At 69.7% G+C, this 57671-nt stretch carries 48 protein-coding genes and 3 pseudogenes (1 of these 51 cut by a window edge); 24 read left to right on the top strand and 27 right to left on the bottom strand.

All coding sequences use genetic code 11. The features are described from left to right. On the top strand, positions 1 to 226 hold the final stretch of the coding sequence (locus ACPW96_RS16305) for a recombinase family protein (RefSeq protein ID WP_425821949.1). It extends 269 nt beyond the left edge of the window; the window shows 226 of its 495 coding nt (coding positions 270–495); the start codon falls outside the window, past its left edge; the stop codon is at positions 224 to 226. Positions 227 to 251: 25 nt separating this feature from the next. Here ACPW96_RS16305 and ACPW96_RS16300 read toward each other — a convergent pair whose 3' ends face one another. The 3 genes from ACPW96_RS16300 to ACPW96_RS16290 all read right to left on the bottom strand — a co-directional run bounded on the left by ACPW96_RS16300 (position 252) and on the right by ACPW96_RS16290 (position 6735). Continuing rightward, complete coding sequence (locus ACPW96_RS16300) at positions 252 to 2636, bottom strand: ATP-binding cassette domain-containing protein (RefSeq protein WP_425884315.1); 2385 nt, start codon at positions 2634 to 2636, stop codon at positions 252 to 254. A 168-nt stretch (positions 2637 to 2804) separates the two neighbouring features. Beyond that, positions 2805 to 4907 carry an acyl-CoA dehydrogenase gene (locus ACPW96_RS16295; RefSeq protein WP_425884313.1) on the bottom strand — a complete coding sequence of 701 codons (2103 nt, stop codon included), beginning with the start codon at positions 4905 to 4907 and terminating at the stop codon, positions 2805 to 2807. Positions 4908 to 5061: 154 nt separating this feature from the next. Then, entirely contained in the window at positions 5062 to 6735 is a 1674-nt protein-coding gene (locus ACPW96_RS16290; RefSeq protein WP_425821955.1) for a formate--tetrahydrofolate ligase, read from the bottom strand. A gap of 127 nt (positions 6736 to 6862) precedes the next feature. Here ACPW96_RS16290 and ACPW96_RS16285 point away from each other — a divergent pair, with 127 nt between their 5' ends. Next, on the top strand, positions 6863 to 7723 hold the full coding sequence (locus ACPW96_RS16285; RefSeq protein ID WP_425884311.1) for a dienelactone hydrolase family protein: 861 nt from the start codon (positions 6863 to 6865) through the stop codon (positions 7721 to 7723). Between the two features lie 5 nt (positions 7724 to 7728). On the opposite strand, the gene ACPW96_RS16280 is transcribed toward ACPW96_RS16285, so the two are convergent. Then, positions 7729 to 9525 (bottom strand): glycoside hydrolase family 3 protein, encoded by a 1797-nt coding sequence (locus ACPW96_RS16280; RefSeq protein ID WP_425884309.1) that lies wholly within the window; start codon positions 9523 to 9525, stop codon positions 7729 to 7731. Between the two features lie 110 nt (positions 9526 to 9635). On the opposite strand from ACPW96_RS16280, the gene ACPW96_RS16275 reads away from it, so the two are divergent. Further along, on the top strand, positions 9636 to 10847 hold the full coding sequence (locus ACPW96_RS16275) for a TetR/AcrR family transcriptional regulator (RefSeq protein WP_425884308.1): 1212 nt from the start codon (positions 9636 to 9638) through the stop codon (positions 10845 to 10847). 106 nt (positions 10848 to 10953) lie between these two features. On the opposite strand, the gene ACPW96_RS16270 is transcribed toward ACPW96_RS16275, so the two are convergent. From ACPW96_RS16270 to ACPW96_RS16260, 3 genes are all read right to left on the bottom strand, one after another. Next, positions 10954 to 12900: a RecQ family ATP-dependent DNA helicase gene (locus ACPW96_RS16270; RefSeq protein WP_425884447.1), complete on the bottom strand. Its 1947-nt coding sequence runs from the start codon at positions 12898 to 12900 to the stop codon at positions 10954 to 10956. A 507-nt stretch (positions 12901 to 13407) separates the two neighbouring features. Further along, positions 13408 to 15930 carry a DEAD/DEAH box helicase gene (locus ACPW96_RS16265; protein WP_425884307.1) on the bottom strand — a complete coding sequence of 841 codons (2523 nt, stop codon included), beginning with the start codon at positions 15928 to 15930 and terminating at the stop codon, positions 13408 to 13410. Positions 15931 to 15981: 51 nt separating this feature from the next. Beyond that, entirely contained in the window at positions 15982 to 16863 is an 882-nt protein-coding gene (locus tag ACPW96_RS16260; RefSeq protein WP_425884306.1) for an SGNH/GDSL hydrolase family protein, read from the bottom strand. Between the two features lie 158 nt (positions 16864 to 17021). Between ACPW96_RS16260 and ACPW96_RS16255 the strand changes: the two genes are divergently transcribed. From ACPW96_RS16255 to ACPW96_RS16235, 5 genes are all read left to right on the top strand, one after another. Then, a complete protein-coding gene (locus ACPW96_RS16255) occupies positions 17022 to 17408 on the top strand; it encodes a GNAT family N-acetyltransferase (protein ID WP_425821969.1) in 387 nt (128 codons plus the stop codon). After that, positions 17405 to 18463 carry a pirin family protein gene (locus ACPW96_RS16250; RefSeq protein ID WP_425884305.1) on the top strand — a complete coding sequence of 353 codons (1059 nt, stop codon included), beginning with the start codon at positions 17405 to 17407 and terminating at the stop codon, positions 18461 to 18463. The genes ACPW96_RS16255 and ACPW96_RS16250 overlap by 4 nt, the downstream gene beginning before the upstream one ends. Positions 18464 to 18504: 41 nt before the next feature. Further along, positions 18505 to 19059, top strand: a complete 555-nt coding sequence (locus ACPW96_RS16245) for an ECF transporter S component (protein ID WP_425884304.1) — start codon at positions 18505 to 18507, stop codon at positions 19057 to 19059. Between the two features lie 151 nt (positions 19060 to 19210). Further along, entirely contained in the window at positions 19211 to 21082 is a 1872-nt protein-coding gene (locus ACPW96_RS16240) for an ABC transporter ATP-binding protein (protein ID WP_425884303.1), read from the top strand. Next, entirely contained in the window at positions 21079 to 21891 is an 813-nt protein-coding gene (locus ACPW96_RS16235; protein ID WP_425884302.1) for an energy-coupling factor transporter transmembrane component T, read from the top strand. Before ACPW96_RS16240 ends, ACPW96_RS16235 begins: the two co-directional genes overlap by 4 nt. Positions 21892 to 21999: 108 nt before the next feature. On the opposite strand, the gene ACPW96_RS16230 is transcribed toward ACPW96_RS16235, so the two are convergent. Beyond that, positions 22000 to 23163 (bottom strand): acyl-CoA dehydrogenase family protein, encoded by a 1164-nt coding sequence (locus ACPW96_RS16230; protein WP_425821980.1) that lies wholly within the window; start codon positions 23161 to 23163, stop codon positions 22000 to 22002. Positions 23164 to 23319: 156 nt separating this feature from the next. After that, complete coding sequence (locus tag ACPW96_RS16225; protein ID WP_425884301.1) at positions 23320 to 24270, bottom strand: M15 family metallopeptidase; 951 nt, start codon at positions 24268 to 24270, stop codon at positions 23320 to 23322. Between the two features lie 94 nt (positions 24271 to 24364). Between ACPW96_RS16225 and ACPW96_RS16220 the strand changes: the two genes are divergently transcribed. After that, positions 24365 to 25441 (top strand): Rv2578c family radical SAM protein, encoded by a 1077-nt coding sequence (locus ACPW96_RS16220; protein ID WP_425884300.1) that lies wholly within the window; start codon positions 24365 to 24367, stop codon positions 25439 to 25441. A gap of 67 nt (positions 25442 to 25508) precedes the next feature. After that, on the top strand, positions 25509 to 26783 hold the full coding sequence (locus ACPW96_RS16215) for a glycosyltransferase (protein WP_425884299.1): 1275 nt from the start codon (positions 25509 to 25511) through the stop codon (positions 26781 to 26783). A 75-nt stretch (positions 26784 to 26858) separates the two neighbouring features. Here the strand turns inward: ACPW96_RS16215 and ACPW96_RS16210 are convergent, their stop codons facing one another. Then, positions 26859 to 29018 carry a DEAD/DEAH box helicase gene (locus ACPW96_RS16210; RefSeq protein ID WP_425884298.1) on the bottom strand — a complete coding sequence of 720 codons (2160 nt, stop codon included), beginning with the start codon at positions 29016 to 29018 and terminating at the stop codon, positions 26859 to 26861. A 455-nt stretch (positions 29019 to 29473) separates the two neighbouring features. Between ACPW96_RS16210 and ACPW96_RS16205 the strand changes: the two are divergent. The 4 genes and pseudogenes from ACPW96_RS16205 to ACPW96_RS16190 form a co-directional block, all read left to right on the top strand. Further along, positions 29474 to 29692, top strand: a pseudogene (locus ACPW96_RS16205) (antibiotic biosynthesis monooxygenase); the annotation flags it as partial. A gap of 405 nt (positions 29693 to 30097) precedes the next feature. Further along, positions 30098 to 30322, top strand: a pseudogene (locus ACPW96_RS16200) (antibiotic biosynthesis monooxygenase); the annotation flags it as partial. Positions 30323 to 30365: 43 nt separating this feature from the next. Then, positions 30366 to 31460: a DUF998 domain-containing protein gene (locus ACPW96_RS16195; protein ID WP_425821992.1), complete on the top strand. Its 1095-nt coding sequence runs from the start codon at positions 30366 to 30368 to the stop codon at positions 31458 to 31460. 163 nt (positions 31461 to 31623) lie between these two features. After that, positions 31624 to 32247 (top strand): annotated as a pseudogene (locus ACPW96_RS16190) (hypothetical protein); the annotation flags it as partial. Between the two features lie 94 nt (positions 32248 to 32341). Here ACPW96_RS16190 and ACPW96_RS16185 read toward each other — a convergent pair. From ACPW96_RS16185 to ACPW96_RS16175, 3 genes are all read right to left on the bottom strand, one after another. Next, the gene (locus ACPW96_RS16185) at positions 32342 to 35533 is read right to left on the bottom strand and encodes an efflux RND transporter permease subunit (protein WP_425884297.1); all 3192 of its coding nucleotides are present in this window, start codon (positions 35531 to 35533) and stop codon (positions 32342 to 32344) included. A gap of 127 nt (positions 35534 to 35660) precedes the next feature. Continuing rightward, positions 35661 to 36050 carry a fluoride efflux transporter FluC gene (locus ACPW96_RS16180; RefSeq protein WP_425884296.1) on the bottom strand — a complete coding sequence of 130 codons (390 nt, stop codon included), beginning with the start codon at positions 36048 to 36050 and terminating at the stop codon, positions 35661 to 35663. Next, positions 36047 to 36463, bottom strand: a complete 417-nt coding sequence (locus ACPW96_RS16175) for a fluoride efflux transporter FluC (RefSeq protein ID WP_425884295.1) — start codon at positions 36461 to 36463, stop codon at positions 36047 to 36049. Before ACPW96_RS16175 ends, ACPW96_RS16180 begins: the two co-directional genes overlap by 4 nt. 154 nt (positions 36464 to 36617) lie before the next feature. Between ACPW96_RS16175 and ACPW96_RS16170 the strand changes: the two genes are divergently transcribed. After that, positions 36618 to 38201, top strand: a complete 1584-nt coding sequence (locus ACPW96_RS16170) for an MFS transporter (protein WP_425884294.1) — start codon at positions 36618 to 36620, stop codon at positions 38199 to 38201. Between the two features lie 21 nt (positions 38202 to 38222). Here the strand turns inward: ACPW96_RS16170 and ACPW96_RS16165 are convergent, their stop codons facing one another. From ACPW96_RS16165 to ACPW96_RS16155, 3 genes are all read right to left on the bottom strand, one after another. Then, positions 38223 to 39182 carry a DNA topoisomerase IB gene (locus ACPW96_RS16165; protein ID WP_425884293.1) on the bottom strand — a complete coding sequence of 320 codons (960 nt, stop codon included), beginning with the start codon at positions 39180 to 39182 and terminating at the stop codon, positions 38223 to 38225. Between the two features lies 1 nt (position 39183). Then, positions 39184 to 39426 (bottom strand): DUF7218 family protein, encoded by a 243-nt coding sequence (locus ACPW96_RS16160; RefSeq protein WP_425884292.1) that lies wholly within the window; start codon positions 39424 to 39426, stop codon positions 39184 to 39186. Positions 39427 to 39497: 71 nt separating this feature from the next. Next, positions 39498 to 40385, bottom strand: a complete 888-nt coding sequence (locus ACPW96_RS16155) for an SDR family oxidoreductase (RefSeq protein WP_425822007.1) — start codon at positions 40383 to 40385, stop codon at positions 39498 to 39500. Between the two features lie 191 nt (positions 40386 to 40576). Between ACPW96_RS16155 and ACPW96_RS16150 the strand changes: the two genes are divergently transcribed. Continuing rightward, a complete protein-coding gene (locus ACPW96_RS16150) occupies positions 40577 to 40804 on the top strand; it encodes a hypothetical protein (protein ID WP_425822009.1) in 228 nt (75 codons plus the stop codon). 144 nt (positions 40805 to 40948) lie between these two features. Here the strand turns inward: ACPW96_RS16150 and ACPW96_RS16145 are convergent, their stop codons facing one another. Next, positions 40949 to 41704, bottom strand: a complete 756-nt coding sequence (locus ACPW96_RS16145; RefSeq protein WP_425884290.1) for a MerR family transcriptional regulator — start codon at positions 41702 to 41704, stop codon at positions 40949 to 40951. Positions 41705 to 41892: 188 nt separating this feature from the next. Here ACPW96_RS16145 and ACPW96_RS16140 point away from each other — a divergent pair, with 188 nt between their 5' ends. Both ACPW96_RS16140 and ACPW96_RS16135 read left to right on the top strand, forming a co-directional pair. Beyond that, positions 41893 to 42816: a DUF4097 family beta strand repeat-containing protein gene (locus ACPW96_RS16140; protein ID WP_425884289.1), complete on the top strand. Its 924-nt coding sequence runs from the start codon at positions 41893 to 41895 to the stop codon at positions 42814 to 42816. Next, positions 42813 to 43460: a PadR family transcriptional regulator gene (locus tag ACPW96_RS16135; RefSeq protein WP_425884287.1), complete on the top strand. Its 648-nt coding sequence runs from the start codon at positions 42813 to 42815 to the stop codon at positions 43458 to 43460. The genes ACPW96_RS16140 and ACPW96_RS16135 overlap by 4 nt, the downstream gene beginning before the upstream one ends. On the opposite strand, the gene ACPW96_RS16130 is transcribed toward ACPW96_RS16135, so the two are convergent. After that, the gene (locus ACPW96_RS16130) at positions 43444 to 44019 is read right to left on the bottom strand and encodes a universal stress protein (protein ID WP_425822017.1); all 576 of its coding nucleotides are present in this window, start codon (positions 44017 to 44019) and stop codon (positions 43444 to 43446) included. The genes ACPW96_RS16135 and ACPW96_RS16130 overlap by 17 nt on opposite strands. Positions 44020 to 44191: 172 nt before the next feature. On the opposite strand from ACPW96_RS16130, the gene ACPW96_RS16125 reads away from it, so the two are divergent. Next, a complete protein-coding gene (locus ACPW96_RS16125; protein ID WP_425822019.1) occupies positions 44192 to 44368 on the top strand; it encodes a DUF3073 domain-containing protein in 177 nt (58 codons plus the stop codon). A 50-nt stretch (positions 44369 to 44418) separates the two neighbouring features. Here the strand turns inward: ACPW96_RS16125 and ACPW96_RS16120 are convergent, their stop codons facing one another. Genes ACPW96_RS16120 through purM form a run of 4 tightly spaced genes read right to left on the bottom strand, consistent with a single transcriptional unit; the run spans position 44419 to position 48803 of the window. Beyond that, complete coding sequence (locus tag ACPW96_RS16120; protein ID WP_425884285.1) at positions 44419 to 44832, bottom strand: TIGR02611 family protein; 414 nt, start codon at positions 44830 to 44832, stop codon at positions 44419 to 44421. Positions 44833 to 44885: 53 nt separating this feature from the next. Continuing rightward, positions 44886 to 46103, bottom strand: a complete 1218-nt coding sequence (locus ACPW96_RS16115; RefSeq protein ID WP_425884283.1) for an MFS transporter — start codon at positions 46101 to 46103, stop codon at positions 44886 to 44888. A 27-nt stretch (positions 46104 to 46130) separates the two neighbouring features. Further along, positions 46131 to 47591 carry an amidophosphoribosyltransferase gene (purF, locus tag ACPW96_RS16110; protein WP_425822025.1) on the bottom strand — a complete coding sequence of 487 codons (1461 nt, stop codon included), beginning with the start codon at positions 47589 to 47591 and terminating at the stop codon, positions 46131 to 46133. Between the two features lie 6 nt (positions 47592 to 47597). Then, positions 47598 to 48803, bottom strand: a complete 1206-nt coding sequence (gene purM / locus ACPW96_RS16105; protein WP_425884281.1) for a phosphoribosylformylglycinamidine cyclo-ligase — start codon at positions 48801 to 48803, stop codon at positions 47598 to 47600. Positions 48804 to 48875: 72 nt separating this feature from the next. Here purM and ACPW96_RS16100 point away from each other — a divergent pair, with 72 nt between their 5' ends. After that, complete coding sequence (locus tag ACPW96_RS16100) at positions 48876 to 49484, top strand: zinc-binding alcohol dehydrogenase (RefSeq protein ID WP_425822029.1); 609 nt, start codon at positions 48876 to 48878, stop codon at positions 49482 to 49484. Between the two features lie 105 nt (positions 49485 to 49589). On the opposite strand, the gene ACPW96_RS16095 is transcribed toward ACPW96_RS16100, so the two are convergent. Both ACPW96_RS16095 and ACPW96_RS16090 read right to left on the bottom strand, forming a co-directional pair. Beyond that, positions 49590 to 50045 (bottom strand): potassium transporter Trk, encoded by a 456-nt coding sequence (locus ACPW96_RS16095; RefSeq protein WP_425822031.1) that lies wholly within the window; start codon positions 50043 to 50045, stop codon positions 49590 to 49592. 87 nt (positions 50046 to 50132) lie between these two features. Next, a complete protein-coding gene (locus ACPW96_RS16090) occupies positions 50133 to 50501 on the bottom strand; it encodes a sterol carrier family protein (RefSeq protein ID WP_425884280.1) in 369 nt (122 codons plus the stop codon). Between the two features lie 89 nt (positions 50502 to 50590). Between ACPW96_RS16090 and purD the strand changes: the two genes are divergently transcribed. Further along, positions 50591 to 51859 carry a phosphoribosylamine--glycine ligase gene (purD, locus tag ACPW96_RS16085; RefSeq protein WP_425884278.1) on the top strand — a complete coding sequence of 423 codons (1269 nt, stop codon included), beginning with the start codon at positions 50591 to 50593 and terminating at the stop codon, positions 51857 to 51859. 6 nt (positions 51860 to 51865) lie between these two features. Here purD and ACPW96_RS16080 read toward each other — a convergent pair whose 3' ends face one another. Next, positions 51866 to 53404 (bottom strand): DHA2 family efflux MFS transporter permease subunit, encoded by a 1539-nt coding sequence (locus ACPW96_RS16080; protein WP_425822037.1) that lies wholly within the window; start codon positions 53402 to 53404, stop codon positions 51866 to 51868. Beyond that, positions 53401 to 54024: a PadR family transcriptional regulator gene (locus tag ACPW96_RS16075; RefSeq protein WP_425884276.1), complete on the bottom strand. Its 624-nt coding sequence runs from the start codon at positions 54022 to 54024 to the stop codon at positions 53401 to 53403. The genes ACPW96_RS16080 and ACPW96_RS16075 overlap by 4 nt, the downstream gene beginning before the upstream one ends. Before the next feature lie 139 nt (positions 54025 to 54163). Between ACPW96_RS16075 and ACPW96_RS16070 the strand changes: the two genes are divergently transcribed. From ACPW96_RS16070 to ACPW96_RS16060, 3 genes are read left to right on the top strand one after another with little or no spacing between them, the layout of a single operon-like run. Beyond that, entirely contained in the window at positions 54164 to 54502 is a 339-nt protein-coding gene (locus tag ACPW96_RS16070) for a TfoX/Sxy family protein (RefSeq protein WP_425822041.1), read from the top strand. Between the two features lie 30 nt (positions 54503 to 54532). Continuing rightward, a complete protein-coding gene (locus tag ACPW96_RS16065) occupies positions 54533 to 55498 on the top strand; it encodes a phosphoribosylaminoimidazolesuccinocarboxamide synthase (RefSeq protein ID WP_425884274.1) in 966 nt (321 codons plus the stop codon). Between the two features lie 45 nt (positions 55499 to 55543). Next, the gene (locus ACPW96_RS16060) at positions 55544 to 56425 is read left to right on the top strand and encodes a VOC family protein (RefSeq protein WP_425884272.1); all 882 of its coding nucleotides are present in this window, start codon (positions 55544 to 55546) and stop codon (positions 56423 to 56425) included. A 130-nt stretch (positions 56426 to 56555) separates the two neighbouring features. On the opposite strand, the gene ACPW96_RS16055 is transcribed toward ACPW96_RS16060, so the two are convergent. Continuing rightward, entirely contained in the window at positions 56556 to 57569 is a 1014-nt protein-coding gene (locus ACPW96_RS16055; RefSeq protein WP_425822328.1) for a LacI family DNA-binding transcriptional regulator, read from the bottom strand. Positions 57570 to 57671: the final 102 nt, after the last annotated feature.

Here is a 57671-nt window from a genome sequence, read left to right as displayed (position 1 = left end):
GGGGTTCCGGCATCCGGCGCCCGACATCCTGGAGACGTGGGAGGACCGACTGAGCCGCTTCTTCGGCACGGTCCGCTCCGGGGACGTTCTCGTCGTCACGAGCGTGCACGCGCTGGGACGCGACATCGACGAGGAGACGCGCACCGTCGCCGAACTGCACCGCCGCGGCATCGTGGTGAAGGTGCTCGGCCACGGCGGCCCGCACCTCTACGACACCGGGCGCTAGAGGAAAAGGGCCCGGACCCCCTGTCCTATGCCCCGACGTAGTGCCGCAGGTGCGTGGCGGTGAGGGTCTCGCCCTTCGCCACGAGGTCGGCCGGCGATCCCTCGAACACGACCGTGCCGCCGTCATGGCCCGCACCGGGTCCGAGGTCGATGATCCAGTCGGCGTGGGCCATCACGGCCTGGTGGTGCTCGATCACGATGACACTGTTGCCGGCGTCGACCAGCCTGTCGAGCATCGCGAGCAGGTTGTCGACGTCGGCCAGATGCAGGCCGGTCGTGGGCTCGTCGAGCACGTAGATCGCGCCCTTCTTGGCCATGCTGATGGCGAGCTTCAGTCGCTGGCGCTCACCGCCGGACAGCGTGTTCAGCGCCTGCCCGAGCGTGATGTAGCCGAGGCCCACGTCGCTCAGGCGCGCGAGCATCGTCTGCGCGGGGCCCTTCGCCGAGGATGCCGCGAAGAACTCGGTCGCCTCGGCCACCGACATCCCGAGCACTTCGGCGATGTTCTTGCCGTCCAGCAGGTAGCCGAGCGCCTCGTCGGAGAAGCCCGTGCCGCCGCACACCTCGCAGAGGGTCTCGACGGTGGAGGCGAACCCCAGCTCCGTGATGATGACCCCGAGCCCCTTGCACGCGGGGCAGGCGCCGTCCGAGTTGGCGCTGAAGAACGCGGGCTTCACACCGTTCTCCTTGGCGAACGCGGCCCGGATGCCATCGAGAAGGCCCGTGTAGGTCGCCGGGCTGCTGCGCCGAGACCCCTTGATCGCCGACTGGTCGACGACGACGACATCATCGAACGCGGGGACGTTGCCGTGGATCAGCGACGACTTGCCCGAGCCGGCGACGCCGGTGACGACGGTCAGGATGCCCAGCGGGATGTCGACGTCGACGCTCTTCAGGTTGTGCTGGGTCGCGCCGCGGATCTCGAGGTGTCCCTTCGGCGCGCGCAGCGACGATTTGAGCTGCGCTCGGTGATCGAAGTGCCGGCCCGTCAGGGTGCCCGAGGCGCGGAGCCCTTCGACATCCCCCGTGAACATGATCTCGCCGCCGTTCCGCCCCGCCCCCGGGCCGAGGTCCACGACGTGGTCGGCGATCGCGATGACCTCGGGCTTGTGCTCGACGACGAGCACCGTGTTGCCCTTGTCGCGGAGGAGCCGGAGCAGCTCGTTCATGCGCTGGATGTCATGAGGGTGCAGGCCCGCGGTCGGCTCGTCGAAGACGTAGGTGATGTCGGTGAGGCTCGACCCGAGGTGGCGGATCATCTTCGTGCGCTGCGCCTCGCCGCCCGAGAGCGTGCCCGACGCGCGATCGAGGGAGAGGTAGCCGAGGCCGATGTCGACGAAGGAGTCGACGGTGTCGCGCAGCCCGGCCATGAGCGGTGCGACCTCCGGGTCCTCGACAGTGCGCAGCCACGCCGCCAGATCGGTGATCTGCATCGCCGCGGCATCCGCGATGTTGACACCCTGGATCTTCGACGACCGCGCTCCGTCGTTGAGACGCGTGCCGCCGCAGGCGGGGCACGCCGTGAACTTGACGGCCCGCTCGACGAACGCGCGGATGTGCGGCTGGAGGCCGTCGCGGTCCTTCTGCAGGAAGCTCTTGGTGATCTTCGGGATGAGCCCCTCGTACGTCATGTTGAAGTCGCGCAGCTTGACCTTTGTCGGCTCCTTGTAGAGGAAGTCCTGGCGCTCCCTCTCCGTGAACTCCCTGATCGGCTTGTTGGGATCGAGGAAGCCCGATTCCGTGAAGCCCTTCACCATCCAGCCGTCGACGTTGTAGCCGGGGATCGTGATGGCGCCGTCGGCGAGCGACTTGCTGCTGTCGAACAGCTCGTCGAGGTCGACGTCGCTGACCTCGCCGAGACCCTCGCAGCGGGGGCACATGCCACCCGTGAGCTCGAAGGTGCGGTGCTCGCGCTGCGGCTTGCCCTCGCCGCGCTGCACGGTGATCGCCCCGCTGCCGCTCACGGAAGGGATGTTGAACGAGAACGCCTGCGGCGAGCCGACGTGCGGCTGCCCGAGCCGGCTGAAGAGGATGCGCAGCATGGCGTGCACGTCGGTCGCCGTGCCGACCGTCGAGCGGGCATTCGCCCCCATGCGCTCCTGGTCGACCAGGATCGCCGGACTGAGGTTCTCGAGCGCGTCGACCTCGGGACGGCCGAGGGTGCCCATGAACTGCTGCACGAACGTGGAGTAGGTCTCGTTGATGAGGCGCTGCGACTCGGCGGCGATCGTCCCGAACACCAGCGACGACTTGCCCGACCCACTCACCCCGGTGAACACCGTCAGCCGGCGCTTCGGGATCTCGACGCTGATGTTCTTGAGGTTGTTCTCGCGCGCCCCGACGACCCGGATCAGTTCATGGGAATCGGCGACGTGAGGGCTGGTGGCGGCGTTCTGCGTGGCAACGGACATCGTGTTCCTCCGACTGTTCAGACTAGTGAACACACTGCCGTGCATCACGGACAGATGGTGTGTCCGCATTCTCCGGAGCGCGAAGGGACCCGATCTGCTGCTTCTGGCGTGTTCGAGCAGCAGATCGGGTCCCTTCGGCATGGGTCAGCCCGCGAGGCGGTGTCCCGGTTAGTTCTTGATGTGCTTCTCCGGCGTCGGCAGCACGCCCGCCTCGCGCAGCGCGTCGTAGTGGGCGCGCGCCTCGTCCTGGCGCTCCTGCTCGGCACCCGACGCGATCGGGGCCCGGACGTGCTCCGGCGCGTAGCCGAAGGCGTCGACGAGGTCGAGGGCGTGGGGACGAAGTCGCAGGCACAGGCGGTCGATGTAGCTCGACACCGCCGCGGCGCGCTGGGTCGAGAGGCGCCCGTTGATCAGGTGCCACGCGAGGTGCTTCTCGATCAGCCCGAGGCCGAACAGGTCACGCATCCAGGTGAGCACCTGCTTGGTGCCGGCATCCTCGATCGCGTCGACGGCATCCGTGAACGCCTCCCACTGCAGCAGCTCGCCGTGCGCACGGGCCGCCTCGATGAGTTCGGACTGACTGGCGTTGAAGATCGCCGCCGCCTCTTCCTTCGAGAGCCTGGCGGCCGGGCGCAGGCGGGCCGCGATGTCGGCGACCATCTGCTGCACGCGTTCGGTCAGCAGCTCGTGCTGCTGCTCGGCGCGGAGACCCCGCTCGACCGACCGAGCGGTCGAGCCGAAGTCGCTGACGGCCTGGCCAAGCTGGCGCAGTCCGGAGCCGTGGAACACGTGCCCCGCGGTCTGGCCGGCCGCGTAGGCCACGAGCTTCTTGGCATCCGCGCCCTTGAACTGCTTCGCGTAGTCGCTCAGCAGGCGCTTGCCGACGAGCTGCAGCAGCACGTTGTTGTCGCCCTCGAACGTGGCGTAGATGTCGAGGTCGGCCCGCAGCCCGACGAGCCGGTTCTCGAAGAGGAAACCCGCGCCGCCGCAGGCCTCGCGCGCCTCCTGCAGGGTGTCGAGCGCGTGCCAGGTCGACAGCGGCTTGAGGGCCGCAGCCAGGGTCTCGAGGTCCTCACGGTCGGCATCCGAGGCTGCGTCCCCGCTGAAGACCGAGTCGAACTTCTGCAGGAACACGTCGTGCGAGAAGATGTGCGCGTAGGTGCTCGCGAGCCGCGTCAGCAGGCGGCGCTGGTGCTTGCCGTAGTCGAGCAGCACGACCTCGCTGGTGCCTGCTCCGGAGTCGAACTGCCGGCGCTGGGTGGCGTACGTGATGGCGATGTAGAGGGCGAGCGCCGACGCCCACGACGCGGCGCCGTCGAGCGACACCCTGCCCTGCACCAGGGTGCCGAGCATCGTGAAGAACCGTCGGCCGGCGCTCTTGATCTCGCTCGAGTAGGTGCCGTCCGGGGCCACGTCGCCGTAGCGATTGAGCAGGTTCGTGCGGGGAACGCGCACGTGGTCGAAGTGCAGGCGGCCGTTGTCGATGCCGTTCAGTCCGCCCTTGAGGCCGTCGTCCTCCCCGCCGATGCCCGGCAGGAATGCGCCGTTCTCGTCGCGGAGAGGCACGTAGAAGCAGTGCACGCCGTGGTTGACGCCGTTGGTGATGAGCTGCGCGAACACGGTCGCGGCGATGCCGTGCAGGGCGGCGTTGCCGAGGTAGTCCTTCCAGGCGCCGCGGAAGGGCGTGTGGAGCACGAACTCCTCGGTGTCAGGGTCGTAGGTGGCCGTCGTGCCGATCGCCGCGACATCCGAGCCGTGGCCCGTCTCGGTCATCGCGAACGCGCCGGGGATCTCGAGGTTCATGATGCCGGGGAGCCACTTGTCGTGGTGCTCCTTGGTGCCCAGCTGAAGCACCGCCGAGCCGAAGAGGCCCCACTGCACGCCGGATTTGATCTGCAGGCTCGGGTCGGCGACGACGAGCTCCTGGAAGCCGGCGATGTTGGCGCCGTTGTTCCCCTCGCCGCCGTACTCCTTCGGGAAGGCGCGGAGGACGCCGCCGTGCTCGACGAGCAGGTGCAGCTGAGTCAGCACGCGTTCGCGGTGCTCGTCCATGCTGAGCCCGTCCACCCGGTGGAAGGCCGGGTCCTTCAGCATCTCGCGGGCCTCGCGGCGGGTGTCGGCCCAGGTGCCGAGCAGCAGCTCGTTCACGCGGTCGACGTCGATGCGGGCGTCGGATGCCTCCTCCGGCGTCGCCGGGGCGGCCGGTGCGCCTCCCGCGGGGGTTCGCTTGCTTCTGGATGGCTTCTCGGGTCGCACAACGGTGTCGGTCATGGGGGTCCTCACATCGCAGGGGGGAAAGGGGATCTGCCTCGATGGTAGAAGTTCGACAACCCTTTCCCAACACGCATGGAGTTATCCGACAAGGGAATCGACCGACGTCACCCACGGGCGTTGTACAGCCCCCACACACGGGCGCCGTCGCGGGTCAGAACAGGCCGACGATGCGGCCGTCCTCGGTCACATCGATCTCCATCGCGGCAGGGTGCTCCGGCAGGCCGGGCATCGTCATGACATCGCCGCACACCATGACCACGAACTCGGCACCGGCGGCCAGGCGCACCTCCCGGATGTCGACCGAGTGCCCGGTCGGTGCTCCGCGCAGCTTCGAATCGGTGGAGAACGAGTACTGGGTCTTGGCGACGCAGACGGGGTAGTGCCCGTAGCCGGCGTCCTGCAGGCGGCGGATCTGGGTGCGGACCGCCGTCGAGGCCGTGATGTCGTGGGCCCCGTAGATGCGCCGGGCGATGGTGCGCATCTTCTCCCACAGCGTCGCCTCGGCGGGATAGACGAACCGCAGCTCGCTCGGCTCGTCGCACAGTCGCACGACCTCGCGCGCGAGGTCTTCGGCCCCGGCGCCGCCCTCGGCGAAGTGCGTGGCGAGGACCGCTTTCGCGCCGAGGCGTTCGACACCGGCGATCAGCGCCGCCACCTCGGCATCCGTGTCCTCGGCCCGGGAATTGATGGCGACGACGCACGGCAGGCCGAACACCTCCCGCACGGTGGCGATGTGACGCTCGAGGTTCACCAGACCGTGCTCCAGGGCCCCGACGTTCTCGGCAGGCAGACCCGCTACCTCGACTCCGCCGTGGTACTTCAGCGCCCGCACCGTGGCGACGATCACGGCGGCGGAAGGGCGCAGACCGGAGGTGCGGCAGAGGATGTCGACGAACTTCTCGGCCCCGAGATCGGCGCCGAAGCCGGCCTCGGTGACGACGTAGTCGGCGAGACGCAGGGCCGCGCCGGTGGCGATCGCGGAGTTGCAGCCGTGGGCGATGTTGGCGAACGGCCCGCCGTGGATGAAGGCCGGGGTGTGCTCCAGCGTCTGCACGAGATTGGGCGCCAGCGCATCGCGCAGGATCGCCGTCATCGCGCCGTGCGCGGCGAGGTCGCTCGCGAGCACGGGTGTCCTGTCGCGGGTGTACGCCACGACGATGCGGCCCAGGCGGTGCCTCAGGTCGGCGAGGCTCGTGGCCAGGCAGAAGATCGCCATGACCTCGGACGCCACGACGATGTCGAAGCCGGACTCCCGAGGGTAGCCGTTGCCCGCCCCACCGAGCCCCACGACCACATCCCGCAGGGCACGGTCGTTCACATCGAGCACCCGACGCCAGGTGATGCGCCGCACGTCGATGCCCAGCGCGTTGCCGTGGTGCACGTGATTGTCGATGAGCGACGCGAGCAGGTTCGTGGCCAGAGCGATGGCCGAGAAGTCTCCGGTGAAGTGCAGGTTGATGTCCTCCATCGGCACGACCTGGGCGCGGCCCCCGCCGGCCGCCCCGCCCTTCATGCCGAACACCGGCCCGAGCGCGGGTTCGCGCAGGCAGATCATCGCCCGTTCGCCGATGCGCGTGAGCGCGTCGCCGAGCCCGACCGTCGTGGTGGTCTTGCCTTCACCCGCCGGTGTCGGCGAGAGCGCGGTCACCAGCACGAGCTTGCCCTGCGGGCGACCCTCGATGCCCTGCAGAAAGGGCAGTGAGACCTTCGCCTTGTAGCGCCCGTACGGTTCCAGGGCATGATCCGGGATGCCGAGGCTCTCGGCGATCTGGCCGATCGGACGCAGAGTCGCCGCCTGGGCGATCTCGATATTGCTCGGGCTCATCGTGAATCCTCCCGCGGTCGCCGCTGACCGCTCGCCCAGCCTAGAGGGCCCCTTCAGCGGTCAGGCGGAGCGGATCGCCGGACGTGACCATGGTGGCCGGAGCGCTCCGCGGGACTATGGTCAACGCATGAAACGCACCCTCGCCGGCATCGTGGCCGCCCTCGCCGTGGCCCTCGGGTCGACTCTCGGACCTTCCGCGGCCCCCGTCGCTGCGGCGACCGCGGCCCCCACGGCTCTGGTCGCGGCCGCGGCGGCTCTCCCGGTCACAACCACCACCGTGACGGTGAAGATCGACGGTCGCTCCTTCTCGGCCCGGCTCGTCCAGCCGAGCGGAAGCGCTCCCAGGACGTACCCCGTGATCGCCTTCGGACACGGCTTCCTGCAGTCCACCGCACAATACGCAGGCACGCTTAACTCGATCGCCTCCCGCGGCTACGTGGTGATCGCTCCGAACAGCGAAGGCGGCTTCGCACCCGACCACTCGCGCTTCGCCGACGACCTCTGGCGGTCGCTGCGGTGGGTGCGGTCCACCCAGCCCAACGCGAGCCTGACCCTCGACGCTGTGGCGGGTCACTCCATGGGCGGCGGCGCCGCGGTGGTCGCTGCCGATCGATACCCGGACATCGACAGCATCGCAACTCTGGCGGCCGCCCAGACCACGCCGTCGGCCACGGCCGCGGCGGCCGGCATCGCCGTGGGTGCCCTCTTCGTCGTCGGTTCGGCCGACACGGTGGTGGCGCCGGTCACGACGCGCGGCATCTACAACGCCAAGCCCTCTCCTGCGACGTTCGCGACGATCACCGGCGGCTACCACTGCGGTTTCATCGAGTCGACCGCCTTCCTCGGCGTCGGCTGCGACCGGGGCTCGATATCGCGGTCGGCGCAGCTTTCGATCACCCGCGGGCTGCTCGGCGCCTGGTTCGACCGCGCGTTCAAGGGCGCGCCCGTCCCCGCCGTCCCCAGCGGAGTCGTCGTCGAGAGAAAGTAGCGACGCTAGAGCGGAAGGCCGTGCCCGAAGCGGAACAGCGGGTCCTCCGTGTCGAACGGCACGTCCGGCCGGTTCGCCTCGACGGCTGCCGTGCTGCGCGGAAGGTCGAACGGGAGACGGCCCTTCGGATGCGCCGCACCGGTCAGCACGTCCAGCAGAGCGTGCGCGCTGACACCCCAGTTCGCCACGACGGCGGATGCCGCTCCCACGAGACGGGTCAGGATCGCCGGCCGATCGAGGAACACGTCGACGACGGTCGGCACCGCACGGGCGACCTCGAGGACATGCGCGATCGTCTCCGCATCGAAGTCGAGCGAACCGGCGTGGAAGAAGTTCTCGAACGTCGTGGCTCGGGTCTCGAACGGGGCCTTCAGTCGCAGGATCGCGACGTCGGCGTCCTTCGGTCCCTGTGCGAGGACCCCGTACTCGGCGACGATCTCGGCCGGGATGCCCTCGGCGTAGATGCGCAGACCGCGAGCCAGCGGGAGCGTCGGCTGCACGCTCCCGATCAGCTCGTTCGTGAGGACGGTGATCGAGGCGCGCTGTGCCTCGGCGCCCGCGGCGCGGAACTCGGGCGATCCGACGATGGCCCCTGCCGCCTCGGCGTCGACGTACGGGGCGTCGAAGAGGCCGAGGACGAACTTCTCGCGCAGCAGGCGCCTCGCGGAGGCATCCAGCCGCTCTTCGGCGATGTCGCCGTCGACCACCAGCTCGACCAGCAGCTCCGGGCAGGCCTCGCCGCCGAACTGGTCGGCACCGGCATCCAGCACCTTCTTCATGCGTTCGCGCGGCGAGAGGTGCTCCACGCCCCAGGCGCGAGCGGGGTGCCGGTCGCCGAAGATCTCGGCGTCGGTGAGAAGGCCCCAGTCGGTGCAGACGACGCCGTCGAAGCCGTAGCGCTCGCGCAGAAGGCCCGTGATCACGGACTTGTTGAAGCCGAAGCCCACCTCCTCGTACTGCGTGCCGACGGGCATCCCGTAGTACGGCATCACCTGGCGGGTGCCGGCGTCGAACGCGGCCTCGAAAGGCGTGAGGTGCAGCTCGAACGCATCGCCGGGGTAGACCTGCTCGCGGCCGTAGGCGAAGTGCGGGTCCTCGCCGTCCTTCTGGGGACCGCCACCCGGAAAGTGCTTGGTCATCGTGGACACCGAGCCGGCGCCGAAGGACGCGCCCTGGAATCCGCGGATGTAGGCGGCGCCGAGTCGCGCCGACAGATCGGCGTCTTCGCCGAACGTGGCCACCGCACGAGACCAGCGGGGCTCGGTGGCCAGGTCGACCTGGGGGTGCAGCGCGACGCGCAGCCCGACCGCCGTGTACTCCTGCCGGGCGATGTCGGCGAAGCGCTCGACGAGCTCTTCGTCGCCGATCGCAGCGAGACCCATCGTCTCCGGCCACTGCGAGAACGGACCCGCCATGATCGCGGCGCCCGGGTTGTCGCTGAAGGAGTGCCGGGGATCGCTCGAGAGCGAGACCGGAATGCCGAGACGAGTGGATGCGGCGAGGCGCTGCAGCGCGTTGTGCCACTCGGCTATCTCGCCGGCGCTCGGCGCAGTTCCCAGCAGGTTGAAGTGCGTCATGTGCCGCGACTCCACGAAGTCGACCGCCGACGGCGTGCCGAAGGCGGGGTTCGACTCGGCCAGGTCCCCGACCGCGATCATGGTGTGGAAGAAGAGTCCGGCCTTCTCTTCGAGCGTCATCTCGGCGAGAAGCAGCTCCACCCGCTCGTCGACGGGCAGGCCGGCATCGAGCCATGGACGGTCGGCGGCTGGTGCGTCGGTGCGTGTTGCGGTCAGATCTGTCATGTCGGGTTCCTCTCCCGGGAGTGCGCCGCGGCGCAGGGACGATCGTACACATTGATGCCGACCGCTTGGTAACCTTTAGCCGTGAGCAGCCTCGGAGTGGAGGAGACCAGATGAGCGCGACGACGACGCGACGCCAGTACGTCAACGGCGTGCGCAGACGCGAGCAGATTGTGGATGCCGCGGCCGACCTGTTCGTCTCGCCGGGCTTCGGCGCCACATCGCTGCGCGACATCGCCGCACGAGCCGGCATCTCGCATCCGGGTCTGCTGCGGCACTTCACGGGCAAGGACGAGATCCTGGCCGCCGTCGTGGAGCGGCTCGAACGGCGCAATCGCGAGTGGGTGCACACACAGGGGTCCGACAACCCGCTCTCCATCCCGGGGCTGGCCCGCCGCAACGCGGAGGCGCCCGGGTACGTGCAGCTCTTCGCGATGCTCGCCGGCGAGGCGACCAGCATCCGCCACCCCGCCCATGAGCGCATGCGGGAGCGGTACCGCGAAGTGCGGGAGTACACGCGCCGCGATCTCGTCGCCACGGGCGCAACCGGGAATCCGCTCGACGACGCCACGGCCGTGGCAGCGGGGTGGGACGGGCTGCAGCTGATGTCGCTGTACGCGAACGACGGCATCGACATCCCGCGACACCTCGAGGAGCGGCTCGCGTGGATGCGCGGGGAGAGGTCGAAGGTCCTCCTTCCCCCGGCGCCGGATCCGATCCCGGTGTACACGGCGCTCGAGCCGGAGGCGACCGGGTATGCGAAGGGTCGCGAGCGGCGGGCGCGGATCGTCGCGGACGCCTCGCTGCTGTTCGCGCGGGACGGCTACCACCGCACCAGCCTCAAAGAGATCGCCGCAGCCGTCGGCATCCCGAAGGCCACGCTCATGCACCACTTCGGCACCAAGGAGGACCTGCTCACGGCAGTGCTCGTCCGCCGCGATCGCCTGCTCGTGCGCGCCGACCGCCCGCCGCTCAGCCCGGGGGACGAGCTGACCGGAATCGCCGAGGGGGCAGCCCGCAGCGCCCGGGAGGCACCCGGCCTGATCGAGGTCTATGCCGTGCTCTCGTGCGAGGCGGCGAGCGCCGACCACCCCGCGCACGGCTACTTCGCGCAACGCTTCGTCCGGACGCGGGCGTTCTTCACCAATCTGCTCGAGCGCCTCGGCGCCGAAGGACAGCTCGCCGAAGGGGTCGACCCCGAACGGGACGGGACATGGCTCGTCGCCCTGTGGGACGGGCTGCAGTATCAGTGGCTCTACGAGCCGGACGCGGTCGACCTGCCGCGTCTGCTGGACGAGTACGCGCGGAGCCTGGTCAAGGCCTGACGCGGCGCTCGTCACCCAGCCCGTCGAGGGGTCACGGGCAGCGGCTTGGACGATTTGACGCGCTCAGCGACCGGCATCCGGAACCGGACCGACCGGCGGGGGTCGCTCAGGCCGCCGCGATCACCGCGATCACGGCCTCGCCGTACGCTTCGCGCTTCTTGGCGCCGATGCCCGAGATGCCGTCGAGGTCCCGGACGGACGACGGCCGCGCCTCTGCAAGCGCCCGGAGCGTGGCGTCACCGAACACGACGTAGGCGGGAACGCCCTGTTCCTTCGCGGCGCCGGCCCGCCACGCGCGAAGCGCCTCGAAGAGGCTCCGGTCGCCGGCATCGGTCAGTTCGGCCCCCGCGCCGGCGCGGGTTCGGCGGGAGCCGGCTCCCGTTCGTCCGATCACATCGCGCCGGAGCGACACGGTTCGGCGACCGCCCAGCACCTCTGCGGCCGCGTCGCCGAGGGCGAGCGTGCCGTACTCGCCCTTGGCCACGAGGAGGCGCTGCGCGAGAAGCTGGCGGACGACGCTGCGCCAGTCCTGGTCGGAGATGTCTGAGCCGATGCCGAAGGTCGCGAGCTTGTCGTGCCCCTGCTGGGCGACCCGGTCGGTGCGCGCGCCGCGCAGGATGTCGATCAGGTGGCCGGCGCCGAACGCCTGACCGCGCTCGCGCTGCAGGCGCACGATCGTCGACAGAAGCTTCTGCGCAGCGATCGTCCCGTCCCATGCCTCCGGAGGCTCCAGGCACGTGTCGCAGTTGCCGCACGGGCCCGACTGCTCGCCGAAGTATCCGAGCAGGTCGATGCGCCGGCATCCGGTCGTCTCGCAGAGTGCCAGCATGGCGTCGAGGTGCTGCCCCATCCTGCGCCGGTGGGCCGCATCGCCTGCGCCCTGGTCGATGAGCCGCCGCTGCTGCACCACGTCGCCCAGGCCGTACGCCATCCACGCGATCGACGGCTCGCCGTCGCGGCCCGCGCGCCCGGTCTCCTGGTAGTACCCCTCCACCGACTTCGGCAGATCGACGTGGGCGACGAAGCGCACATCCGGCTTGTCGATGCCCATACCGAACGCGATGGTCGCGACCATCACGACACCGTCCTCGCGGAGGAACCTCGACTGGTTCGCGCTGCGCGTCGCGGCATCGAGCCCCGCATGGTACGGGAGTGCGTCGATGCCCTTCGTCCGCAGGAACTCCGCCGTCTGCTCCACGGTCTTGCGGCTGAGGCAGTAGACGATGCCCGCGGGTGCCGGCCCACCGTGTCCCGGCGTCGGTCCCCCCGGTCCCCGAGCTTGTCCGCCCGGTCCTTGAGCCTGTCCGCCCGGTCCTTGAGCCTGTCCCCCCGGTCCTTGAGCCTGTCCCCCCGGTCCCTGAGCCTGTCCCCCCGGTCCCTGAGCCTGTCGAAGGGAATTGATGAACGCGATCAGCTGCTGGCGCGCCTCGGCCTTGGGCACGATGCGGTACTGGATGTTCGGCCGGTCGAAGCTCGCGACGAAGTGCCGGGCGTCGGGAAGGCGCAGGCGCTCGGTGATCTCCTTGTGCGTGGCCTCGGTCGCGGTCGCCGTGAGAGCCACGCGAGGGACCCCGGGGAACTGCTGGCCGAGCTCGCCGAGCGTCAGGTAGTCGGGGCGGAAGTCGTGGCCCCACTGCGACACGCAGTGCGCCTCGTCGATCGCGATGACCGACAGGCTGCCGCGCTGCAGCAGTGCACGCGTCGCCGCGTTCGAGAGGCGCTCAGGGGCGACGTAGATCAGGTCGAGCTCGCCCGAGAGGTAGGCCCGCTCGACGGCCGCACGCTGCTGCGGCGCCTGGGTCGAGTTCAGGTACGCGGCGCGCACGCCGTTGGCGACCAGGGCGTCGACCTGGTCGTGCATCAGGGCGATCAGCGGACTCACGACGAGCCCGGTGCCGGGACGCACGAGCGCCGGGATCTGGTAGACCAGGCTCTTGCCGCCACCCGTGGGCATGAGCACGACGGCGTCACCTCCGGCGACCAACTGGTCGATCGCCTCGGCCTGATTGCCTCGGAACGACTCGTACCCGAAGACCGTGTGCAGCGCCTCCAGCGGCGTCGCGTAGCGGGAGGGTGTGGCGCGCGGCTCCGCGGCTGCGCGGGGTGCGGTGCGGGCGGATGCGGTGGGGCCGAGCGTCGCCCAGTCGTTCTCGGGCGGCGGTGCCCAGTCTCCGTCGGCGGGCGGCGCCCAATCGTCGTCGGGCTGGGGCAACTCGTCGGGATCCCAAGGGGCGTAGTCCTCGAGCGGCGGAGCGTCATCTGCCGGGAGGAATGTCACCCGTCGAGTGTAACCAGCGGCGGCGACACGGCCTGGTGCCGTGCCCTTGATGCGTGCAAGCGCACCGCTGCCGGCGCCGACTGTGGAGAAGCGCCCAACGACCGCCAGCCGGTCGCTGGGCGAGCGCAGCGAAGCGACGCGCCGGACGGCGGCATCCACCGTCACGGACTTCGGAGAATGGCGCCTCAATCGGAAACTGACCCGGAAATCATCCGAACTCCGCGACATTTTCCGAAGTCCGTCCAACCGCACCATCGCCCTCGATCGGAACCGTGGACCGCACTACAGCCGCAGCACCTCGGTGATCCGGACGATGGCGGCGCCCGCCTCCTCCGACGCGGCCAGGTCTACCTCGCCGCGGATCCGCCAGTCGTGGTCCCCCGCCGGGTCGTCGATCGTCTGCTCGACGCTCCAGACACCGGATGCCGCGGCATCCGATTCGTCGACCGTCACGAGCCGGGGCGACCGCGCGGGGCCGCCGGTAAGCATCTCGTCGTGCTCGTCGAAGTAGGCGTCCAGGGCGGCGGACCAGTCGACATCCGGATCGAGCGCCGCCAGGTCGTCGTCCTTCTGCAGAGCCGCGAGCTGCACCCGACGGAACAGCTCGTTGCGCACCAGCACGAGGAACGCGCGCCGGTTCGTCAGCACCGACGGGGGCGCTGGTGGCACGACCGGCGCGTTCGGGTCGCTGACCGGGTTCACGAGGCTCTCCCACTCATCGACCAGCGAGGAGTCGACCTGCCGGACGAGCTCGCCGAGCCATGCGATGAGATCCAGCAGCTCGGAGGTCTGCGCCTCCGACGGCACCGTCTGACGGATCGCCCGGTAGGCGTCGCTCAGGTAGCGCAGCACGAGCCCCTCGCTGCGCGCGAGCTGGTAGTACGAGATGTGCTCGGCGAACGACAGTGCCCGCTCGAACATGTCGCGCACGACCGACTTCGGCGACAGCTCGAAGTCGCGCACCCACGGCTGGCTGGTCGCGAAGACCTCGTACGACTGCAGCAGCAGCTCCTCGAGCGGCTTGGGGTACGTCACCTCCTCGAGGGCATCCATGCGCTGGTCATAGTCCAGGCCCTCCCGTTTCATGGCCGCCACGGCATCACCTCGTGCGAGGAACTGCTGCTGCGAGAGCACGGGGCGCGGATCATCGAGGGTCGACTCGATCACACTGACGACATCGAGGGCGTAGTGCCCGGTGCCGGCGGCGTCCGGGGCGTCATCCGGGTCGAGCAGCTCGATCGCGGCCAGCGCGAAGGGCGAGAGCGGCTGGTTGAGCGCGAAGTTCGGCTGCAGATCGACGGTGAGGCGGATGACGGGGGCCGCGGTGATGGACCGGTCCACCACGACGACACCCGCCGCCACGAGCGTGCGGAAGATCCCGAGCGCCCGGCGAGCGAGCTCGAACCTGCGCGGCCGTGGTTCGTGGTTGTCGAACACCAGCGAACGCACGTTGGCGAACACGTCGCCACCTCGCGCGATGACGTTGATGAGCATCGCCGCGGTCAGCTGCAGGTGGGCCTCCAACGGCTCGGGCTCGGCATCCACCAGCCTCTCGAAGCTCGCCTCGCCCCAGTTGACGAAACCCTGCGGGGCCTTCTTGCGCACGATCTTGCGCTGCTTCTTCGGGTCATCGCCTGCCTTGGCGACCGCACTCGCGTTCTCGATCTCGTGCTCGGGGGCCATCACCACGACGGTCCCCGCCGTGTCGAATCCGGCGCGCCCCGCGCGCCCCGCGACCTGGTGGAACTCGCGGGCGCTGAGCTGCCGCATCCGCTGCCCGTCGAACTTCGCGAGCGCCGTGATCATCACCGTCCGGATCGGGACGTTGATGCCGACGCCGAGCGTGTCCGTTCCGCAGATGACGCGCAGCAGCCCCCGCTGCGCGAGCGTCTCGACGAGGCGCCTGTAACGCGGCAGCATCCCTGCGTGGTGCACCCCGATGCCGGCCCGCACGTACCGTGAGAGCGTGCGCCCGAAGGCGGTGGTGAACCGGAATCCTCCGATGGCCTCGGCGATCGCATCGCGCTGCTCGCGTGAGACGATGCGCACACTCGACAGCGCCTGAGCGCGCTCCATCGCCGCTGCCTGCGAGAAGTGCACGATGTACACGGGAGCCTGCCCTGTCTCGAGCAGCTCCTCGACGGTCTCGTGCACCGGCGTGCGGGCGTATGAGAAGTGCAGGGGAACGGGCCGCTCGACGCCGGTGATGCGCGCTGTCGGCCGCCCGGTGCGGCGGGACAGGTCATCCGCGATGGCCGTGACATCCCCGAGCGTGGCGGACATGAGCACGAACTGCGCGCGGGACAGCAGCAGCAGCGGCACCTGCCACGCCCATCCGCGGTCCGGATCGCCGTAGTAGTGGAACTCGTCCATGACCACCTGGTCGACCGGGAGGTCCGCTCCCTGCCGCAGTGCGAGGTTCGCCAGGATCTCCGCGGTGCAGCAGATGATCGGCGCATCCGGATTCACGGATGAGTCGCCGGTCACCATCCCCACATTCGCCGCGCCGAAGATGTCGACCAAGGAGAAGAACTTCTCACTCACGAGCGCCTTGATCGGAGCGGTGTAGTATGTGCGGCCGCCGCGCGCCAGGCAGGCAGCGTGGGCGGCGACGGCGACGAGCGACTTGCCTGTTCCGGTCGGCGTCGAAAGGATGACGTTCGCACCCGAGACCAGCTCGATCGCCGCTTCATCCTGCGCCGTATAGAGGCTGAGACCCTGGTCGGTCGCCCATGCGAGGAATCCCTCGTAGATCGCGTCGGCGTCGGCGCCGCGCGGAACGTGCTCGAGAAGGGATGTCGACACGTGTCGAGTCTGCCAGGCCGGGCGACGCTGGCCGGCCTGGCAGAGAAGGTCCTAGCCCGCGATCGCCGCCTCCAGAATGTCGGCGAGCGCCCGTTGCCCCGCCGCGTTCGGGTGGAAGCCGCGATCCGTCGTCCTCGCCTGAGGAGCGATGAGGCCGCTGATCCAGCGGTCCCCGGTGTCGCAGAGCCCGTGCCCATCGAAGCCCGCGACGACATCGACGTACATGACGTTCGCGTCTCCTGCGGCAGCCACGCCCTGCGCGATCAGATCGTTCGCCTGCAACACGGCGGCGTTGATGAGTCGCGCCTCTTCTTCGCCGAATGTGACGCCACCTCCGACACTGCACGTGCCGGTGAAGTCACCGAAGAGAAGCGGATATCCCGTGACGATGATCTGCGCGGATGGCGCCTCGGCGCGGATGGCGTCGATCAGCGCCTCGATCTTCTGGGGCAGTGTGGCCAGCAACTGCAGTGAGGCAGTGAGCAGGACCCCGCACATCTCGGGCGGAAGGGGGCTCTTGTTGCTGCACGCGCCCAGAACGTCGCCCCAGTCCGGAGCAGGATCCGCGTCCAGCTGGACGTCGTTCACGCCGACCGTGAGGGTCACCAGCTCAGTCTCGGGCCCGATGGCCCCCGCCACCACGAGATCCCCCAGCTGTTCGAGCACGTCGGCGGTGGACGCCTCGGTGCATGCCGTCGAGACGACGGCCAGCCCGAGTTCCCGCGCCAGCAGCAGGGGATAGGACCGATTGGACCGGAGGCACGCTTCATCGAGGTACGGGAGGTTTCCATTCCCTGACGCGACGGAATCGCCGAGCGCCACATACGCCACGCCGGGCGGCTCGTCGGCGATCGCGGCGGACGGAGCGGCGATGGCGAGCGCGCTGACGCTCAGAGCCAAGGTCGCGAGAATGGACGACAAACGTCGCTTCATGATTCCCCCTTGAATCAGTACGAGGCGTTTCGGGCACCTCGGATTGAGGCTGATGCTAGACCTGCCGCGGGTCCCTCACCAGAGGGTCGGCGTGCGGAGCGACCTGGCGGAATGCGAGCGCCCCACGTACGTTGATAGAGGGAGACGAAGGGACGTTCATGACCGACCAGACAGCGACTCCAGACACCGATGCGCCCGCCACCGCCGACGCGCAGAAGACGGTGACGCGCAACGAGGAGTCCGGCCGCTACGAGATCCGCGTCGAGGGCGCGATCGCCGGTTTCGCCGAGATCGAGCCCGACGGCAGCGGACGCGTCGTCTTCCCGCACACCGAGATCGACCCGGCGTACAAGGGGCTGGGGCTCGGGGCAATCCTGGTGCGGGAAGCGCTGTCGGATGCCGCCCGCCGGGGCGAGACGATCGTTCCGCTGTGCTCGTTCGTGCGCAAGTACCTGCGCGAGAACGACGTGCCGGGCGCCGTCATCGACTGGCCGCGCCGCGGGGACGCCCAGAACTCGGCCAGCCCCGGAGAGCCGCCGGAGTGACCAGGCTCGACTCGGGTCCGGATGCTTCGACGGGGCTCAGCACAGGGGCGTTCGAGGATGCGCCGGCGCTCTGCGACGGCCCGCGCGCGCTCGTGCTCGAGTCGCGCGAGGTGCCGCTCGGCGGCGTCCGCGGGATGGCGGTGCACCGGGCGCTTCCGCAGCGCGACCTGCCGATGGTGGGAGCCTGGTGCTTCCTCGACCGCTTCGGACCGCAGCGGGCCCGCATGCGGGTGGAGCCGCACCCGCACATCGGGCTGCAGACCGTGACCTGGCCGTTCACCGGGGATGTGCGTCACCGCGACAGCGTCGGCAGCGACGTCTTCGTGCGGCGTGGCGCGTTGAATCTGATGACGAGCGGGCGCGGGATCTCGCACTCGGAGTACTCCATCGGCGAGGACGAGGTCGAACTTGATGCCCTGCAGCTGTGGGTCGCGCTCCCGGAGAGCCGCCGCCACGGCGGACCTGCGTTCGAGCAGCACGCGCAGCTGCCTCAACTGCACATCGCGGCGACCAGGACGGCCGAGGTGATCGGTGCGAGCGAGGACCGTGGCTCGAGTGAGGACTTCGCCGCGCACGCGGTCGTGGTGATGGGCGAGTTCGCCGGTGTCGTCTCCCCCGCCAGCGCGTACACCCCGATCGTCGGGGCGGAGGTGCGCGTGTCGCCGGGCACCCGGGTGCGGCTGCCGCTGAAGCCGGAGTGGGAGTACGCGCTGCTGGCCGTGGACGGCGACATCTCGGCCGATGCGGATGCCGCGGCATCCGCTCTCTCGTGGCAGATCGGCGACCTGCTCTACCTCGGCATCTCCCGGGACCACATCGACGTCACGAGCGCATCCGGCGCAACGGTCTTCGTGCTCGGCGGCGAGCCGTTCCCCGACGAGATCGTCATGTGGTGGAACTTCGTGGGCCGCGACCACGACGAGATCGTCGAGGCGCGCGAAGAGTGGGAAGGCTCGTCGGAGCGCTTCGGACAGGTGATCGACCACGGCGACGAGCGCATCCCGGCGCCGCCGCTGCCCGCAGTGCGCCTGACGCCTCGCCGCCGCCGGGCCTGACGGGCGGCCGGCCCGTCGTCGACGGCAAGTACGCTGTGCTGGTGCCAACGTCCTCCGCTCTCTCGACGCGCGTCCTGCTCACGTGCGCGGCGATCGGCGTGGCCACGGGCATCCTCTCCGCAACCGCCGGATATCTGAGCGTGCCCATCTCGGCCGCGATTCCGGTTCTCTACGGACTCATCCTCGGAGCGCAGGTGCTTCCGGGCGTGATCGCGCAGGAACTGCTGCGCCTGCCGTGGGTCGCCCTGATGACGCACCTGATGGGCGCGCTGGTGTCGAGTGCCCTCGCACCCCAGTGGACCGGGCGCTTCCTCGGCGCCGCCATCCTCATCGGGGGCATCCAGGAGGGCGTCGCCGCCATCACCCGCTATCGCCGATGGGAACCATGGCGCTTCGTCGTCTCGGCGCTCCTCATCGGGGCGGTGCTGGCGGCGACCATCGGGCTCGCCGCAGACGTCGGCCGGTTCGAGCCGTGGGCGCAGCTCGTCTACGTCGGATTCTTCCTGGTGTCCCCCGTCGCGTGGACGCTCGTGGGACTCGCCATCGGGGCCGCGCTGCGACGGGCGGGTGTGGCCCGGACGCGCACACCGCGCTGATCCTCCCGCTGCCTCTGAGCTGAGCCGCCCGCCCTACGCGCGGGAAGCAGAGAGTGGGGCCGCGTCTGCGCGGTGGCTCAAGCCCAGTGGAGAAGTGAGGTAAGGCTCGGCTAAGTTGGTCGAACCGACCGCTGACTCCGGAAGAACCGCCGTGACCCCGCCCGACCGCGCCGACCTGCCCGTGGCGGGCTCCCCGGAGGGCGACCCGCTTCTCCGGCTGCGAGGGGTCGCCATCCGCCACGAGGACGCCCCGGCCGCGACGCCGTCCGATGTCTCGTTCGAGGTTCGCGCCGGCGAGGTCGTGCTCGTGCTGGGTCCGAGCGGCTCGGGCAAGTCCACGCTCGCGCTGAGCCTGAACGGCCTCATCCCCCACGCGCTGCCCGCCGAGGTCGGGGGCACGATCGCAGTGGCCCGGATGCCGGCATCCGAGACGCCCGTCGCCGTGCTGAGCACGCGCGTCGCGATGGTCTTCCAGGACCCCGATGCCCAGCTGTTCACGGGATCCGTGCTCGACGAGGTCGCCTTCGGGCCGGAGAATCTGCGGATGCCGGTGGCCGAGGTGATGGCGCGCTCCGAGGCGGCGCTCCGCCGCGTCGGTCTCTGGGACCGGCGTGCAGAGAACCCGGACCGCCTTTCGGGCGGTGGGCGCCAACGGCTCGCGATCGCGTGTGCGCTGGCCATGGGCTCGCCACTGCTCGTGCTCGACGAGCCGACGGCGAACCTCGATCCGGTGGGGATCGACGAGGTGTACGCCGCCCTGGCCGACGTCGTCGCGCAGGGCGACCGGGCCATCGTGCTCATCGAGCACAACCTGGATGCGGCCATCGGGCTCGTCGACAGGGTCGTCGCGCTCGATCAGTCGGGCCGCCTGGTATTCGACGGGCCGGCCCACGACGTGCTGCGCGAGAACGCCGACGCGCTCGTCGCCATGGGCGTGTGGCTCCCCACGGCGACGCTGGCGGCTCTGCGGCTGAGGGATGCCGGCCATCCGCTCGAGCCCCTGCCCCTGACTCCGGCCGAACTGCGGGCGGCACTGGAGGCTTCGCCCTTCGGCGAGGCGCAGCCGGCCGGTGCGGCCGCGCCCCCCGGCACGGGCCGGCGCACCGGCGCGGGCGGCGTGCGGGAGATCACGGGAAGTGCCCCAGGTCAGGCCGCTCCGGCGGCATCCGTCCTGAGTTCGCGCACATCTCCGGATCCGGCACCCGCGCCGCGGGCATCCGTCCCCGCCCCCCTGATCTCGGTCCGCCGCCTCACCGTCATGCGGCGCCGGAGGGCACTCCTCCACGACATCGATCTCGACATCGCGGAAGGCTCCTTCGTCGCCGTCATCGGGTCCAACGGCGCGGGCAAGACCACCCTCGTCCAGGCCATCGCCGGGGTCGTTCCACCGCCGCGGGGTCGCATCCGCGTCGCGGACCTCGACCCCGGCTCCGCGTCCGCCCGGGAGCTCTCGTCGCGCATCGGCTTCGTGTTCCAGAATCCGGAGCACCAGTTCCTCGCCCACACGGTGTTCGACGAACTCGCGCACGGGCTGCGGCTCCTGCACACGCCGGACGACGAGGTGACCGCGCGGGTCGGCGACATGCTCGACCGCTTCGGGCTCGCCGACAAGGCGGAAACGCATCCCTTCCTGCTCTCGGGCGGCCAGAAGCGCCGGCTCTCGGTCGGCACCGCGCTCATCGCCGGTGCGCCGATCCTCGCCCTCGACGAGCCGACGTTCGGGCAGGACCGAGCCCGGGCGGACGAGCTGCTCGGCCTTCTCCGCTCCCTCAATGCGCAGGGGACGACCGTGCTCGTCGTGACGCACGACATGCAGCTCGTCGCCGAGTACGCCACCCACACGGTGCTGCTCGCGGACGGGCGGGTGCGTGCCGCCGGAACGACGGCGGATGTCTTCGCCCGCCACTCGGACATCGAGGGCGCGGGCCTCCGGCCCCCGCCGCTCGCTCGGGCGCTTCGCGGGCTCCCGGGGCTGGATGGCACCATCCGCCTCTCCGATCTGCCCGCGGGGGTGACGGCGTGACCGCGGCGGTGTTCGACCCGTACGCGCCAGTGGCACCGACATCCCGCTTCCTGTACGGCCTCAACCCCCTCTCGAAGATCGCCGGTCCGGCGCCCGCGATGCTCGCCCTCCTTTTCGTTCGTGACCTCGCGACGCCTCTGGCCTTCCTCGCACTGTCGTACGCTCTGCTGCTGATCGGCGCCCGGTTCTCGGGTCGCCTCGCCGCGCTGCTCTTACTGGTGATCCCCGCCGGCGTCGTGCTGGTCGGCTGCGGGTTCGCCGTGTGGGTCGATGCGACCCAGGTCGAACAAACGGCCGAAGTGCTGCGCATCGGCGACCGGGTGCTCTACGCGGGGGCACTCGAGGTCGGATTCGCGACGGCGCTGCGGCTGTCCGCGATCGTGTCGCTCGCGCTCGTCGGAGGGCTGACCACCACAGGTCCTGACCTCGTCCGGGCCAGCGTGCAGCAGCTGCGGCTGCCCTATCGCATCGGCTACACCGCCCTTGCCGCGTATCGGTTCGTGCCCCGGTTCGGGCACGAACTCGAGGTGATCCGCGCCGCGCACCGCGTACGGGGGCACCACGGCGGCCGCGGACCGCTATCGCGTGTCGCGAGGGCGTGGGGCTACGTCGTGCCACTGCTGGCGGGGGCGATCCGGCACGCCGAGCGCGTGGCCCTGGCGATGGATGCCCGCGCCTTCGGCGCCCATCCGACCCGCACCGAGCGGTACCTCGTGCCCTTCCGTCCCCGCGACGCCGTGTTCATCGTGCTCTTCTGGGCGGCCTCGGGCGCCGTGCTCTGGTACCTGTTCCCCTGGCAGCCCGGCTGACGTCCCGGCGTCTACCCGCTCGCGGCGGGCGCGGCCGAGGGTGATGGAGCGGGCCGCACGACCGGGGGTGCAGCCGGCGGCGTGAGGCGGCCGCCCGCCTCGAGCGACCTAGCGCTTGCCGGCGAGCTGGCGGCCGACGATCTCGCGCATGATCTCGTTCGTGCCGCCGTAGATGCGATGCACGCGGGCGTCGAGGAACGCGCGGGCGATCGGGTACTCGGTGATGTAACCGTAGCCCCCGTGCAGCTGCACGCAGGTGTCGAGCACCTCCCACTCGCGCTCGGTCGTCCAGAACTTGACCTTGGCCGCCTCTTCCGGCGTCAGATCGCCGTCCTTGTAGAGCAGCATCGCCCGGTCGATGTACGCCCACAGGGCGTCGACGGTGGCGGCGACCTCGGCGAGGCGGAACCGGGTGTTCTGGAAGTCGACGATCCGCTGGCCGAAGCTCTCGCGGTCCTTGGTGTAGGCGAGCGTCCACTCGAATCCGGCCTGTGCGGCGGCGGCGGCAGCGACGCCGATCGACAGGCGCTCGAGCGGCAGGTTCTTCATGAGCTGCACGAAGCCGTGGCCGGCCTCGCCGCCGATGAGGTTCTCCTCGGGCACGAAGACGTCGCTGAACGACAGCTCTGCGGTGTCGTGTCCCTGAAAGCCCATCTTGTGGAGCTTCTTGCCGTGGTCGAAGCCGTCCATCCCGTTCTCGATCAGGATGAGGCTGAAGGCGTCGGCCTTGTTCCCCTCGCCCGTCTTGACGAAGGTGACGATGACGTCCGCGGTCTTGCCGCTGGAGATGAACGTCTTCGCGCCGTTGACGACGTACCCGCCCTCGACCCTCTTGGCGGTGGTCTTGGCGCCGCGCAGGTCGCTCCCCGCGCCAGGTTCGCTCATGGCGAGGGCGCCGATGATCTCACCGGTCGCCATGCCGGGAAGCCATTTCTCCTTCTGCTCCTGCGTTCCCATGTGGACCAGGTAGGGGATGGCCAGGTCATCCTGGATGCCGAGGGCTCCGGCCAGCGAGCCGGCACCGGCGCGGATGACCTCTTCGTTCACGATCGCGCGGAAGCGGTAGTCCTGCAGCATGCCGGCGCCGCCGAACTCCTCGGGCACCGCGAGACCGAGGATGCCGGCCTGCCCCGCTGCGAGCAGGGTGTCACGGTCGACCTCGCCGGCGGCATCCCACCTCTCGCGGGCCTCATTCGTGACGTAGCGCTTCACGAAGTCCTTGACCATGTCGCGGAATGCCTCGTGGTCTTCGTCGTAGATGTCGCGGTCCATGCCGGTGCCTCCTGTGTGCCCCTGGGGGATCTCGGACGGGCCTGTCGAGGCGCCGTCGCCGCATAGATCCTACCCGCGAGCGGCCGGCTCCCAGCGGAGCGCTGTGGGATCGCATCCCACGATCGTGAAACTGAGTACCGCGATTGTCGGATGCCGCTAACCGGCGTAGTCCGGCGCCGCCGGCAGGGCGAAGAACTCCTCGAGGGTGCGGAACCCGCCGTCGTGGTAGGCCCGGGCGAGGTCCGGGCCGAGGTAGCGCAGGTGCCACGGCTCGGGCTGGTAGCCGGTGAGGGGCGTCTGGCCGTCGTGGTAGCGCACGACCCAGCCGTACTCCCACGCGTGCTCGGCGACCCAGGCGCCCTGCGGAGTCGCCGCGAACTGCTCGATCGATCCGCAGCCCCCGTTCGCGCACGCCACGACGTCTGCGGCGAGGCCCGTCTGGTGCTCGCTGAATCCGGGGCGCGCGCTGATGAGCTCGGCGCCGGCCCTGCCGCGCGCACCCACCTGCGTCGCGTACGTCGTGCGCTGCGTGGCGAACGAGCGGAACCCGCTGTCGAGGGCGACCTCACCGGCGCCCGCAGCCGCCGCGGCGGAGATCATCGCGGCCAGCGCGGCAGCGGCATCCCCGCGCAGCGCGGTATCGCCAAGGGTGCGCGTCGACGCGGGCACCGCTATCCCGGACGGCTGGAAGTCGATCGGATCGCACGGGCGCTGCTTGTTGATCACCACCCAGATGCGGCCGGGGTCGGCGAGCGAGATGCACGGCGCGGCGCCGCCCGCGATCGCCGACCGGAAGCGCATGGCGCCCCCGCTGGCGGCGATCACCGCGGCGTCATCCCCGGCCGCCAGCGCCGCCTGCACCGCCGGCAGGGCGCAGAGCGACTCCGCGGCAGGTACCGCCGACACCATCGGGCGCGGCAGCGAGCCCACCGTGGCCGGCGGCGGGGGTTGAACCACCTGGGTCGCCTCGGGGCGCTCCGGCGTCGTCATGGCGAGGCTCGCGGCGGTCGCCGAGCCGCCGATGAGCACGCCCCCGAGCGCGGCGGCGACCCAGAGCAGCGCCGTCGGGCGCGCTCGCGCAGCGTGCTGTGAACCCGGGACCGTCACTGGCCCATTCTCCCCCGCGCACGGCTGATCGACGATTCGGAATTGTGTGCGCCCCATCGCTTGACCCAGATTCGTATCTATGTTCCAATGAAGCATGCGTTGGCAGGGGCAGCAGCTGGGTGTGGCGGATGCCGCCGCCCTGCCGGGGCTCGAGCACATCGACGGCCTCGTGCGCTCAGTCACCACGCCCGAGTTCGCCGGCGTCACCTTCCACGAGGTGATGGCCAAGTCGGCCCTTAACCACGTGCCCGGCGCCTCGAAGATGCCGTTCGACTGGACGGTCAACCCTTACAGAGGCTGCAGTCATGCCTGTGTCTACTGCTTCGCTCGCGGCACCCATGAGTACCTCGACCTCGACGGCGGGCGGGACTTCGACACGCAGGTGATCGTGAAGGTCAACGTCGCCGAGGTGCTGACGCGGGAACTGCACCGCGGTTCCTGGACGAAGCAGCCCGTGATGCTCGGGACGAACACGGACCCCTACCAGCGCGCCGAGGGGCGCTACAAGCTGATGCCCGACATCATCACCGCGTTGACGGACTCCGGCACGCCGTTCTCGATTCTCACCAAAGGCACGCTGCTGCGACGCGACCTTCCTCAGCTCACGGATGCCGCGCGTGAGGTGCACGTGACCCTCGCGATGTCGATCGCGGTCTTCGACGAGCAGCTGCAGAAGGCCATCGAGCCGGGCACACCGTCGACCCAAGCGCGGCTCGACACGGTTCGCGCCGCCACCGAGGCGGGGTTCCGGGTGACGGTGTTCCTCATGCCGATCCTCCCGCACCTCTCCGACTCGATAGCCGCTCTCGACGACGCGCTCCGGCGCATCAAGGCGGCCGGCGCCACGCGGGTGGTCTTCGGCGCGCTGCACTTGCGCCCGGGAGTGAAACCGTGGTTCATGCAGTGGCTCCGTCGCGAGCACCCGGACCTGGTCTCGTCGTACCTGGGCCTCTACCCGGGCGCGGCCGTCGAGGCTCCCAAGGCCTACCGCTCCTGGCTGACGAAACGGGTGCGTCCGCTGCTGCGGGTGCACGGGCTCGACGGGCGCACCGAGGAGGAGACGCCGGGGGGGGTGCCGGTCTCCGGGCTCGCCGCCCGATCTCGAGTGGTCACGACCAGTCGGGGCGCGGCCGCCGCCGCCGTGACACAGGAGCCGGCGACGCTGTTCTGACGGCGCGGACGGGTCGAGGGGTGCACCGCCGCCGCATCCAGTGCCAAGGTTGTCCCGGGAGGCTCCGATGGCACGGTTCCTGATCTCGGTGATGCCGTTCACGGGCCACGTCGCGCCGCTCAGCGCCGTCGCGGCCGAGCTGGTGAGACGCGGTCACGACGTGCGCGTCTATACGGGGTCGGCGTTCCGCGGGCGGATCGAAGCAGTGGGCGGGACCCTGGTGCCCTGGCGCGCGGCGCCGGAATTCGACGAGAACAATGTGTCCGCGACCTTTCCCCGGCTCGTCGGAAAGAAGGGCCTCTCCCAGCTGCTCATCAACATGGAGGACCTCTTCATCAACACCGCCCCGAAGCAGAATGAGGATCTCGATGTGGAGTGGGCGCGTCAGCCGTGGGACGTGATGGTCTCCGATGAAGCGTCGATCGCCCCGGCCCTCTTCGCGGAGCGCACCGGATGCCCATGGGCGAACGTCGCGGTGCTCCCCCTGAACCTGCGCAGCGCGCAGGGACCGCCCACCGGGATCGGGCTGCAGCCGGGACGCAATCCGCTCACGAAAGCGCGGGATGCCCTCCTGCGCGCCGCGGTTCCGCTGGGTTCCCGTCCTCTGCGAGCACCCACCGAGCGCGCACGGGTGGCGTTGGATCTGCCGAAGGCGACACCCGCGTACGACGAGGCCGTCTTCTCACGCCAGCTCATCATCGCCAGCGGCATCCCGGCGCTCGATCACCACCGGACCGACCGTCCGGCATGGGTGCACTACGTCGGCGAGCTGACATCGGCTGCCAAGGTGCACCCCCTCGCCGAACTCCCGCCATGGTGGGCCGAGCTCCACGGCCGGGTGATCGTCCACGTGACCCAAGGCACGCAGAACATCGATCCAGAGGACCTGATCCGCCCCACGACCGAAGCGCTCGCCGACCGAGACGACGTGCTGGTCGTCGTCACGACCGGAGTACACGGCCGCGACAGGCTTCCCTTTCCGGTGCCGGCGAACACCCGTGTGGCGGGCTTCCTTCCCTACGCCGAGCTTCTCCCGCGGGTGGACACCGTGATCTCCAACGGGGGCTGGGGCGGAGTTCTGGCCGTGCTCGCACGCGGCATTCCGCTGGTCATCGGGGGCGGCGACCTCGACAAACCGGAGGTGGCGGCCCGGGTCGCCGGCGCCGGCGCCGGCATCAACCTGCGCACCGGCACACCGAAGCCCAAGGCCATCGCGGCGGCGTTCGACCGAGTGAGGACGGATGCGTCCTTCCGAGCCTCGGCGCGGCGCGTCGCGGCCGAGCTCGCGGCGGCCGGTGGCGCACCGCGCGCGGTCGAACTGATCGAGACGCTGCTACCCTGATCCGCCCACGCAGAAACACCGCGAGCAACACGTTTCCGGGTCTCTCGCGGTGCTTCTGATCGTGGCGCGCGGGACCTACGCCGTGAGGTCCGCGTTCGTCATCAAACGACCGGCCAGCTCACTGATCGTGTCATCACCGGGGCGCACGTCGGTGAACGGAGCCTCGATCTCGGCGCGATCGAGCATCTCGTCCATGCGACGGCGACGCTGGCGCGTGATCAGCGTGACCACACGACCCGCCTTGCCCGCGCGGCCGGTGCGGCCGGAGCGGTGCAGGTAGGTCTTGTACTCGTCGGGAGCGTCGGCCTGGATGACCAGATCGATGTCATCGACGTGGATGCCGCGGGCGGCGACATCGGTGGCGACGAGCACGTTGACGCGGCCCGAGGTGAGGCGCTCGAGGTTGCGCGTGCGCTTCTGCTGGTTGAGGTCGCCGTGCAGGGCGACCGCGGCGATGCCCGCGTCGTCGAACTGCTCCGCGAGCATCTCGGCATAGGCGCGCGTGCGGGCGAACACGAGGGTCTTCCCCTCGCGGTCCACGAGCTGGTCCAGGATCTCGGCCTTGTCGCGGTGCTCGATCACGAGCACGCGATGCTCGATGGTGCTGGAGGCCTGGTCTTCGCCGGCGACCTCGTGCACGGCGGGTTCGACCAGGAACTCGTCGACGAGCGCAGAGACCTCGCGGTCGAGCGTCGCCGAGAAGAGCAGCTTCTGGGAGCCCTCAGCGGTCTCGCGCAAGATCCGCTGCACAGGCTCGAGGAAGCCGAGCTCGCACATGTGGTCTGCCTCGTCGATGACGACGACGCTGATGTCGGACAGGTCGAGCTTGCCCTGGTTGATGAGGTCCTCGATGCGTCCGGGAGTGCCGATGATGATGTCGACGCCCTTCTTCAGCGCCCCGACCTGGCGGGCCTGCGGCACGCCACCGTAGATCTGCGTGGTGAAGAGGCCGACGCTCCGCGCGATCGGCTGGATAGTGCGGTCGATCTGCAGCGCCAGCTCACGCGTCGGCGCGAGGATGAGCGCCTTCGGGTTGCGGCCGAACTCACGGCGCACGCCTGCCAGTCCGCGCAGCACGTTCTCGACGAGCGGCGCGCCGAAGGCGATGGTCTTGCCGGAGCCGGTGCGGCCGCGGGCCAGCACATCGCGACCGGCGATGATCTCGGGGATCGTCGCGGCCTGGATCGCGAACGGCGCCGCAGCGCCGAGGTCCGCCAGCGTGCGAACGATGTTGTCCCCCAGGCCGAGGTCGCCGAAGCTCACGCCTTCGACGTCCGTTGCCTGAACCGCCTCGCCCTGGAGGCGCTCGTGCACGACGTCGACGTGCTGCTCGTGGGCGTGGCTGCGAGCAGGTGTGGCGTTCCAGTCGGAGCGGCCGGCCGTCGCCGGACGGGCGTCGCGACGGGGACGGTCGCTGTATTCCCGCTTGGGGCGGTCATCGTACGCACGGGCCGGGCGGTCGTTGGTGTGCTCACGACGAGCCGGGCGGTCGTTGCCGTATTCACGGCGAGCCGGGCGGTCGTTGCCGTATTCACGGCGGGCCGGGCGGTCGTTCGTGTACTCACGACGGGCAGGGCGGTCATCGTTCGAACGGGCCGGGCGGTTGTCGTCGTAAGACCGTGCGGGCCGATCGGAGGTGTACTCGCGCTTCGGGCGGTCGTCGTAGGAGCGAGCGGGACGTTCGCTGCTGTACTGGCGACGAGCCGGACGGTCATCGTTCGAGCGCGCCGGCCGGTTGTCGTCGTACGAACGGGCCGGACGGTCGCTGCTGTACTGGCGACGAGCCGGACGGTCATCGTTCGAACGCGCCGGACGGTTGTCGTCGAACGAGCGAGCCGGACGGTCCGAGCCGTAGTCGCGCTTCGGTCGATCGTCGTACGAGCGCGCGGGGCGGTCGTCGTTCGAGCGCGGCGGGCGGTTGTCGTAGGAACGAGCGGGACGCTCGTCGTAGGAGCGCGCGGGGCGGTCGCCGTGGGCGTGCGTGCGGATCGAGCGCGATTCGTCGCGACCAGCGCGCTGCGCCGAGGTCCACCGGGCCTTCGGTGCACCGGAGGCGGAGGACTCCTCGGTGGCGGCGCGGAAGCCGCGGTGACCGGCACTGCGGCTGCCCGGCTTGGTCGCTGCGGGTGCACCGGCACCACGGTTGCGGTCGTGGAACGAGGTCTTGTTCTCGCCGTAGCGCGGCTCGAAGTTCTTTGCCGGACGTCCGCCGGCGGGCTTCTTGTTCTTGGGCATGGGAGTGTCCTTCTGGGTTGTCTCGGCTGAGAACAGCACTCCACTGATCGCGCGCAGCACTGCTGCGCCGACGCCGCACATGCGGCACGGAGTTGCCCGGACTATCGTCGGCCGGGGGCCATTCAACGTGATGGTCGCCGGGGCGGATTCGCCCCCACCATCGGCCCCTTGGACTCACAAACCCATCCGCACAGCATGTGCGGTGTCCAGAGCCGACCCTTCATTCTAGCGGATGCCCCGCAGCGGACCCTGTGAGGACGCCCGGCGAGTGGACTGCCCGCAACCCACCCGCTGCTCGTTCGGCCACCATGGTGCTCAGGGTTCCGCGAGATGCGCGCTATCCCGGTCGAGAAGGTGGCACCGTCGGCGTCGTCCGCGAGATCTCGCACCGCCCGGCGGCAACATCGCGTGAGCGAGTGTGTACCCGAAGGGTCGCTGAACGCGATGATGGCTGAATGGCAGAAAGCGAGGCACACCCCATCACCGTGGCGATCGAACGGCGGATCGACCCGGCGCGCACCGCAGAGGCGACGGCGTGGATGCAGGCCGGCACGGATCTCGCCACGACCTTCGAGGGGTTCCTCGGGTCGGGCTGGGTGCGCGCGGGAGAGAAGAGCGACCTGTGGTTCATGCTCTACCGCTTCCGCGACATCCCGACCCTCGAGGCGTGGGAGGACTCCGGCGAGCGCACGTGGTGGCTCGAGTCGGGCAGGGGTTTCGCGAAGGAGGGCCGGGTCGAGCGCCGCACCGGGATCGAGGGATGGTTCGACGCACCGCTCGCGACGCACATCGAGACGCGGATGCCGGGGGCAGAGGACGCGGAACGCGCAGACGAGGACGCCTCGGCCGGAACGGGCGAGCATGCCCCGGCCGGAACGGATGCGGATACCCCGGCCGGAACGGATGCGGATACCCCGGCCGGAACGGATGCGGATGCCCCGGCCGGAACGGATGCGGATGCCCCGGGCGGAACGGGCGAGGATGCGTCGACCGAAGCCGCGGGGGACGCGCCGCGAGAGGCGACACTGGAGAGCGCACTCGCCCCCTTGCCGGCGACCGGGCCCATCCGGCGCCCGATTCCTGCGGCACCGCCTCGGTGGAAGCAGGCCGTCACGATCTGGCTCGGCTTCTTCCCGACCAACCTGCTGGCACTGTGGCTGCTCGGCTTCATCCCCGGTTTCGCCGAGCTGCCGCTCGTCGTCCGCGTGCTGTCCACGACGATCCTGCTGACACCCGTCATGACCTATGTGGTGCTCCCGTGGGTCACCCGGCGGCTGCGGCCATGGCTGCAGAAGCGTCCATGAGCGCCGCGATCGCCGGGCGCCGCCATGCGCCTACACTGGCGCCATGACCGACGATCGCCCGCGCCGCGACACCTCCCCCCTGATCCCCGACGAGGGGCGCGTGCCGACACTGCGGGTGGAGTCGGCCGCCATCTACATCGCGTTCCTCAGCGGCGCGGTCGGGGCGGTGTACGGCCTGATCGTCGCGCTCGTCGCCGCCGGTGAGCCTCTCTTCGACGGCGTGTGGTCGTTCGGCATGCTTGCCGCGATCGGGGCCGCGGTCGTGGCCGCCGCAGTCTCAGCGGTCGGATACTGGCGCGCACGGCTGCGTCCCGGTCAGGAGTGGCGCCTGTCGCTGCCGGCCTGGAAGTACACGGTCAACACCATCTCGGTCGTCATCGCCCATACGGCGCTGGCCTTCCTGGCGACATACGCGACCTACCGCGTGCTGAGCCTCGGCTTCATCGGGCTGCCCGTCATCACATTCTGGGCGGTCGTGCTCATGGCCGTGACGCTCGGGATGACGGCGTACCTGGTCTTCCTCTCCGCGTCGCGCATGACGACGCAGCGCATGTCGACGCTGCTCATGACGTTCGTGGTGCTCGGCACACTGACGGCGATGGTGACAACGCCCGACAAGGAGTGGTGGGCTGTCCACTTCAGCCAGCTCGGCACGTTCGACGACCTCTCGAGCTGGGTGTTCAACGGCACCCTCATCGCGGGCGGGCTGCTGGTCACCTCCTTCGCCGTCTACATCGCGGTCGATATGGATGCGCTCATGGCGTCCGGGCGACTGACCAATCCGCGCTCGTCGCGCATCGTGTCGAGCCTCTTCGTCGTAATGGGCATCATGCTCGCGTTCGTCGGCATCGTGCCGGTCGATGTCAACCTGCTCATCCACAACCTCGCCGCGACGGGGATGGCGATCATGTTCCTGACGCTGCTGATCGGGGGACCGAAACTGCTCGCCGGGATGCCGCGCACCTACTTCGTCTCCTCGTGGGCGTTCCTCGGCGCCACCGTGGCGTCCGTCATCCTCTTCGTCGTCGGCTACTTCGGCCTGACGGCCTTCGAGATCATCGTGTTCGCGTTGATCTTCGGCTGGATCGCCGTCTTCATCCGTTTCCTGGGCGTGACCGGGCAAGAAGACCCGGCCTGATTCCCGTTTGTCAGGAATCGACGGTACATTCGAGGCAGAGATGCGCGCTGCTGTTGGGGAACACGGACCGGATCAGCGCTCTCCATCTGGGGGTGGGCGGCCGTAGCCTGGGGACTTCAGGGGCGAGAGCGATGATCAACCGACTCACGAAAGACTCCTGATTGTGGCACTAATCGCCGTAGCGCCGCCCTTTGCCCCCTCCCGAGACGCCCCGCTCGCGACCGTCGTCCGCCTGACGACTCCCACACAAGCCGTCCTCGCCGCCGCCGGCGTACTCGTCGCCGGCACTCTGCTGGCCATCTTCACCACCCCCGACGAGCACTGGTGGCACTTGCACTTCAGCCGGCTCGGCACCTTCCGGGAGTTCTCCGGCTACTCCTTCAACGCGACGATCGTCGCGGCCAGCGCGATGCTCGTGCTGTTCGCCGTGCGACTCCGCATCGAGATGCAGCGGCACGCCGGCTCCCCGTTGCTGACCAGCCGGCGCGCCGCGCATGTGGTGCCCGCCCTCGTGGCACTGATCGGCATCCACCTCTCGCTGGTCGGTTTCGCCCCCCTCAACGTCAACCTCTTCATTCACGAGCGCGGCTCCAGCGGTGCCGTCCTGTCCTTCGCGAGCCTGCTCGTCTCCAGCCGATGGATGCTGCGCGGCATGCACCGGCGGGTGGCCATCGCCACGCGACGGGTCGGTGTCTCGCTTGTGTTCTGGGGCGTCTTCTTCGGCTTCGGCGTCATCAATCTGGCCGCTTTCGAGTTCATCGTCTTCAGCCTCATGTTCGCGTGGCTCGTCGTCCTCACCCGCCAGCTGGGGGTGCCCTCCGATGCGCCCGATCCGACCATCGGACCGCCAGGGCAGGACGAGGCTCCGACGCGCGCGGAGATCACTCCGAACTGGACCGACGCGCACGTCGTGTCTGCTGCACGGGCGCTGCCGACGGAAGGGCGCTCACGCCTTCACCCGTCGTGGCGGCCGGCTGCGCGTCCGGACCGTCGGCGGCGCGCCGCCCATCACGACGCTGGCGTGCTCCCTCCACCAGGTTGTAGAGGGTCGGCAGCACCACGAGGGTCAACACGGTCGATGAGATCAGTCCGCCGATCACCACGATCGCGAGCGGCTGAGAGATGAAGCCGCCACTGCCTGTGATCCCGATCGCCATGGGGGTGAGCGCCAGGATCGTCGCCAGCGCCGTCATCAGGATCGGACGCAGGCGCCGGGCCGAGCCGGCCTCCACCGCGTCGCGCACGAGCAGCCCGTTCTCGCGGTACTGATTGACGAGGTCCACGAGCACGATGGCGTTCGTGACGACGATGCCGATCAGCAGCAGCACACCGATCAGCGACGACACGCCGAGCGGCACTCCGGTGATGATCTGCAGCAGGATGGCGCCCGTCGCCGCGAACGGCACCGAGATCAGCAGCAGCAGCGGCTGACGAAGCGACTTGAACGTCGCGACCATGACGATGTACACGATCAGGATGGCGGCGAGCAGCGCCAGCCCGAGCTGCGTGAACGCATCCTGCTGCTCTGTCAGCACACCCCCCACCTCGGCGCTCGCTCCGGTCGGCAGATCGACGGACTCGAGCGCCGCCGTCACCGTCGCCGACGCCGCTGTCAGGTTGTCGGTCGAGGGCGTGACGGTGACCGTCGACACCCGCTGACCGCGCTGGGTGGTGACGGATGTCGGACCCACGGTCTCTTCGACCGAGGCGACCTGCTCGAGCGGGATCGGTCCCGTGGGCGAGGGGATCGGCAGCCGGCGCAGCTCGTCGAGCGACGCGGGAACCTGAGATGCCGCCAGGTACACGGTGAGGGACGTCTCGTCGATCTCGACGGTTCCGATCGACTGGGGCTGCATCGAACTGGAGACGATCGCGCCGACCGCAACCTCACTCAGGCCGAGCTGCGAAGCGGCGTCGCTGTCGACGGTGACCGCGATGTACGGCAGGGCGTCGCTCAGGTTGCTGGACACCTGGCCCACACCGTCCCCCCCGTCGAGCGAGTCCACGACGTCCTGCGTGGCGACTTCGAGGCTTTCCCGGTCCGTCGCCGACACGTTGATCTCGACATCCGATGAGCCGGCGAAGCCGCCGCCGCCGGCGACCGTGAAGGTCCCGGCGTCCTCCAGTTCGGAGACCGCCTCCTGCACCTCTGCGCGCAGTGCGACCTGGTCGGCGTCTTCGGAGGTGGAGATGGAATAGGTGATCCCGCTGCCGCCGCCGGTGAAGGCGTCGCGCAGCGCCGAGCCGCTGGATCCGATGGAGAGCTGCACGGTCTCGATGCCCTCGACGTCCTGAAGAACCGCCTCCACCTCGGTCGCGGCGGCCTCCTCGGCCTCCAGGCTGGCCCCGGGGTCAAGGTTCTGGGTCATGGTGAAGGTGTTCTGCCCCGAGTCGCCGAGGAAGTTCGTCTTCATGAGCGGCGCGAGGGCGAACGTCGCCACGAGGACGAGGCCGGCGAGCACGAGAGTCACCACGGAGTGCCTGAGCGTCCAGCGGAGGATCGGCAGGTACGACCTCTGCAGGCGCGAGGGCGGGGCTGCCGGATCCTGCGGATCGATCGCCGCGCCGGCGGCATCCAGAACCGGCTTCCCGGGGCGGAGGAACCAGTACGCGAGCACCGGAACGATCGTGAGCGAGACGAACAGGGATGCCACCATGGCGATCGTGACGGTCAGGGCGAAGGGTCGGAACAGCTCGCCGGTCACGTCGCCCACGAACGCGATGGGCAGGAAGACGGCGACGGTCGTGACCGTGGAGGCCGAAACGGCGGTGGCCACCTCTTTGACCGAGAGCAGGATCGACTGCAGCTTGTCGGCCTCGCCGACGTAGTGCCGCTTGATGTTCTCGATGACGACGATCGAGTCATCGACGACGCGTCCGATGGCGATCGTGAGCGCGCCGAGGGTGAGGATGTTGAGCGAGTAGCCGAAGGCCTGGATGCCGATGAAGGTGATCAGCACGCTGGTCGGGATCGAGATCGCCGTGACGAGCGTCGCGCGCACCGACATGAGGAAGATCAGGATGACCAGCACGGCGAAGACCAGGCCGAGCATGCCCTCGACCGCCAGGGCGTTGATCGACTCCTGGATGTAGGGCGCCTGATCGAAGACGATCGTGAACGCCGCGCCGTCGAGAGAGTCCTCGAGCTCCGGCAGCACGGCCAGCACCCCGGTGGAGACCTCGACGGTGTTGGCCGATGGCAGCTTGGTGACCGCTACGGTGACCGCCGGCTCGCCGTTCACCCGAGAGATGGTGGTGATCGGGTCGGCTTCCTCAGCGACCGCCGCGACGTCGGCGATGGTGACGAGTCCCGATTCGGCCTGCTCCGCATCGGACGGCACCAGCGGCAGCGCCGCGATGGCCTCGACCGACTCGATCTTCTCGCCCGTCTGCACGGTGAGCGTGCTGCCGTCCTCGGTGATCTCGCCGCCGGGGAACAGCACGCCGTTCTGGTCGAGCGCGTCGCGGATCGCCTGCTGCGTGAAGCCCGCGGCGGCGAGCGCCGCCTGGTCGGGAGTGATCGTGACGCGCTGCCCGATGCCGCCGACGATCGCGGCGGCGTTGACCCCCTCGACGTCCTCGAGCTCGGGGATGACGGAGCGCTCGAGCTGCGCCTGGATCGTCTGCTGGTCGTCGTAGCCGGTGACGGCGAGCTGGATGACCGGGAAGTCGTCGATGGAGGCCGAGAACACTTGCGGATCCACACTCTCGGGAAGCTCGCCGGAGATGCGGTTGATGGCCTGGTTGAGCTTCTGCTCGGCGGTCGCGAGGTCCGTGCCGTAGGTGAAGGACACCTGGATGATCGAGGCGTTGGTCGTGCTGGTCGCGGTGGTCGACTCCAGCCCAGGCACGCCTTGGATGGCCGACTCGATCGGCGTGGACACGTCGTTGTTGACGACCTCCGGCGAGGCGCCGGGGTACGCCGACACGATCGCGAGCTGTGGGAATTCGATGGAGGGAATGAGCTCCTGCTTGAGGCTGGTGAGCGCCAGCCCCCCGAACACCGCCGCGGCGATCGTGATGAGGGCGATGAGCGCCCTGTTCCTCAGGCTCAGAACGGCAAGTTTCGACACGGGGGACTCTCGATGAAGATGTGAGGCGACGGCAGCGAGGCGCACCGTCGATACGGTGCTGTATCCAGTCGTTCTCAGTATTCCACGGCTGGCATGGCCCAAGCTGTGCGGATGCCGCCCGCCTCCGTCAGAACGCCGTGGTGAGAACCGCGCCGACGGCCAGGCCGAGCGCTGCCAGGATGACGGCGACGACCAGTTGCGCGCCGCCGCGAAGCGCCGCGCCGCGATAGTCCCGGCGCTCGAGGGCGAGAGCCGCCTCGACGGCGACGGCGCTGAATGTCGTGTACCCCCCGAGCAGCCCGACGCCGAGAATCGCGACCCACGGCGGGGAGACGGTCAGAGACTGCGTCGCCCCGGTGAGCGCGCCGAGAAGGAATGAGCCCGTGAGGTTCACGGTGGTGATTCCCCACGGGTAGGAGCCCCTCGTGCGGGCGAGAACCGCCCGATCGAGCAGGAAGCGGAGCGCGGCGCCGAACCCGCCGGCGACCGCGACGCCGATGAAGAGCAGGGGGCTCAAGAGCCGGCCCGCCTGGCCGCGCCGCGTGCTCCCAGGCGCAGCCCGACGGCGGCCGCCGCGATCCCGGCGACGACGCTCCCGCCGGCGTAGACCGCTGCGAGCACCGGCTGGCTCTGCCACAGCACGGCGGTGTCGCCGGCGAGCGCACTGTACGTCGTGAATCCACCCAGCACGCCGGCCCCGAGCACAGCCCGCACGGCGCGGAGCTCGTCACTGTCCGGCCTCCGAGCCAGCACGGCGTAGAGCAGTCCGAGCAGCAGCGCGCCGAGCACATTGACAGAGAACACCGCATAGGGGACCCCATCGGCCGCGGGCCACAAGAGGATGGCACCCTCGCGTGCCGCGGTTCCGACAGCGCCACCGACCGCTACCAGCCCCACATGGCGCCAGCGGAGCGGAGTCGCCCGGTTCATCTCTCCACGGTAGCGCGGCGGTCCAAGCGGCCGCCCGACGGGAAGCCGTCCGCCCGTTGCACATCACCCGGACGGGGTGATGCATGCCGGCGGCGCGCTCACGAAGATGGGAGGGGTCGCCGCGGAACACCGTCGGCCGAGAGAGGGCGCACCCATGACGGCGCAGACACCGACCGAGACGTTCAACGGCAGGCTTGCTCTGCTGCTGGCGATGGCGATGTTCGTGCTCGTCGTCGACACATCGATCATGAACGTGTCGATCTCCGCCGTTGTGCACGACATCGGCGCGAGTGTCAGCGACATCCAGTCGGCGATCGCACTCGAGGCCCTGGTCTCGGCCGCATTCATCCTGATCGGCAGCAAGGTCGGCGATCTGATCGGTCGCAAGCGCGCCTATGTCATCGGCCTGCTCTGCTATGCGGTCGGTGCCATCGCGATGACGCTGACGCAGTCCATCGTGCCCATCATCATCTTCTGGGCGGTGATCGGGGGGCTGGGCGCTTCACTGCTTCTTCCCTCCATGCAGTCCCTCATCCACGGCAACTTCGAGGGCGCGAACCAGAAGCGTGTCTACGCGCTGGTGGGCGGCTCGGCCGCCATCGCCGCCGCGGTGGGGCCCTTGATCGGTGGATTCATCACCACGTTCCTCTCCTGGAGGATCGCCTTCCTGCTGGAGGCGGTGGTCATCGGCATCGTGCTGCTGGGCATCAAGCTCGTGCACGATGTGCCCTACACCGGCAGCCGCGAGATCGACGCCGTGGGCTCCATCCTCTCCGTCGTCGGAATGGGCGGCGTAGTCATCGGGATCCTCGTCTGGCAGGAGGGGGAGGGTCCCGTCCTGCTCATCATCTCGGTCGGCCTGATCGGCCTGGTCAGCCTCGCCTTCTGGCTGCTGCGCCGCAAGCGCCGCGAGAAGGCGACGCTGCTCGACCCGGACCTCTTCCGCTCCAAGCCCTTCCGCCTCGGGGTGACACAGCAGATGTTCCAGCAGATCGCCCTCGGCGGCACGATGATCGTGCTGCCGATCTACCTGCAGATGGTGCTCGGCTACAACGCGCTGCAGGCGGGCCTGTCCATCGCGCCGCTGTCGCTCAGCATGTTCGCCGTCGCGATGTTCGTCGGAAGAATGAAGGGCGGCCCTCGGCCGGCCACACTCATCCTGTGGGGCTTCCTGCTTCTGATGGCCGGGCTGCTCATCCTGATCCCGATCGTTCCGCGCGCGGAATCGGGATGGCTGCTGCTGGGTCCGCTTCTGATCGCCGGCAGCGGTCTGGGGCTCCTGGTATCCCAGCTGAACAACTACACCCTCTCGCCGATCACGGACGAGCGGGTAAGCGAGGCGGCCGGGGTCAACTCGGCGGCCGGATCGTTCGGACTGTCGTTCGGTCTCGCCTTCGCCGGTGCCATCATGCTGGCATCCCTCGCGCTGATCTTCACCACGATGGCGGCATCCAGCACGGTCCTTCCCGACGACGAGAAGCAGCAGGTCGCGACGGTGCTGGAGGAGGATGCCGAGTTCATGAGCAACGCGGCGCTGGCCGAACTCCTCGTCGATCAGCCGGAGGACATCCAGGCGGAGATCATCCGGATCAACACCGAGGCGCGCCCACTCGCCCTTCAGATCGCCCTCTTGATCCCCATCGTGGTGGCGATGCTCGGAGCCATCAATGCGCTCCGGATGCGCCGGCTGCCCGACCCGAAATCCGCCGGATCGGGCGCCGCCAGTCTGCTCGAGTGACCCGCGGGGTTCGCGCGCACGTCAGGAGAGCAGACGCCTGAGCGCGGCCTCCGGCGACCCCTTCAGGTCCATCGTCTCGCCCCGCTCGTACTTCGCGAAGACCCCGGGGTGGATGTAGCTGCGCCGCGCGACCGCCACCGTGTTGCCGAGCGCGTCGGCGGTCGCCTGCACGGCCAGTCGCTCCGCCTCCGCCCGCTCTCGCCCGCTCGACACCGGACCGATCTTCGCGAGCGCCTCGGCCGCCAATACAGTGCCGCGCAGGGTGCGGAAGTCCTTCGCGGTGAAGAGGCCGCCCGTGAGGGCACGCACGTGGTCGTTCACCTCGCCGGTGCTCACAGGGACGCGGCGCCGTCCGCGGCGGTACGACAGCAGGGGCGCACGGGGCTTGCCGACAGCCAGTTCTGCGATCGCCGCCGCCAGGTCCGCATCATCGACGGTGAGCAGCGCGCGCTTGCCGCTCTTCGCCGGAAAGGTGAGGGTCACCACGGAGTCCTCGACGGTGGCGTCGCCTCGGCGGAGCGTGGTGAGGCCCCGGCTGCCGTTCGCCTGCAGGTAGCGGGGAGACCCGACACGAGGAGCCGCCTGGTCGAGCAGCCGGAAGGCCGCGGCCAGCACGCGGTTGCGTGTGAGGCCCTCGCTTCTCAAGTCGGCCGTCACCCGGGCTCGGGCGCGGGGCAGGGCGTCAGCGAGCAGCAGCACCCGCGCGTACTTGCCCTTATCGCGCCGCGCCGCCCAGTCCGGATGGTAGATGTACTGCTTGCGGCCCTTCTGGTCGGTGCCGATCGCCTGGATGTGACCATCGGGACGCTCGGAGATCCAGACCTGCTCCCACGCAGGCGGGATGACCAGCGCACGGGCGCGCGCGACATCCTGCCTCTTGACCGGCTTGCCTTTCGCGGTGATGTACCGGAAGCCGGCGCCGGAGCGCACCCGGCGGAACCCTGGATCCTCGAACGGCGTGACCCTGACGAGCTTCGCCACGTCAGTGGCTGCGCAGCATGGAGATCAGTTCGCCCTTGCGCTTGCCGGAGTAGCCCGAGATGCCGAGCTCCTTCGCGCGCTTGCGCAGCCGGTCCACCGTCCAGTCGTCATAGTCGTCCGACCTGCCGCCGCGGTTGCCGACCGCCGAGCGACCGTCCCGCGAAGCGGCGTTCGCGATGCGCGCGGCCTTCTCCTTCGATGCCCCCTCGTCGCGAAGCTCCGCATAGAGCTCCCTGTCCTTCACGCTGTTCGATCCTCGTCCTTGGGGCATCGCGCCCCTCCTTCCGCTGCGGGATCCGCCGGGTCGGCGGCTGGTCAGAGACCCTTGCCGCCCGTAACGGGCAGCACGGCGCCCGATACGTACGAAGCCGCCTCACTCGCAAGGTATACGTAGGCGCCCGCCAGCTCGGCCGGCTGGCCGGGGCGGCCGAGCGGCGTGTCGGATCCGAACGACGCGAGCTTCTCATCCTCCCACCCCGTTGCGGGGATGAGCGGCGTCCAGATCGGACCGGGCGCAACGGCATTGACACGGATGCCGCGGGGTCCCAGTTCCTCGGCCAGCGCCTTGACGAACGCGACCTGCGCGGCCTTGGTCATCGCGTAGTCGATCAGGGAATTCGATGGGTCCGAGGCCTGGATCGAAGACGTGACGATGATGGAGGCGCCGGGAGCGAGGTGGGGAACCGCCGCTCGCGCCGTGAAGATCTGCGCGTACAGGTTCGTCCGGAAGACCCGGTCGAACTCCTCCGTCTCGAGGTTCTCGATGCCCTTGCGATCCCGCTGATAGGCCGCGTTCAGGACGAGCAGGTCGAGTCCGCCGAACTCCTGGACGGTCTTCTCGACGATCTCCGCGCAGTAGGCCTCCTCGCGGAGGTCGCCCGGCAGATTCAGCGCCTTGACGCCGGCCTCGGCGATCCGCTTGGCCGTATCCTCGGCATCCTCCTGCTCCTCCGGGAGGTAGCTGATCGCGACATCCGCCCCCTCGCGGGCGAAGGCGATGGCGACGGCCCTGCCGATCCCGGAGTCGCCGCCCGTGATCAGTGCGCGGCGCCCGCTCAGCCGAGACGAGCCGCGGTACGTCTGCTCGCCGTGGTCGGGCGTGGGCATGGTGTCACCCGTGGTGCCCGGCTGGCCCTGGTCCTGGGCGGGGGGCTGGGGCTGGGGGTACTTGGTCGTCGGGTCGGTGAGGGCGTCGTGGGACACGCTTTCTCCTTCATGGATGCTTGGCGAAGGCCTTCGCCGCTCGCTGCGGTCCTCTGACGCTAGGAGACGCCACAGGCGCGGTCAGGGGGCTTGACAAGGCCCTGGTGCCCTCGCAGACGAGAGAGCTATCACCGCGCCGGGGTGTCGTCAACCCCCTGAGCGATCCACTTCGACGCGCCTAGCGTGGGGTTGTGCCCACCGGCACCGCCTCGCGACGCCCGAGCGAGACAGCATTGCAGAAGGAGAACCCCTTCATGAACATCCTCGCCCTTGTCATCATCGTCGTCGCGGTCGTCCTCCTCATCACCGGAGGCTTCGTCCAGTCCCTTCAGTTCCTGCTGTGGATCGGGTTGATCCTGGCGGCGATCGCAGTCGTCCTATTCCTCGTTCGAGCCCTCAGCGGGCGCAACCGGGTTTAGGCAGATCCCCTGAGAGGCGCCGCCTGAGCGCGGGCCTCTCCTTCACGGGGATGCCGACGGATGCCACGGTCCGGGGGGCCCGCGGCATCCGTCGTTCTCTTTCCCTCGAGGGTTCGCCCTAGAGGTTCGCCCTAGAGGTTCGCCCTAGAGGTTCGCCTCTGCGTAGACGCGGAGCGCGTCGCGCACGAACGTCGCTCCCTCTTCGCCGCCGTAGTTGGCGCCGAAGCGCGGGTCGGCGACATACATCTCCCCGAGCCCGATCACATACGCCTTGACGTTGTCCGGGTCGGTCGCAGGGGTTCCGGGGATGCCGGTCAGCCATTCGACGTGACGCCCGGCCAGCGCCTGGGCCTCGGCGCTCTCGGGCGCGATGCCGCTTTCGGCGGCGGCGATCCAGTCGGTGCCCAGGTCGGCGACGCGCCGCTTCCAGCCCGCCTTCTCTTCGGCGGTCATGCCTCGCCACCAGCGGTCGCTGTCGGCGTAGGCCTGCGCGCCCCATCGCTGTTCGACTTCGTCCTTGTACTGCGTGTGATCGAAGCCGTCGAACACGTTCTCTGCCATCAGTTGTTCACCCCCTCTCAATGCGTGGATGGTCGATTCGACCGACGCGATCTGGCGCGTCAGCCGGTCCTGTTCCTGACGCAGCCACGCGAGGTGGCCGGTCAGGGCGTCTTCCTGGGTGTGCTCGCGATCGAGCACCTCCCCGATCTGCGGCAGGCCGAGCCCGAGCTCCCGCAGCAGCAGGATCCGCTGCAGCCGCACGAGCGCCGCTTCGTCGTAGTGCCGGTAGCCGTTCGGCCCGACCGAGGACGCCGGCAGCAAGCCGATATCGCCGTAGTGGCGCAGCGTGCGACTGGTCGTTCCGGCGAGCTTGGCGATCTGCTGGATCGACCACTCCATGACTGTTCCCTTCTGCGTGAGTGCCTCGGCTCTTCGTCAGCGCACCGATCAACACGCTATGGGTTGACGCTGCGTCAATGTCAAACGCCGTTGGGCGCACTCCCAGCATCCAGTCTCGCAACTCGCGATATATCGTGTTAGTCTGCTTCAACGCGATATATCGCGATCCCAACAAATCAGGAGCAACAATGTCACTCGAGAAGTGGATCATCCACCCGGGCGAGACGCGTGTCATCGACATCGAGGCCGTCCGCAAGCTCAAGGTCGGCCTCATCGGCGGCCAGATCGACGTCATCGCGCACGACGAACCCGGCGCGCGCATCGAGGTGCACGGCGTCACGATCAAGGACCTGCGCATCGAGGTCACCGGCGACGTCGTCGAGATCGACCACCCGCAGCTGCGCTGGGACAACTTCCTCGAGGTATTCCGCAACTTCGGCAGCAGCGGTCCCAAGGCCGAGATCAGCGTGGCTGTCCCGCGCAGCGTCGCCCTCACCCTCGGCGTGGTCAGCGCGAGCGCCCTCGTCGCCGGCCTCGAGCAGGACGCCCGCCTGAACACCGTCTCCGGCGACATCATCGTCGACGGACTCAAGGGCGACCTCACCGTCAACGCCGTGTCCGGCGACGTGCAGGTGCGGCAGCTGGAGGGCGCGCTGAGCGCCAACAGCGTCTCCGGCGACGTCGCCGTGACGGGCACCGTGCGCAAGGCGACCGTCGACACCGTCTCGGGGAACATCGTCGTCGACTCCGTAGGCGGGATCAGCGCGATCAGCCTCAACTCGGTGAGCGGCAACGGCACGATCCGTCTGGATGACGGACACCCGGCGAACTTCGCCGTGCGCACGGTGAGCGGTCGGGTGCAGGTCGATGGCGTCGTCCGCTCGAGCGGTCGGCCCACCAACTACCAGGGGTCCGTCGGCGAGCTGAGCGGGTCGTTCGTCGATGTGCGGGCCAACGCCGTCTCCGGCGACCTGACCGTGCTTCGCCGCGCCGCCCTGACCTCGTCGACCGATACGGTACAGGATGCCCTGAGCGGCGACCAGAGCGGCAGAATCGGCACCGGCTTCGGCGACGGCTTCGGCCAGGATCTCGGAAGGGAATCGCAGTCATGACCCCGGTCTTCTCACACGGCGACCTGCGCCTCTACCTGCTCAGCCTGCTCGATGAGGGCCCGCGCCACGGCTATGACATCATGCAGGCGCTGTCCGATCGCACCGGCGGCACCTACACCGCCAGTGCCGGCACGATCTACCCCCGCCTCGCCAAGCTCGAGGAGGAGGGCCTGGTGACCAAGACGGTCGATGGACGCAAGACGGTCTATGAGATCACGGATGCGGGGCGCGCCGAGGTCGCGTCCCGGGCCGGCGACCTCGAGGGCATCGAAGCCGGCCTCGCCGACTCTGTGCGACTGATCGCCGACGAGGTGCGCGGCAGCGTGCGTGAGGCGATGAAGAGTCTGCGAGCGGACCTGGCCGCCGCCAGCACCCAGGAGCGCGCACAGCCTGCGTACTCGGCTCCGACGGGCACGCCGCAGGATGACCCGCGGGTGTTCAGCCGCGAGCAGCTGCACCGGGCGGATGCCGCCATCAACGAGTTCCGCGCCGGTGTGCGCAGCGACCTTCGTTCGCACATTGCACGCGGCGGATCGCTCGAGGCATCCCTCGTCGACACCCTGGCCACCGCTCTGGAGTCGGCCGCCGCCGCGCTCCGCGGCAGCCTGCAGGGCGCTCAGACGGGGACTACTCCTCCCAGATGAGCTCCTGATCGTCCGGCACCGGCTCACCTAGTGGCACCACGAGGATGTTGTGGCGCTGCCGGTGGGCCAGCCGAGCGGCCACCGACCCGGTGAAGAACTCGCGGATCGATTCCCCGATGCCGCGCTTGCGCGTGCCCACCACGATCAGGCGCGCCTCCACCCGGTCGGCGAGCTGCTTGATGGCCAGAGCGGGGTCGCCGACGAGCTGCCGAGCCGTCCACCGCACGTCGGTGCCGGTCAGCGTCTCGGTCGCCATCTTCGTGACGGCCGTGAAGTCGCCCACGCCGGGGTCGATGTTCATGTCGATGGGCGCCGAGTGCACATACCCGTCGGGATCCTCGTACGTGACGAAGCGCGTCACGTCGACATACGTGACGATGAGGTAGGTCCCGTGCAGCCGCGCGTAGCGCGCCCCCTCCTTCAGCACCCGGAGGGACTGTCCGGGGACGACGCCGGCGATGACGGCGCCCCGCAGCGCGGCGTCATCGACCTCTTCACCGGCCGTCGGGGTGGGCTGTGCCTCGTCATTCGACGGCGATCCCGGAGAAACGTTCGACATGCCAGAAGACCCCTTTCGCGGCGCGCGAAACCACTCCGCACGGGCGCGCAGAGCGCTGAGCCGCATACCCCGCGTGCTATTCTGAATGCTACTCTTTCCGGCCCCGAGCCGGTTTCGTGAATGCGTCGGGCTCGCCAAATGCCCGCAGCTCAACTCGTGAGGGGGGTCTCGCATGGGGCGTGGCCGTCAGAAGGCGAAGCACACCAAGATCGCGCGTGAGCTCAAGTCGTACAGCCCGAGCGTGAACTACTCGGCGCTCGAAAAGGAGCTGCACCCGGAGGGTGAAGACCTGTACGTCGACAAGTGGGCCGACGACTACTCCGGAGAGTACGAGGACGAGAAGGCGTAGCGCCTCGATCGCTCCGACGACGCCCCTCCTGAGGGGCCGTCTCGTCGCGCTTACGGCGTCTGCGCCTGCCGGGCGTGCGCGTTCGCGGCGCGCTCCCACTCGGCCTGCGCGCGACGCTGGGCCCTGCGCGCCGTGAACCAGGTCCAGAACCGGTCGAGTGTGCGCTTCAGCCACGTTGCGACCCGCTTGGCCCAGTGGAACTCCGTGCCGAGGATCGCGAGGCCGAGGAACACGACGAGCCACCCCGGACCCGGGAGCGGAACGAGCAGCAGGCCGATGATCGAGAGGCCCCCTCCCAGCACGCCGACCGTCACGCGATAGGTCTTCTCGAGGATCGGGTGCCTCGACATCCAGACCCGCAGGGAGCGCAGGCCACGCCGGATCGGCTGGTCGCGGCGCTCCCCCTGCACGATCTCCTCGCGGATGGTGCGCTCGAGCAAGGCGATCCGGTCGTCGTTCGTCATGGCGACACGCTAACACGATATATCGCGATTGGACTGGGAGTCCGCCGAATGGTTCACCGGCGCAGGTCCTGCTCGATCGCGCGCGGACGGGCGGCGACCAGGCCGGCCAGCGCGGCGATCGGTGCCGTGCACAGCAGCATCCACAGGGGCGCCGTCCAGCCGCCTGTCGCCTGCACCACCGCACCGATGCCGATCGGGAACGCGGCGGCGATGGCATACCCCACGCTCTGCACGAAACCGCTGAGGGCGACGGATGCCTCGTGCGAGCGCGTGCGCAGATTGACGAGCACCAGCGCCAGCGGGAACAGAGCCTGGCTCAGGGCGATGAGCAGGATCCAGAGCCATGGGGCGGCATCCGGCACGAAGATGAGTCCGAGGTAGCCGGCGGCGAGGCCTCCCGTGGCGACGCCGACGATCGTCTTGACGATGCCGAGGCGGGCAGTCAGCAGCGGCACGAAGAGCGACAGCGGAAGCCCGACGATCGCGAAAAGCGACAGCAGCGCCCCCGCCTCGCGCGCCGGCACGCCCGCCACCCGCACCAGCATCGTCGGGGCCCAGGCGAACATCGTGTACGCCGTGATGCTCGACGTGGTGAAGAGCACGGCGATCGCCCACGCCATGGGCGAGGCCCACAGTCGCCGCACCGCCGGCCCGGCCGCTGCGGTGTGAACCTCGTCCGCGCGGCCGGCACGCGCCCGCAGCAGCAGGGCCACCCATGGCACGACGGCCACGGCCGCCACGACGCCCCACTGGGCGAGGGCCCAGCGCCAGCCCACGGCGTCGGCCACGGGCACCGCCACCAGCGGGGGGATGAAGGTGCTGAAGGCCATCGCGGTCATGTACATCGTGGTGACGAGCCCGATGCGATCCGGGAAGTACTTCTTCACCAGCGGAGGAAGCACCACATTGCCCACGGCCACGCCGGCGAAGATCGCGACCGTGGCAGTGAGCAGCAGACCGGCCGTCGTCGCCGTTCCCCGCAGGCACAGAGAGAGCGAGAGCACGATGATCGCGATCACGAGCAGCCGCTCGAGCCCGACCCGTCGCGCCAGCAGCGGCGTCAGCACGCCGAAGATCGCGAAGCACACCGGAGGAGCGCTGCCGAGCAGGCCGAGCGCCACCGGGGAGATGGGGATGTCGACCTGGATGCGCTCGACGAGAGGCGACAGCGAGGCGACCGCGCTCCGCAGGTTGAGCGCGACGAGCAGGATGCCGGTGAGCGCCAGGGCGCGGCCGCGCCAGAGCGGGCGCCGCGTATCGGGAACCGTCACCGCGGCACCGGAGTCACAGTGCCGCCGTCACGACTGCTGGTTGCCCTCGACCCAGGCGAGGTACTCCTCCGACACGGTGCCCGTGACATAGCGGCCGTCGAAGCAGCTCATGTCGAGGTCGGTGATGTCGGAGCCCTCGAGGATCGCGTCGCGGAGGTCGTCGACCTCCTGGTACACCAGGTAGTCGGCTCCGAGCGCCTCGGCGATCTCGGGGATCGTGCGGTTGTGTGCGACCAGCTCGTGCCGGGAGGGCATGTTGATGCCGTAGACGTGCGGAAAGCGCACCGGCGGCGCGGCCGAGGCGAACGTGACGCTCTTGGCCCCGGCATCCCTCGCCATCTGGATGATCTGCTGGCTCGTGGTGCCGCGCACGATCGAGTCGTCGATCAGCAGGACGTTCTTGCCCTTGAACTCGCTCGACATCGCGTTCAGCTTCTGCCGAACGCTCGCCTTGCGCACCGCCTGCCCCGGCATGATGAAGGTGCGTCCGACGTAGCGGTTCTTGTAGAAGCCCTCCCGGTACTCGAGCCCCAGCTTGCGGGCGACCTGCATGGCGGCGGGGCGGGATGAGTCGGGGATCGGCATGACGACATCGATCGCACCGGGAGGGGTGTACTTCTCGATCGTGTCGGCGAGGCGCTCGCCCAGGCGCAACCGCGCCTCGTAGACCGAGATGCCGTTCATCTCCGAGTCCGGCCGGGCCAGGTAAACGTACTCGAAGGAGCACGGCGACAGCTGCGGGTTCGCGGCGCACTGGCGCGTGTGCAGGGCGCCGTCGACCGTGATGAAGACGGCCTCCCCGGGCATCACGTCGCGGACGACGTCGTAATCGCCGTTCTCGAGCACGAGCGACTCGGAGGCCACCATCCAGTCGTAGCCGCCGGCCTCGTTCTTGCGGGTGCCCAGGATCAGGGGGCGGATGCCGAAGGGGTCGCGGAACGCGAGCAGGCCGTAGCCCGAGATCAGGGCGATGGCGGCATAAGAGCCTTCGACGCGCTCGTGCACGCGGGTGACCGCCTCGAACACCGTCTCGGGTTCGAGGTCGAGGCCGGAGATCGAGGCCTGCAGCTCATTGGCCAGGACGTTCACGAGCAGCTCGGTGTCGGAGCTGGTGTTGAGGTGCCGGCGGTCCTTGTGGAAGAGCTCGTCGGTGAGCTCCCGCGTGTTCGTGAGGTTGCCGTTGTGCACCAGCACAATGCCGTACGGGGCGTTCACATAGAAGGGCTGCGCCTCTTCCTCGTTGCCTGCCGTGCCCTGCGTCGCGTATCGCACGTGACCGAGCCCGATGTTGCCGAGCAGCGCCCGCATGTCGCGGGTGCGGAATGCCTCGCGCACCATGCCCCGGGCCTTGGCCAGGTGGAAGATGCCGTGCCGCTCGGCCGTGGCGATGCCGGTCGAGTCCTGCCCGCGGTGCTGAAGGAGCAGGAGGGAGTCGTAGATCTCCTGGTTGACCGGGCCGTGTCCGACCATTCCGACGATGCCGCACATGGGTGTCTAGTTCGCTCCGTTGTGATCTGTGTCGTCTCGATACGTGCCCACCAGGCGCACCGCGCCGCCGTCGACACCCTTGGCGCCCTGCTCGAACTCTCCCTGCGGACGGGCGCCGCTGCGCACGATGCCGACCCGCCAGGCCGCGATGCCCTCCGGCGCGAGGGCAGATGCCGCGGCCTCTGCGCGGTCGGCGGCGACGACCGCGAGGAATCCGATGCCCAGATTCCACGTTCCCTCGCTCGACTCGAGCGAGGTGCCGCCCACATCCGACAGCACACGGAAGACGGGGCTCGGCGACCAGGTGGACCGATCGACCTCGGCCCAGGTGTCCTTGGGCAGCACGCGGGCGAGGTTGGCGGCGATGCCGCCGCCCGTGACATGACTGAGCGCGTGCACGCCGTCGCCCGCGCCGGGATCGGAGAGGAGACGCAGCAGCGGCGCGGTGTAGAGCCTGGTCGGCTCGAGGAGCGCCTCGCCCCACGTCGTGCCGAAGTCCGCGGCGAAGTCGCCGTACTGGATGCGTGCGCGGGTAACGATGTGCCGCACGAGCGAGTAGCCGTTCGAGTGCAGGCCGCTCGATGCGAGGGCGAGGATCGCGTCGCCGGACTCGACACGATGCGAGCCGAGCAGGGCGTCGGCCTCCACGACGCCCGTCGCGGCGCCGGCCATGTCGTAGTCGTTCGGGCCGAGCAGACCCGGGTGCTCCGCCGTCTCGCCGCCGATCAGCGCCGTGCCGGTCTCGCGGCAGGCGTCGGCGATGCCGCGCACGATGTCGGCGATCCGCTCGGGCACCACCTTGCCGCATGCGATGTAGTCGGTCATGAACAGGGGCCGGGCGCCCACCACCACGATGTCATCGACCACCATGCCGACCAGGTCCTGACCCACGGTGTCGTGCTTGTCGATCGCCTGGGCGATCGCGACCTTGGTGCCGACCCCGTCGGTCGAGGTCGCCAGCAACGGGCGACGGTAGGCGCGCAGCGCACTGGCGTCGAACATGCCCGCGAATCCGCCGACCCCGCCCTGCACCTCGGGACCGTGCGTCGAACGGACGGCGGACTTCATCAGCTCGACGGCGAGATCCCCCGCCGCGGTGTCGACTCCGGCCTCGGAATAAGTGGAACGGTGCGGGTTCGCCGCCGTCGACGAGAGGGCGACCGAAGATTCGGCCGGCGTGGAGAAGGAGGATGCGTGGGAGTCAGGTGCCACGCGCCCAGCCTACCCGTCGCTCGTGGGCACCGACCCGCGCTGGATGGGGGCGCGCAGTCGTAGAATCGAGGCATGACGGGCGGCGCGCCGGAGTGGCTGATTCGCGAGGACGCGAGCCAGCCCGTTCTGCTTGCCCTGTACCTGCGGCAGGTGCTCGGCATCCGCTCGCCCGACGAGCTCCCGCACCTGCGCGGCATCCCCTCGCGCGTCAACGACCGGACCGATGAGGCACAGGCCCTGCTCGAGCGCCAATGGCGGGAGTACTGGGCCATGACGGTCGAGCCGCAGGCGCATCCGTCATCCGTGCCGCTGGAGCTGGTGGAGGGCTTCGACACGCTCATCGCCCTCCCCCAGACCGGCTCCGAGGTGCTGCGCGAGGCCATCATCCCGCACGCGCCGGAGGGGCTGGCATACGCCCAGTCGGTGAACGCACGTTACACGAAGGATGCCGCGGCCAAGCCGGGTGTCTCGTACCGCGCCTACGCCAGCGCGATCGCCGTGCACGAGCGACAGGTGGGCCGCCGGGCGCACTCGTTCGAGCTGAACGTGCAGGTGCTCCCGCTGACTCAGCGCGGCGTGTGGTGGATCGGATCGCTGACGATCGCCGTCACAGACGGCCTACGGGGGGATGTCGTCGCGTTCGACGCCGCGATCCATCCGATCATCGCCGAGCTGGCGTAGCGGGCGCCGACGACCGGTAGCTGACGCCGAAGGGTTCTTGGCGGCCGTGCGGCTCTCGCGCTGGGCGTGGCTCGGGGATTCAGCGACCCGGCGCGTCCGGGGGTTTCAGCGACCCGGCGCGTCCGGGGGCGTCGTGGACGGCGCCGCGCTGGGCGCGCCGTCGTCGCGCCCGCCCAGCGGCGCGGGCTGGTCGACCTGGTTGAGCACCATCGGCTCCGGTTCGGGCTGGTCCTCGTACTGCACGGTCTCGTGGTCGACCACCACGGAGCGGGTGCGCCGGCGCAGGCTGCGGTCGAGCACCAGAGCGACGATCCCGCCGAGCAGCGCGCCGATGCTGCCCAGGATGAGGGCGAGGAAGCCGAACACCTGGCCCTCGGAGAAGACGACGTTAGTGAGGTCGCTCGGCGAGGACGTGCCGTCGTACGCGAACGTGAGGATCAGCGCGACCAGCACCCCCACGAGCGCTCCGAGCACCAGGAACGCCCCGTAGCGCGGGCTTCGGCGCACGCGACCGCCGATGATCTCATCGCTTGTGGTCGGGCGCTGGTCTGGGTTGGACATGGCTCCATTCTCCCACCGCCCGGGGCCACCGGACCGGCGGGTTCTGCGTCGTGGACAGCGGGTTTCCGGGGGCGCGGGCCGCTGCGTTCAGGGGCGCAGCGGCAGTAGCCCCGACACGTCGGCCCGCACACCGGATGCCACGATGCGGCCGGCAGCCGCGGCATCCACCCACCTCTCCCGCCCCGTCGCGAGGGCGATCCACGTCGCAGCGTCGGTCTCGACGACGTTCGGCGGGGTGCCCCGCGTGTGCCGGGGACCCTGCACGACCTGCACCGCGCCGAAGGGCGGCACGCGCACCTCGACGCTGTTGCCAGGCGCCTTCTCCACGAGCAGCTGCAGCAGGTAGCGCACCGCCGTCGCCAGCTCGGTGCGGCCCGGCTTCGCGTCCGCGGCGATGGCGGCCTCGACGGCGGCGAGCGCGGCGCGCCCCTCGTCGACGTCGATCTTCTTCGGCACTCCTCCACGCTACGCGCACGGTGTCGCCGCCGTGCGGACCACGGGTGCGCACCCCAGGGCGCCAGGAGCGCCGCCGGTAGGCTGGCGGGGTGAGAATCCTGGTCCTCGGTTCCGGTGCCCGCGAGCACGCCATCATCCTGGCCCTTCGCGGCGAGGACGCGCCGCACGAGATCTACGCGGCACCAGGCAACGCGGGGATCGCGGGCGACGCCGAGATCGTCGCCCTCGATCCGCTCGACCCCGTCGCCGTCACGAACTACGCCAATGACGCCAGCATCGACCTCGTCGTGATCGGACCGGAGGCCCCGCTCGTCGCCGGCGTCGCCGACGCGCTGCGAGAGCGAGGCATCCCGGTCTTCGGTCCGGGCCGGGCGGCCGCCCAGCTGGAGGGCTCGAAGGCCTTCGCGAAACGGATCATGGATGCCGCCCGCGTCCCCACCGGCCGCGCCGCACACGCGTACACCCGCCAGCAGGTGGAGGCCGCGCTCGATGACCTCGGGGCCCCGCACGTCGTGAAGGCCGACGGCCTCGCGGCCGGCAAGGGCGTGATCGTCACGAGCGAGCGCGCCGCGGCCCTGGCACACGCCGAGGGCTACCTGTCCACCGGTCCGGTGCTGATCGAGGAGTTCCTCGAGGGGCCGGAGGTCTCCCTCTTCTTCGTCAGCGACGGCGACACCGTGCGCGCGCTCTCCCCCGCGCAGGACTTCAAGCGGGCGCTCGACGGCGACCAGGGCCCCAACACGGGCGGCATGGGCGCGTACTCACCACTCCCGTGGCTGACCGAGCGGTTCGGGGGCGAGGACGCCTTCGTCGAGCTCGTCACGAACGAGGTCGCCCTGCCGGTCGTGCGGCAGATGGATGCCGAGGGAACGCCGTTCATCGGCCTGCTCTACGCAGGACTCATCCTGACCGACGCCGGTATCAAGGTCATCGAGTTCAATGCGCGCTTCGGCGATCCAGAGACCCAGGTCGTGCTCCCGCGGCTCGTCTCGCCGCTCTCGGACCTGCTGGCAGCCGCGGCATCCGGCCACCTCGAAGACGTCCCCCAGCCCGGCTTCGCCGAGGCCACCGCCGTGACCGTGGTGCTCGCGAGCGAGGGCTACCCTGAGGCGCCTGTCACCGGGCGCCCGATCCGCGGACTGGACGCCGCGGCCGCGGTCGAGGGTGTGCACATCGCACACGCCGCGACCGCAGCATCCGGCGACGAGCTGATCGCCACCGGCGGACGCGTGCTGAGCGTCGTCGGCCTCGGCACCACGTTCGAGGAGTCCCGCGCGCGCGCCTACCGCGCGATCGCGCAGGTCGAGCTCGAGGGTTCGCACTACCGCACCGACATCGCCGCGGGCGTCGCGGAATAGCGCGGGCTACCTCGCCGCTTCGGCCTCCGCCTCGGCGGCATGCCAATCGGCCGTCGCGGTCGAGGTGTTCGGCCGCTGAATGAACAGCACGGCCACCAGGCCGACGAGCAGCGCGGATGCCGGAAGCAGGATCGCCTGCGCCATCGCGGTCGAGAACCCCTCGACCACGAACGCCGGTAGCTGTCCCCCCGTCCCGAAGTCCCCGCCCGAGGATCCCGCACCAGGCAGGTTCGCCTCGAGACGGCTCTGCATGAACGCCGCGATCGCCGCCGAGCCGATCACCGAGCCGACCGTGCGCGTCGTGTTGTAGATGCCCGCACCCGCACCGGCCTGGTGCATCGGAAGGTTGCGCGTCGCGGTCGTGGCGAGCGGACCCCACATGCCCGCGTTGCCGATGCCCATCATCGCGGAGGGCAGAAGGAACATCCAGATCGGTGCGTCGGTGGCCATCAGGCTCGAGTACCAGAAGAGCGAACCCGCGACGAACAGCAGACCAGGCACCAGCAGGAACCGCGGATCGGTGCGGTCGAGCAGCTTCCCCGCGAAGGGCGCGAGCACTCCTGAGAGCAGGGCCATGGGGATCAGCAGCAGAGCCGACTGGGTCGGCGTCAGCCCCCGCGCGAGCTGGATGTAGAACATGAGCGGCAGCGACATGCTGGTGACCGTGAAGCCGACGGCGGCGATCGCGATGTTGGCCACCCCGAAGTTGCGGTCCTTGAAGAGCGGGAGCGGGACGAGCGGCTCGTTCTTGGTGCGCGCCTGCGTCCAGATGAAGATGCCCATCACGATGACCCCGGCGATGATCACTCCCCAGACCGTGATCGGTCCCCAGATCACTCCCCAGTCGTAGTGCTCGCCCTCCTGCAGACCGAAGACGATGAGGAACAGGCCGATCGCGCTGAGGAAGACGCCCACGATGTCGAACCGATGCGGGCTGGTGGGAAGGTCGGGCACCAGCATCCATGCCAGAACGAAGGCGATCACGCCGACCGGGATGTTGATGAAGAAGATCCACGCCCATCCGAAGCCGTCGACCAGCAGGCCACCTGCGAGCGGGCCTACCAGCGTCGCGACGCCGGCGGTGGCTCCCCAGAGGCCCATGGCCGCACCGCGGCGGTTCGGGGGGAAGGTGCGCGTGATGACCGCCATGGTCTGCGGGGTCATCAGGGCGGCGCCGAGGCCCTGCACCGCGCGGGCGGCGATCAGCATCTCGAGCGAGCCGGAGAGTCCGCACCACAGCGACGCGAGCGTGAAGACCGTCAGGCCGATCAGGTAGATCCGCTTGGGCCCGAAGCGGTCGCCGAGGCGACCCGTGATGAGCAGCGGCACGGCGTAGGCGAGCAGATACGCGCTCGTCACCCACACTACGTTGTCGAGATTGTTCGTCTCCGGGTCGAGGGCCGCCTTGATGGCCGGGTTCGCCACCGAGACGATCGTCGTGTCGACGAGGATCATGAAGAACCCGATGACGAGGGCCCAGAGAGCAGGCCACGGGCTGCGGGCGGAGGTGGCGGATGCCGCCGGTGCTGAATTCTGTTCGGTCACTTGGTGTGCTCCCAGGAGCTGTGGATGCCGACCGCTGAGGGGTCGGGATGGATGTCTGGCCAGGCCGCCGAATCGGCGGTGAGGTGTTCGAGGGCGGACGCCGTCCAGGAGGCGTCGGCGCGGGTGAGGTCGGCGCGGCGATCGGCCTCGAGGTGGAATGCGAAGGGGATCCCCTTGGCATGGGCGCGGTCGAGCAGGGCGCGCAGCTCGCTCTCATCGGCGCGGAGCCGCGCCAGTCGGGCCCGCAGGATGTCGACGGCCTCATCGAAGGCGAGGTTGTGCGCCTCGGCGAGGGCGATCGCGAACTCCTGCGGCGTGGCGGGCGCCGCGAGATGCGTCCGAACCCAGCGGACGATCGCCTCGTGGCCCTCCTGGGTCAGTGCGTAGAGCGTTCGCTCCGGGCGGTTGCCGTCCCGCCCCGTGGAGTGGACTTCCGCGAGCCCGAGCTCCGCGAGCCTCGCGACCGTGTGATAGAACGAGCCCGGCTTGATCGTGAGCACGGCGTCCTTGCCGCGGAGTCGCAGCAGCTGAAGCATCTCGTACGGATGCATCGGCCGCTCCTCGAGGAGCGCCAGCGCGGTCACCGCGAGCGGCGTGAGGGATCGCGCTCTCTTCGACACGCTTCACGCCCTCTCGTTCTTCGGATGCTCGCCGGCCAGTCCCGCTGGATTAGTCCAGATTGAATATACCACGCGGGTGTCGGAGCCGGGCGGGATCCGTCACTGGACCCGCACCCCGCCACCGCCCTACCGTGAGGACATGACCGCCGATGAAAGGGCCCGCGGGCGCGAGGTCTTCGATCCGCTCGCCGAGTCGTTCCTCGCAGAGCCCGGCGTCGACATCGGCCGCATGTTCGGCACCGACGGCCTGCGGGTGCGGGGCAAGATCTTTGCGTTCGTCAACTCGGACGGGGGGCTCACCGTCAAGGTGCCCGAGGCGCGGGCGTCGGAGCTAGTGACCGACGGCGCAGCCGTCCGCATGGTCATGCGCGAACGGGAGATGCGGGAGTGGGTCAGCCTGTCTCCGGACGCCGGGGAAGAGCGATGGGCAGCGCTCATGGGCGAGGCGTTCGCCTACCTCGACTCCATCACGCCGTGAGGCGCCCGGACGCGCCGGGATAATGGTGGGGTGAGCTCCCCCCTGAATCTGTCCGGCTGGCGGCACGTCTACTCCGGCAAGGTCCGCGATCTCTACAGGCCGGTCGACCTTTCGACGGGCTCAGGAATCGGTGCCGCCGGCGGCACGCAGATTCCCGAGGACCGGATGCTCGTCGTGGCGAGCGATCGCGTCAGCGCGTTCGACCACGTGCTCTCGCCCGGCATCCCGGGCAAGGGCGAGCTGCTCACGACCCTGAGCCTGTGGTGGTTCGACCGTCTGGCCGGCGGGGACGGCGGTCGCCGCATCCCGAACCACCTCGTCGCCGACCACACCCTTGGCGCCGACGACGAGCCGCACAGCCTGATCCCGGACGAGGTATCGGGGCGGGCGATGGTGGTGCGCAGCCTCGACATGCTCCCGATCGAGTGCGTCGTGCGCGGCTACCTGACCGGCAGCGGGTGGGCCGAGTACCGCGAGAGCGGCACGGTCTGCGGCATCCCTCTGCCCGGCGGGCTCGAGGACGGCGATCGGCTTCCCGAGCCCCTCTACACCCCGGCGTTCAAAGCGCCGATGGGTGAGCACGACGAGAACATCTCGTATGAGCGCACCGTCGAGCTGGTCGGCGAAGATGCCGCCGCCGCCCTGCGCGATCGGTCCCTCGAGATCTACGCACGGGCGGCCACGACCGCCGAGGCGCACGGCCTGATCCTCGCCGACACGAAGTTCGAGTTCGGGACGGATGCCGACGGCACGCTGACCCTCGCCGACGAGGTGCTCACGAGCGACTCCTCCCGGTATTGGGATGCCGCCGCCTGGGCGGGAGGCGAGACACCCAAGGCCCGCATGGCGAGCTTCGACAAGCAGATCGTGCGCGATTGGCTGGTCGCCCACTGGGACAAGCACGGGACCCCGCCCGACCTGCCTGCGGAGATCATCGAGCGCACAGCGGACCGCTATCGCGAGCTGCTCGAGCGCCTGACGGGCGGGTCGCACTAGGCGACCGGAGGAATTCGCTCAGCATCCCCGACGTTACCTATGCATATGCATGAGAACTCCGACGCGCATGCCGAGCGTCTTGCCGACGCCACCGCCATGGGTGCGGTGACGCTGCTCGTCGCCGACCTCGACGGCATGAAGCGCTTTTACCGCGACGTCGTGACGCTGCAGGTGCTCGATGAGGGACCGGACGCCGTCACCCTCGGCCGTGCAGGTCGCCCGCTCGTCATCCTCCAGCACGAGCCCTCGCTCCGGCACGCGCCCGCGGGAAGCGCCGGGCTCTTCCACACGGCGATCCTCTTCGAGACGCAACAGGCGCTGGCCGCGGCCCTGTACTCGGTCGCGCGGCACGCGCCGCAGACTTTCACCGGCAGCGCCGACCATCTCGTCAGCCAGGCATTCTATTTCACCGACCCCGAGGGCAACGGCATCGAGCTGTACTGGGATCGCGAACGCACCGCCTGGTCGTGGACGCACGGGCAGGTCGAGATGGCGACCCTCTACCTCGACCCGAGCATCTTCCTCGGTGAGCACCTCGGCGAGGCGGCGGCGAACGGCTCGACGGTGGCGGATGCGGCATCCATCGGTCACGTGCACCTCTCGGTCGGCGACGTGAAGACGGCATACGAGTTCTACGTCGACCGGCTGGGATTCGACAAGACGCTGGACTACGGCGGGCAGGCGCTGTTCGTCAGCGCGGGCGGATACCACCACCACATGGCGATGAACGTCTGGAACTCCCGCGGCGCCGGTCCCCGGATGCCGGCCCTCGGCCTCGGGCGGGTCGACCTGGTGCTTCCGGATGCCGATTCCCTGGGCGCACTCGGAGAGCGCCTCGCACACTACGGCACACCCATTCGCGACGACGGCCACAGCCTCAGCTTCGACGACCCCTGGAACAACGCGCTGCACGCAACGGTCGCTTGAGACCCTCCGCAGCAGGATGAGGGAAGGTCGCCGCAGCAGGATGAGGGAAGGTCGCTGAGCCCGTCGAAGCGTCGATCGCGGCGGACGCGACCCTTCGACAAGCTCAGGGACCGGAGCTCGGGGACCGGAGTCAGGCGCTGTCGCGAACGACCAGTTCGGCGCCCATCATCGTGACCCGAGGCGGGTCGCCGCCGCCGAGCAGAGACAGCAGCACGTCCGTCATTCTGGCGCCCTGCGACAGCGTCGGCTGGCGCATCGTCGTGAGCCGCGGCGCCACGGTCGTCGCGACGGGGGAGTCATCGAAGCCGATGATCGCCACGTCGTCCGGCACGCGCAGTCCCTCGACGGCGAGGGCGCTCATGGCACCGCGAGCCATCAGGTCGCTCGCCACGAAGATCGCGTCGGGCACGCGGCCGGTGGCGAGGATGCGCCTCATCGCGGCCAGACCCCCTTCGGCGGTGAAGTCGCCGTCCTCGACGGGGCCCTCGGCTACGCCGACGGCCCGGAGCGCCTCCCGCCAGCCGCGGAGCCGGTCGATTCCCGGGGGCATGTCGAGGGGTCCGGTGATCGTCGCGATGCGCCGATGCCCCTTGCCGATGAGATACTCCGTTGCGTCCCGAGCGCCCTGCACGTTGTCGATGTCCACGTAGTAGTCCCCCGCGTGCTCTCGCAGGGGCCGTCCGCCGTAGACGACCGGCATGGCCGTCGCGATGCTGTCGATGAACGTGTCGCTCGTGTGGTGCGACACCACGATGGCCCCGTCGACGTTGCCGCCCAGCAGATAGCCGGTCATCTTGGCGCCCGGGTCATCCGACGCGATGAAGAGGGTGAAGATGTAGTCGGACTCCTCGAGCCGCGAGCTGACCCCGGCCACGATCGACGCGAAGTACGGATCGCTGAAGAAGCGTGTGGTGTCCTCGGCTACAACCAGCGCGATCGTGTAGGTCTGCCTGCCGGCCAGCGAGCGCGCGGCCCGGTTGGGGACGAAGCCGAGTTCGCGGATCGCCGCCTTCACGGCGGCAGCCGCGGACGGGCTCACGGCGGTCGAGCCGTTCACGACACGCGATACCGTGGAGCGCGACACACCGGCGGCGACGGCGACGTCCTCGATCGTCGCGGCGGCGTGGACCGCCTCGGTCTTCATCGTCACCCCCCGTGTGCGAGATCGAGCGCGCTCATATCGACATCACCGAAGGCAACGGCACATCGATGGAGCGTTCCGCGATGCTGCGACCATACTCCAGGC

It is taken from the genome of Micromonospora sp. DT81.3, assembly GCF_049847225.1.
Lineage (GTDB): Bacteria > Actinomycetota > Actinomycetes > Actinomycetales > Microbacteriaceae > Microbacterium.
The sequence above is the reverse complement of the archived record's forward strand: the minus strand, read 5'-3'. Positions and strand labels throughout refer to the sequence as shown.

What these genes read in the sequence shown, in the direction of transcription:
- ACPW96_RS16300 (WP_425884315.1), bottom strand. Translation starts at nt 2,636, where the DNA reads ATGTCCGTTGCCACGCAGAACGCCGCCACCAGCCCTCACGTCGCCGAT.
- ACPW96_RS16295 (WP_425884313.1), bottom strand. Translation starts at nt 4,907, where the DNA reads ATGACCGACACCGTTGTGCGACCCGAGAAGCCATCCAGAAGCAAGCGA.
- ACPW96_RS16290 (WP_425821955.1), bottom strand. Translation starts at nt 6,735, where the DNA reads ATGAGCCCGAGCAATATCGAGATCGCCCAGGCGGCGACTCTGCGTCCG.
- ACPW96_RS16285 (WP_425884311.1), top strand. Translation starts at nt 6,863, where the DNA reads ATGAAACGCACCCTCGCCGGCATCGTGGCCGCCCTCGCCGTGGCCCTC.
- ACPW96_RS16280 (WP_425884309.1), bottom strand. Translation starts at nt 9,525, where the DNA reads ATGACAGATCTGACCGCAACACGCACCGACGCACCAGCCGCCGACCGT.
- ACPW96_RS16275 (WP_425884308.1), top strand. Translation starts at nt 9,636, where the DNA reads ATGAGCGCGACGACGACGCGACGCCAGTACGTCAACGGCGTGCGCAGA.
- ACPW96_RS16260 (WP_425884306.1), bottom strand. Translation starts at nt 16,863, where the DNA reads ATGAAGCGACGTTTGTCGTCCATTCTCGCGACCTTGGCTCTGAGCGTC.
- ACPW96_RS16255 (WP_425821969.1), top strand. Translation starts at nt 17,022, where the DNA reads ATGACCGACCAGACAGCGACTCCAGACACCGATGCGCCCGCCACCGCC.
- ACPW96_RS16230 (WP_425821980.1), bottom strand. Translation starts at nt 23,163, where the DNA reads ATGGACCGCGACATCTACGACGAAGACCACGAGGCATTCCGCGACATG.
- ACPW96_RS16220 (WP_425884300.1), top strand. Translation starts at nt 24,365, where the DNA reads ATGCGTTGGCAGGGGCAGCAGCTGGGTGTGGCGGATGCCGCCGCCCTG.
- ACPW96_RS16215 (WP_425884299.1), top strand. Translation starts at nt 25,509, where the DNA reads ATGGCACGGTTCCTGATCTCGGTGATGCCGTTCACGGGCCACGTCGCG.
- ACPW96_RS16210 (WP_425884298.1), bottom strand. Translation starts at nt 29,018, where the DNA reads ATGCCCAAGAACAAGAAGCCCGCCGGCGGACGTCCGGCAAAGAACTTC.
- ACPW96_RS16195 (WP_425821992.1), top strand. Translation starts at nt 30,366, where the DNA reads ATGACCGACGATCGCCCGCGCCGCGACACCTCCCCCCTGATCCCCGAC.
- ACPW96_RS16175 (WP_425884295.1), bottom strand. Translation starts at nt 36,463, where the DNA reads ATGAACCGGGCGACTCCGCTCCGCTGGCGCCATGTGGGGCTGGTAGCG.
- ACPW96_RS16170 (WP_425884294.1), top strand. Translation starts at nt 36,618, where the DNA reads ATGACGGCGCAGACACCGACCGAGACGTTCAACGGCAGGCTTGCTCTG.
- ACPW96_RS16145 (WP_425884290.1), bottom strand. Translation starts at nt 41,704, where the DNA reads ATGGAGTGGTCGATCCAGCAGATCGCCAAGCTCGCCGGAACGACCAGT.
- ACPW96_RS16140 (WP_425884289.1), top strand. Translation starts at nt 41,893, where the DNA reads ATGTCACTCGAGAAGTGGATCATCCACCCGGGCGAGACGCGTGTCATC.
- ACPW96_RS16135 (WP_425884287.1), top strand. Translation starts at nt 42,813, where the DNA reads ATGACCCCGGTCTTCTCACACGGCGACCTGCGCCTCTACCTGCTCAGC.
- ACPW96_RS16130 (WP_425822017.1), bottom strand. Translation starts at nt 44,019, where the DNA reads ATGTCGAACGTTTCTCCGGGATCGCCGTCGAATGACGAGGCACAGCCC.
- ACPW96_RS16125 (WP_425822019.1), top strand. Translation starts at nt 44,192, where the DNA reads ATGGGGCGTGGCCGTCAGAAGGCGAAGCACACCAAGATCGCGCGTGAG.
- ACPW96_RS16120 (WP_425884285.1), bottom strand. Translation starts at nt 44,832, where the DNA reads ATGACGAACGACGACCGGATCGCCTTGCTCGAGCGCACCATCCGCGAG.
- purF (WP_425822025.1), bottom strand. Translation starts at nt 47,591, where the DNA reads ATGTGCGGCATCGTCGGAATGGTCGGACACGGCCCGGTCAACCAGGAG.
- ACPW96_RS16100 (WP_425822029.1), top strand. Translation starts at nt 48,876, where the DNA reads ATGACGGGCGGCGCGCCGGAGTGGCTGATTCGCGAGGACGCGAGCCAG.
- ACPW96_RS16095 (WP_425822031.1), bottom strand. Translation starts at nt 50,045, where the DNA reads ATGTCCAACCCAGACCAGCGCCCGACCACAAGCGATGAGATCATCGGC.
- ACPW96_RS16070 (WP_425822041.1), top strand. Translation starts at nt 54,164, where the DNA reads ATGACCGCCGATGAAAGGGCCCGCGGGCGCGAGGTCTTCGATCCGCTC.
- ACPW96_RS16060 (WP_425884272.1), top strand. Translation starts at nt 55,544, where the DNA reads ATGCATGAGAACTCCGACGCGCATGCCGAGCGTCTTGCCGACGCCACC.
- ACPW96_RS16055 (WP_425822328.1), bottom strand. Translation starts at nt 57,569, where the DNA reads ATGAAGACCGAGGCGGTCCACGCCGCCGCGACGATCGAGGACGTCGCC.